Genomic DNA, 57,671 nt, shown 5'->3' with positions numbered 1-57,671 from the left:
TATACAACAGGCGAGTCCCACATTAGATAATGCTCAAGGGATCGCCACTATGTCTAATGAGCAAAAAGAGGGGGAAGCAGATAACCAGCAGAGTCGAGTAGAAGATGGTTGCTTGTATCTGCTATTTAATCAAGCGACCTCTGGAGCGCTCTCATTAGAGCAGCAACGATATCTGTCCACGTTACTTCATCCTGAAAAACTATGGGAAGAATTGAACCAAGCATCGCATCAATTTGGTGCTGAAATCGCACAAAATCTGTTACCTGAATGGAGCCATATTCGCCGGCCTGATTCGATGCCGACAGCATTGCCGCATTCATTATCGATAGCGGTTTATCAACATACGGCTCTTGAATACAGTGCCGATGCCATTGTTGCCATCTTAAATAAAATCGGGGTTAACGTAGTCGTCAATATATACTCTTATCGAGAACTTTCCCAAAAGGCGATAGATAAAAAGTTAGTTGAAGAGATGGTTTTGACCAATATTAATCTCGATGATAATCGTCACTCTTCAGCTTATATTGGCCTGTTAAGTAATACGGTGTTGCATCATTGTCTTGGTCACCACCATAGCCAATGGCTGGTGGAAGAGCTTTCACGTCTTCGAGCGGATACACCTTTAGAAGAGTACCTTGAACAGTTAGAGTCAATCTCCACTTCTATTATTTCTGAGTATGTCCTATTACCGATGTTCCATCACCGACAGACCTTAAGGTTTAAAGGCGTACTGAAGAATGTGGCCCTGACGAACTGGGGCTGGCCAGCTATCCGTGATGTTTGGTCGGTAGACTAGCTTGCGAGTGCTAATGATGAAGAGTATTAACACTCTTCATCAATGCAACATTCATCCTGTAGGAAGGCAATGACTGATTGTAGTTGCTCAAATTCAGCGACGCAGTATAGGGTTCTTCCTTCACGTCGTTGAGAGATCAATCCGGCAGAAGCTAGGCTTGAGATATGGTGAGACAAAGTCGATCCCGGGATATCTAAAGATTCCTGCAAACTTCCAACCGCAATTCCTTGATACCCAGCGCGAACCATACTTTTGTAGATGCTTAACCGTGTTGGGTGGCCAAGTTCTTTCAATGCTTTAGCGATTATCTCAATGCTCATATGAGTGCTTCTTATAGTTGGTATTGAATTTATATTTCGATATTACTAGAAATAACTTGATCACGCTACTTTATTGGATTATATTTCGATTATTCCAGAAATGTAGAGATTTAAATTATGTTTGATTCAACTTACTTCACGACCGAAATGCTCATGGAAACGCTTAATATGTTTGCGTTTCTTGCGGTAGAACTCACGGTACTGTTTTTAGCGATCAGTTATATCGTTGGTGTACTGCAGGAGTACATTCCACCAGAAAAAATCCAAAGTATTTTGAGTGGTAAAAAAGGTAAAGGCTATATTGTTGCAGGGTTTTTAGGTGCGATTACCCCATTTTGCTCTTGCTCTACCATTCCTTTCCTTAAAGGATTATTAAGAGCGAAAGCCGGGTTTGGTACGATGATGGTCTTTTTGTTTGCCAGCCCACTCCTTAACCCGATCATTATTGGCTTATTTGCCGTAACCTTCGGAATTAAAGTGACGGTATTCTATTTCACTATTGCCATGGGTGTATCTGTTGTTGCTGGCTATGGTTTAGAAAAATTAGGTTTTGAAAAATACGTAAAAGAAGAAGCTTACATTACGCCGGAATCAAAAGGTTGTGGCTCAAGGTGTAGTGGAAAGAAAGCACCAGTAAATAAATGGGTAAGAATATGGAATACGACATGGTCTGATTTTAAAAAGGTTTTGCCTTATCTAATTGGTGGTATTGCGTTAGGTTCGATGATCTACGGATTCATGCCTACGGAGTTTGTGGCTCGCATCGCTAACGATGGTAACCCATTTGCGATTCCAGTTGCCGCTGTGATTGGTATTCCTCTGTATATCCGTGCAGAAGCGGTGATTCCACTGAGTGCGGCATTAGCGGCCAAAGGCATGGGATTAGGAGCTGTAATGGCATTAATTATTGGTAGCGCAGGAGCCAGTTTGACGGAAGTGATTTTGCTGAAATCAATCTTTAAAAACCCGATGATCATAGCTTTCTTAACGGTGATTTTAAGTATGGCGATAGGTGCAGGATTCTTGTATAGCTATTTGTTCTAATTGAAAGAATAAGGGGGAGTATTCTTCAATACCCCCCTTACTTTTAACCGATTTTATTTGTAAGAAGCTCATACTCCAAATAAGTTAAAATCGCTTGCTCTAACTCTTCAGTACCAATTGAACTGTATCCAAAAAAGTTGGGAGTGAATTGATGTCTTAACGTTTTTAGTGTTTCTTGGTAATCCTCACCAAGTAACATCTGACTATTTAGTTCAGTTAACGTTTCAGATTGTTTTGGCGAAAATTGCCCTAAATACTCACTGACACCACCAACAGAAGAGTAGAGCAAATCAAATTTTCCACCGGATATTTCTTCAATATAGTAACTACCAATTCGAGCAACATTTAAATAGGAATCAACGAACTCAGTTGATTTATCAAACGGCATGCCAATATAGTTAGGCCCGCCTGCGTGCTCAGAGGTATTTGGCGTGAACCCCTCTTGAGGAAATACAAGGAATGCGGCAATTATATTATCCTTACTAATGGCTGAAAGGATAAAGTTACGATCTTTATAGTAAGTAACAATATCGCCATTTTGTAATTGTTTAGTGTATACCGGAGAGCCTAGAGTTTCTTCTAAGATGCCACTATCAGCATTGATGTATATTTTATTGAGTCGGTTTTTTGAAGGTTCATCCGACATAGTCGATTGGCCAAACTCCCATATCTTTAGTACACCATCCCAAGTGTCATTGATCTGCCCTAGAGCAATGGCTACCAAAGAGATCCATGGAATAAACACTTTCCATGAAAATTCAAAGCCACTGATTTCAACTGTTTGCTCTTCGTTCTCAACTGCATCACTCATGGTTTTTTTAATATCCTTATTCGTATCAATGTTGATATATTACTTAATAAGCACTTCACGATCATCTTCACTAATCAAAGTGTCTAGTAAGTCATTCTTATTATCGAAGTAAAGATTGAACTTATTAATCGCGTTAAACATTGCTTGTTTCTTCGTTTTATTACTTTGTCCAATTAACTTAAACTTTCTATTTGCGAGTGAAGGCGAACCTATATGAAGATTAAATGTGATGATAGCTTGCCGCTTGCCATTTTTCTTACCTGATACAGTCGATGATTCAAATGAAATCGTTTCACACTGACTATCGCTCCGAACAGATAAGCCACTTTTAGACATTTCCTCGGCAATCGCAGGGGTTAATATTTTCTTTTCATAGCCAGAGTTAGGGCTATTTTTTATATTGAAGCAGTGTGAATTCTTGAAGTCATTTTTTTTGTCAATCAATGTCAGTAGCTCATTGTAATACGTATTGAGTTTATCTGAATATTGAGAGATAGTTTCTGCCTGTAAAAGTGTCGTTTTAAATTCTTGTCCTTGGGAAATTTCTAGAAACTCGTTAAGATCCAGCTCATTTTTTATGAGTAAATTTCTATAATTTTTCATCTTAGTTGTTAGATGATTGTCATACTTCTCGATGATATCGGACTTCTTGACGACACCTAGCACATAGAATATGTCATTGTCACTGCCTTGTTTGATCCAGCTAATCTCAGGAATCAAAATAGATTTTGAGATGTAATTCGCATATGAACTACTCGATATTTGGCTCTGAGAGTTCTTTGTGGATATCGAATGGCTCACACTTGACGTAACGGTCGAAGATAAGGTGCTTGCAATCTGGCGCATGGCATCTTTTTTGGCCGCTTCAATACTTTCACCCATACCTGTCCCTGTGATTGCTTCAGGTTCTGTCGGCGGATTATTTACCCAACTCGGAACAGCAAAAGCAATCTGAGGGATTAGACTTAGAGTCAGCAATAATTTTTTCATTAAATCTTGCTCGTTTTAAGTAATTTAGAGTAATAGATTTTTTTGTTGTTCACTTTTTTCAGATAGTTACGAGTTTCTTTATACGGGAATGTTGTCGATAAAGATTTATATACGGTATCTGGGTCTAAGGTATTGGCTTCTTTTGCTAAAGCTGAAAGAGAGCCCTTTCCTGAGATATGTTTTGCTACAGCTCCCACGCCACCATTATATGAAGAGATCGCGAGGTATGTTTTTATATCTTGGTCTTTCACATTAGTTAGATAGCGAGTAAAAAGAACATTAAGATAGGCGGTCCCGATATTGATATTATACTTAGGGTCAAACAAAATATCGGCAGTGAGTAAACGCTCTTTACCAAGCAATAGTTTAGTTACATCTTTACCTGCAGAAGTTGGAACGACTTGCATCAATCCATATGCTGGGATGTGAGATTGTGCCATTGGATTAAAGTGACTTTCCGTATGGATAATCGCTAAAATTAATTCCGGTTGTACATCCCATTTGGCCGCCATTTTATTAACATCTTCAAGGTAAATCAGTGCACGTTGAGCGATTTTGTTACTTGGAAGTGACATGGTTACTCGAGTAACTTTTGTGCCATTACTTTGAGTGTATTCAGATGTTTTGGCTGTTTTCTGCAATTTATCACTGTCGACTTCAGGGATGACTTTTTGATTGGATTCAAGTTTGCTTGGTTTGGCTTTCATTTCAGAAAGAACTTTGTCTTTTGAGTAAGCCTGTAGCGTCGTTTCATTTTTTAGTTCTTTGATTTGTTCGTCAACCACTTTTTTTACGTCGTCAGACGACTGATCTGAACTTATTACTTCAACTACAACTTCTCCAGATTCAAAATTTACCGTTCTTTTTACCGCATCATTTTTTGAGTACTGCACCCATGTTGTTTTATTGGACAGCTCTGGTTTGTCCCAAATCAAACCTAGTTTTTCTTTCGCTTTATCAAAGCTTTGTTTATAAGCTTTTTTTGATGCTGCAAATTCATCAAGAACTACCGTTTTATCTTGATTAAAGGAGGCGTTTAATTTGTTTTTTAGCGCCCCAAAACTTTCAGAGGATGACTCTGAAGCATGAACCATGGCTATGCTTGATGCCAAGCCAAGAGCACAAATTACTGAACGAACAAGAATAGCCATAGTTGTTACTCCTTAAATATCACCGAGTGCTTGAGTAATTTGTTCTGCTAAATCAGCATTCTTCTTTTGAGCTGATTCTGGAATCGTTTCCGGAGAACTCTCTTCAACGGCTGCAATCACTCGTTCAACATTCTGTTGGAATACATTGCGAGGTAGCCCTACATGAACATAAAAATATCCATCTTTGCCTCTAAATGATTTAATCGTTTCTACGCCTTCAAGTACCACGTTAGAAATGGCATTTTTTTCAGCTGAGGTGGCAGATGTGGCACCAGCAGAACCACCAACACCTAGCGTTCCAACTTTGCTTTTTACTTGAGTCAAAATTTCTAATTTAACTTGATCAGCAAGTTCTTTTTGAGCTTGTAATATGGCTAAGTTTTTTTGGTGAGCAATACCGCCGGCTGTATCGCCACTGAAACCAACCGCTTCTCTGATGTACTCTTCTTGATTAGCGTTTGGTGAACAAATCCAGCTTGGAGCTGCAATATCTGGATTGCCGTAGTAGTAACAATCAGCAACGGGTTCTGGCGCTGGTTGCTGAGCTGTTTGAGTTGATTGGCACCCAACAAGAGCAACTGTTAAGGCGGATAGTGCTAGTACTTTTTTCATTTTTCTTACCTATAAATATGATCATAAAGACGTTTAGAGATTCTTTACTTTGATGGGTTAAATGATGTATTTAAGCTTTAATTTGTTTGGATAAAGCTTGGATTATTTCTTTAGCTAATTTTCCCTCAAGTGCTTTTTGAGCTTGAACTTGAGAAAGGTGCTTAGATCGAGACTTTGAATCGGTGAATACTCGGGTTTTCTTTGGTGTATTTCTTATGGTGAATAAAATATTCCCCGTTTTTTGATCAGTAAATTGCAGTGTTAATTCAGTTTCGTAACCTATTTTGCCCTTATGATTCTCAACTTCATTCTGTCTTTTCTTCAAATTGAATGTATGGGTCGGGGCTGTCTTACCATTATTTAATGAAAAACCTAATGTCTCTAGCTGATCGGTTATCCACGAGGAATCATTTGAATCACTGGTACGAATATTAAAGATAGGGTTCTTCATTAATCCGGAATAAAAGCTAACATCATTGGCAACTTTTTCACTGTCGACGTAGGCATCAATGATTACGTAATAAACACCTTTCTCGATGTCTTCATCTAGGAGCTCATAACTGCTGATATAACCAGCTATTTTAGGCGTCATTGCGGTAGATACGATATTACCATTCGAGTCTTTCTGGCTGGCAATTTCAAACCCTTTGCTTTGTTGAACCGCATTAGTGAAAGCGTCTAAAAGTGCTATTTGTCTTGCAGAGTTTTCACTGTTGATTAATGGCGCTGTTCCTTTCGATTCAACACTTTCAACTTCGAAATCAAAGTCGGAAGCGTCCATTAATTCCTTTGGGTTATCCCAATTAGTACCAGCAACGGTTTTCTCACTAATAATTAATGACACAAAATACGAGTCATCATACTTACCTGATTTAATCTCTTCGTATGACGATGGATTAGATCGCAATGTAGAGACGGCTGCTTGAGTGAATTCTTTTCTGTTAAATTTATCGTTACCTGGGGTTTTAGAAAGTGACAAACCGTTAAACCGCGATGATTCCTTGTTTGCGATAGTGATTTGATTGAGTAAATGATTAATATCATCTAAAGAGAGCTTTAGAGCTGCTTTATGAGCTTTTTCTTGGTTTCTGTTTGTCGACTTAGCTAAAGAAACAATGTAGTAGCCATGTGCAGAGTCATACCCTACACGAGTACCACTTTTATATTCGATGAGTTCAAATACGTCATCCATTGGGTCTGCGTAGAGTTGAGAACTATAGCTAATGATCAGAGCCGAAAAAAATGTAAACCACTTCTTGCTAAGCATTTGATTTATCCTTTAAAAAGCCCAATTCTCAGGCGTACCGACCGATACAGCATAGATTTTGGTTCGCTTAAGGTATTCCTTACCTAATGCTTGTATTTTTTTCTTCACCTGCTGGGCATCAATGTCATCTTCTTTCCAGGTAAACATGATTCCAGATCCTGACGTGCCTTTTGGCGTGACTTCTCCAGAGGCGATAGGAATATCAAGTCCATCATCACTTAAGAAAAGTACAACGGGTTGCTTGATTGCGAATCCCTGTTCAATACCTGAATTGATAGCAAAACGGCCATTTCGAAAATTCGTTACTCGCCCACCTACTGGGTAATAATTCATTGTGCGGTTAACGAGAACTTGAATGCCTTTCTGAGCGGCTTCTTTATAGGCTTCTTGCAATTCATTGGAATCGCGATAATCAAAACCGCCGATAAACTCATCTTCAATTGCCCAGAAGTTCTTAGCCGGCATATTGTGGCGAATAGGTTCGAAAGAATGAACAATTTGGCCAGTGGTCGGGTTTACGACCTTCGTTGTGATTAAACTTCTGAAGATAATTTCGCTATGGTCTGATTTTTTCTTTATAACGCTCCCTAAAGCGATTGAGGTTTCAAATATATAATTAGGGTTCTTTTGCTCACCAATTTGAATAGCGCCGTCATTAACAGTATTTTCGATTTGATACGCCAATTCATAATCACATGATGTACAGTTTCTTGTGAGAACCTCATAACGTTTTGTTCGAGCTAACTCGTTTTCTAACAGCTTTGAAACGATGTCTGTTTTTAAGGTGGTTTTTTGAGAGCCTTCTTCAAATTCAATTTGATCAACATAGGCTGCGATTCGCATTTTATTGAAAGCTTTTACATCATAATTGTTTGGTAATTCGATGTTTTCACTTTCGTAAAGAGCTTCTTTGTTCACTCTATGTATTAGGGTATTCGCGCTATTGTCAGCTTCTGAATTGATTGCTATACCCGTGGTTTGACAACCAACAAGTAGTGTTAATACAGATAGGCAGATTAGAGGTTTTTTCATTATTGGCTCATCCAAAGAAGCCGATATAGATTTTTATCTATATCGGCTAGTTTATTCTTTATTTATTTTGCAGTATTAAATGAAGATACAACTTTGTAATTGTTGTATGCAGATATTACGCTGTCATTTAAATAAAGGACCTGATCTGTTGTATGAGAAAATTTATCTTTTTCATTGATAAGGTTAAGGAAACCAACGTTTTGTAATGCATCACTTGCATTAATCGTTGTCATCATTGCGACACTTTTAAGTGCAGGCTTAGCAGCATCACCTAGGCCGCTCATGATTTCGCTAAACATAGAAGATGCTAAGAATTTATCGACAGTCGCTTTATTTTTTGGCGATAACGCATCGTAAATAGCTTTCTTCTCTTCGTCTGTTGATGCAGCTTCCGTTGCCGCGAAAAAATTACCTAAAGCTGGGGTTGCAATTAATTCTTCGGTATATCTTTCATATGCTGGTTTAGCGGCTAGAAATGCAGTGTTAACGGCTAAACGGACGGTTTCAACTTCAACCACAGTTGATGGCTCGTAATGGCTATCGTCAGAACTGATTGCTAGTTCGCTGCCTGTTTCTCTTAATGCGTCATATGATAGAGGTTCATCAGCGCTTTCGCCGCCAGTACTGATACAGCCAGATAACATTAACGTTGATAGTAGTGAAGCTATAATTGTTTTTTTCATAAATACCACTTACTTAACTTTGAATTATTATATTGAATAGACACTTGTTTGATACGTGCTGAACTGATGTTAAGCGAAATGTTAGACTATATGCAATGAAACAGTTTTAATGCAAAAGGGTGATTGCAAGAAGTGTGATATTGATAGGTTAGTTTAGTCGTTTTAATTATCGGATAGGAGGAATGAGCAGTAATCATAATTAATGTAATGATAATTTTTTGATCAATGACACTTATATATGGTGTGTCGTTCTATTTATCGGAGAGGGGGAAGCTTATTACAATCTCCTATTTCGGTGATTTTTAACGATGTTTGTACGTGAATATTTCTATTATGCGGTCGAGAAATAGTGAACCAAATGGTAAGTTCTTACCCTCAGTCCATGAAACCTGCGTAAAATAATAATTTCTGTGTAGGCATCTATTCATTAAAGGGGATTCGGTAACATAATGAAAATAATAGAAATCGATAAAGTTACGTATCGTAAGCGTTCTAATATAGTCATCATCTCATTTGTCGCGTGTCTTGCGATTTTAGCCTTGGTATTTGGCGCGATTTTAATTCAACTATTTGGAACAGAACCAGTCAGTTCATCGGAGTCGACAGGGAATTTTCACCTGAATTTAATGGGTGTGATTTTATCTGCGGTGGTCTCAGCTTCAATAATGAATCACTTCAAAACACACTCTTTTTTGACCGAAATATTTTATGTCTGGCAATTGAAGCAGATACACAACAAAATTTATCGCAAAGTGCGTAAGATTAAGCCCGCGTCGGAAGAACAGAACGTGACCGCTTTGATCATTCTTAACTTCTATTACACCACTCAAAAACAGGTGTTTTGGTTGGATAACAACACTCTGACGATGTCGACAGTGCAAAAACAGCTGGATGAAATCCAAGATAAAATAAAGATGTGGAATCTTGATATATCACTGGAAGATTTTGATTTGAAGCTGTTAGAACAGTTTTAGATTTGAAGGTAACAAGAGCTAGCGAGGTGCTGGCTCTTTTTTATTTATCCGACTAATTAATCTTTTATATTTGTCATTTCTGCTTAGTCACTTTCAGGACTTGATGGACCTTGTTTTGTATCCACTGCTCCGGAATTAGACAGTATAAAATGTGTGCACATGCCATAGAGCCAACAAGATCGATTGGCCTATGCATTCCTAACCAAAGCCGGCTGTACGCAACACCAATCCCCCAAGTAAGAATGATGCTAAATAACATATAACGCTTATGTTGAATAAGAATCCCTCCAAAAAACAGAATACAGACCGATACAAAAATCGTGTGTCCGGAAGGGAATGAGTAATCCATTTCCCCGAGCCAATGACTGGTTCTCCAAGGGCTCACCGTGTTTGAGACCGATTCAATGACTGCATTTTTACTCTCAACGTCTAATTGATAAAACGTTTCCGCACTCTTTACCGCATCGATATGTTGCAGAAAGTTGGCATAAGGTCTTGGAACTGCGGTGACCTGTTTAAGTAAGGTTTTTGCCCCAAAACTCAGCACCAACAAAATGCCAAGTTGTGCACCAAGCTTAAGCATCGTGGACTTAGGAAGTTTTAGATAGATTGGTATGAGGCATAGTGCGATGGTAGAAAATAGGAAACCGTGGCTCCCTGCGGAATCAGTCAACCACTGAAGTAGAGATCCAGTGGAATCGCTAACTGTTGAGGCGAGGTCGATGCTCGGAATACTGGATACCATAGCAATGACCAGTAACATGTATATGGCGAGTGCGATACAGCCGGAGCGTTTGGTTTGAATGAAATGAGTCACAGTAATTCATTGTTTAAAAAATTTGCATAAGCATACGTGACTGAATGTGGAAAAAGCATCAACGCAGTGTCAGTTTTTAGTTGAAGGGTAAGATGAGTCTTGATTGTTCAAGACTCATCGTCCACTGACTATAAAGTTAGGTTTTGCTCTGTTTCGGCATCAAACACATGGCAGAAGGCGGAATCAAAATTGAATCTTATCTCGTTGCCAATATAAGAGGTGGTGATATGTTGATCGTTAACCCTTGCGACAATTTCATTATCGCCAATGCGGAAGTGAAGATATTTCTCATTCCCTAGATTCTCTACTACAGTGAGCTTTCCAGGATGGACATTAATGAATTCGTCGTCTTGCGCTAGGCTAATATGCTCAGGTCGGATCCCAAGACAAACCGGTTTATCAATATAGTGGGTCAGCTTTTCTTGCTTGTCGGTCGGGATCATAATTCGAGCGCCATCAACTAGCTCAACATAGATATTATCCCTTTCCTTTCTCAGTACAGTATTGACTAAATTCATCGATGGCGACCCTATAAAGCCTGCCACAAATTTATTTGCTGGGTAGTTGTATAGGTTCGCTGGAGTATCAACTTGCATGATTTTACCTTGGTTCAGTACACAGATCCGATCGCCCAGCGTTAGCGCTTCGGTTTGATCGTGTGTGACATACACCATGGTGGCAGGGTTACCTTCTTCTTTTAGTGATTGATGAAGCTGAGCGATTTTTACACGCATGGATACACGTAGTTTGGCATCTAAATTTGATAACGGTTCATCAAATAGAAATACGTCAGGTTTGCGAACGATAGCTCGGCCTACAGCAACGCGCTGTCTTTGTCCGCCAGACATTTCCTTTGGTTTACGGTCGAGTAAATCCGTTATTTCAAGTTTTTCTGCCGCTTCTTCAACACGTTGCTTGATCTCTTCTTTGGATTTTTTCTGCATTTTTAACCCAAAAGCCATATTGTCAAAAACGGTTTTATGGGGATACAACGCGTAGTTTTGAAACACCATGGCAATGCCGCGATCCTTTGGAGGAAGATCGTTAACCACCTTGTCTCCAATTTGGATTTCACCACCTGAAATGCTTTCTAACCCAGCGATCATTCGTAAAGTGGTGGATTTTGCACAGCCTGATGGCCCAACAAAAACCATGAATTCACCCTCTTGTATGTCGAGATCGATACCGTGTACGGCTTTAAAACCATTGTCATACTCTTTTTCTACTTTACGCAGGCTAACTGTTGCCATTTGATACTCCGTATACGGGTTAAAACTGAAGATTTAAATTGTTGTCCATTCAGATAATGACTCGTGTGGGACAGTCATTATTTGGATGAACAACTGCGCTTCGAAAAAGCAATGAAGCGCAGGTTGAAATTAGTTACATTTTTTGATCAGTGCTCTTACTGGTTTTTTCTCTTCGGTCACTTCGATACTCCACAGGTATTTGCCATCTTCTGGAATATTGACCACTGTGTTTTTGGCAAAGCCACCGCGTTTGAGTTCTTTTACGTAGCCAGCCGTCATTGCTTTGCCATCTGCCGTAAATTGAGGATTCCAGCTCATGGTGGCAAACTGAAGGCTAACGTTACCCGCAGTTTCTTCGCTGACGACTTGATAGATTCCGTTGCCTTTGTATTGCATTTGGCGATTATCCATATGCATCCACTGCCCATCAGGGAAAGTACCAACCACGAATAGAGAAGGGCGAATTGGGCCACGTTCTTCTACTGTTGGGAGGTTACAGTCGGCAAAAGGCCCTGTGGCTAAAGCTTGCTTTGGTGCGGCTGGTTCTGATGTACTCGCACAACCCATTAATGCAGTAGACAAGATAGCGGCAAGCAGAATTTTGTGTTTCATCGTTAATTTCCTTATTGTTCTTTGACTAATATTTATATAGTGATATTGGAGTGTGTTTCTAGATCGAAAATATGACTGAAATAAGTATCAAAATTGAATCTGAAATATTCACCAATATTTTTATTGGTAACCATCCGTCCTCGAACTTTCGAAGTGATGAGGCTGTTGGCTAATTCAAAGCTAATATGCTGAACATTATCTTTGCAGTGAAGCTCTGTTATTTTTCCTTGGATGGTATTAAGTTGCTCGTTGTGTTTTGCAAGCGTAATGAAGTCGGGGCGAATACCAAATTCAACGGGTTGATCAATATACATTTTAAGCTTGTCTTGTTGATGCTCAGGAATATGCAACCAAGATTGATTTCCAAGTTCTACATATATCTTGCTATTACAAGCTCGGATGGTAGCTTCAATGATATTGATGGGTTCGTCCATGTGATTCTTCACTACTTATAAAATGGCTAAAAATTAAAGATCTTGGCGAAAAAGCTTCTCTCTTTTCCGATCTCTTTTGGTTGTTGATTCGATTTTGAACTTTTGGTTAATTTATTGAGAGCGGCTAAGTTCTTGTAATAGGCTCTTGCGTCTTTCGCGGGATAACCAAATAAGTCACTATTTGCTGGGAACGAGTGGCTGACGCCTGATTTCGCTTTGATCACAGAATTCTTGCCGATGGTTAAATGCCCAGCGGTTCCTGCTTGGCCATGAACGATGACGTTATCTTCTAGAGTTGTATGCCCAGCAAATCCTGTTTGAGACACCAGTAAGCAGTGTTTTCCTATGTGGCAGTCGTGGCCGATCTGAACCAAGTTATCAATTTTGGTGCCTTGTCCGATAATGGTATCCCCAAGCGTTCCTCTATCGATGGTGTTATTGCAGCCAATCTCGACATCACTTTCAATAATGACTCTGCCAACACTTTCTACACGTTCGTAACGGCTTTTTTTGCCTGTCATATATTCGAAGCTGTAATTGCCGATTGAATTATTGGAATCGATGGTGACATTATCTCCTATAACGGTTCCTTCCTTGATGACGGTATTGGCATGAATAGCGACGTTGTGACCAATGGTGACACCATTCATTATTTTTACACCCGGCATGAAGTGACAACCCTGGCCTATTTGGCAATATTTACCAATGTAAATATCAGGGTTTTCAGATGTGTTACCTTGATCAAATAGCTTATATTTACTGGCTTTGTAATATCGCATTAAGTGGTTTAGCTTTTCAGCATCCACCGAGTCGATGACAATTTTTGTTTTAGCAGGGCAAGACAAAATACTTGATGGTCCAATGACTACATCAGCCGAGGTTTCAGATATTGCTTTGAGATCTTTTTTCGAGAAAACAATCGCAAGACCACCTTGTTCATCACTGTGAACGGGGCGTATGCGATTAATTTCCATCGATTCGTCGCCTTCAATGTTACCGCCAACGATTTGAGCTATCTCTGAAACGTTTATCATAATATTTTGTCTGCCATTGTCTGATAGTTAGAAACGGTATAGAGCTTGTAAGAATAGAGTGTTCTGTTCAACTATTTTTTCATCGCCAGCGTACTGATCCATATTTGATGTCTCAGTATCTTTCGCCCACTCATATTCCGCTTTAACTAACCAGTCGTCACCTACAGCTTGCTCATAACCAATGGTCGCTTTACGGATGTCTTTGAAATAGTCATCATTGCTATTGATACCATTGGTTTCATTTTCACCGATGCGAGCGCGTACATACATGGTGCCTGCGTCATCAAAGCTGTATTGAACGATTGGTTCGAAGTATTTCTCTGTAAAATCACTGACTTTAGAGCCATTGGCATCGTTCTCTTTGATTTGGTAGAAGAACTCAACGCCTAGCTCCCAATTATCGAATCGTTTATATGGCTTGAACAACAAGCTATAGCCTTCTTCTTTTACGGTTCCCCACGCACTTTTATCTTCATCGTTATACAGATACTCAAGGTTGGAGTAGAAGCCAGCGTTATATTCATTGCTCCAATAAGTTAAGTAAGGTCGAAAGCTATGCTCTGTTTTCGTTTTTCTTAATCCTGATGTACCAGCCGTGCTGTATAGCTGACTTCTTGTGTACTCAATATCGTAGACGGCACCTGTCGCCCAACCCCCGCCAATATTGAAGCCTTTATCAAGCGATAGGAGATGTTTATATCCATCTTCAGTCTCACTGTATCCCGTTTGCTCTTTTTTACGGTCTTCTAGTTTGAACGCGTATAGAGCCGATAAATTCCATTTCGCATTTCGGTAGAACAGACTTACCACTTCGTGGGTTCTTGTTTGCTCTGTTGACTTGACTCCGCCCCACTTAGCCCAGTCAGTTGTGTTTTTGTATTCATACTCAATTGATGATCCAACGTGCCCACCAAATTGCATAGCGTCATCAAAAAAAGTGTCTTGAGGGGCAAATCCTCGGTCATCTGAAGCGAATGCGGTGGTACTAAGGACAAGCGTATTCGCGATTAGTACGGACAGTAGTGTTTTTTTCACAGTATTTCCTTATCAATCCAGCGGTATATTTTTATTGAATAGTTCAATGCAATGAATATTTAGTAGTTCACGTTGAACGCCTAATTATTGTTCTGCATTTAATTTCTTTTTTCTCCCTGGATTTATAACAAATGAGAGATTGGTCACTTTTAGTAGTGGTAATTGTTGATCTTCATCACAAATGCTTGCCTGCTCACCAATATTCAATAGAGCTTTAGTGGCAGGGACACGATAAACCCATATGTTCTCTGCTGTCTCATTGAATATAGGAAGACAGATTGCCATGGCTTTTAGTTGATCGTTATCACAAATATGCTTGTTGTTTATTCAATTTGTGTTGACTTATTTCTGTTCAAATCTAACCTAGTCGTATCTTATGGACTACTACAAGGTTTCACGGAGTAGATATGAAAAAAAATATCCTAACAACCGCTTTGATGACTTCCGCTTTGATCGCAGGATCTGTCACCGCCGAAGAAATTAAGCCAGAAAGCGATGCTGAACTATTAATTTGGACGGATCGTACAACAGTTGAATACATGGAGTTTGCAGCGGAGTCATTTAATGAGAGCTTTGGTTATGATATTGATTTCTCATTCCGTGGATTAGCTCCAATTGATTCGGCCTCTCGCCTTATTCAAGATGGAGGTTCGGCGCGCGTTGCGGATGTGGCTGAAATTGAACATGACCTTCTAGGGCGCTTGGTGGTTGCGGGTGGCGCAATGGAGAACTTGGTGTCGGCTGAGCGTATTAATTCTACTTTTATGCAAAATGCAGTCAGCGCTTCTAAAGCTGAAGGGGTCGATTATGGCTTTCCGGTCAGTTTTGCGACAACCGCGCTGTTCTATAACAAAGATCTGCTTCCAAAGGCTCCTGAATCGTTTGAAGAGTTGATTGAATTTTCAAAACAGTTCAACAACAAGAAAGAACATAAATACGCTTTGCTGTGGGATATTCAAAACTATTATGAAACGCGAATGTTCGTGACGCTATATGGTGCTTATGAATTCGGTAACAATGGTACGGATGCGAAAGATATCGGCATCAATTCAGAGAAAGCGCAGCAAGGCTTGGCTGCAATGAAGCAACTTCAAACGGCAAATAATTCGAACCCAATTGATATGCGCAACCCTCAAGTTCGACGTGGGCTGTTTAGCGAAGGTAAAGTGGCGGCGATTATTGATGGACCTTGGGCAATTCAGGGTTACCAAAACTCCGGTGTTAATTTTGGGGTGGTGCCAATGCCGAAGTTAAATGGCTTGCAACCGAGAACATTTTCGACAGTGCGCCTAGCGGTTGTCTCTTCATACACCGAATACCCAAGAGCGGCTCAGTTGTTTGCCGATTACCTATCATCTGAAAAAATGCTTAAAAAGCGTTACGAAATGACGGAATCTATCCCTCCTATCCAGTCGGTAATGGAAGATATTATTGTCGATGCAGATGAAGCTACGTATGCCATTATTACTCAAGGGTTCTATTCAGATGCAATGCCGTCTGTACCTGAAATGGGCTTTATTTGGTCTCCAATGGCAAGTGCAATTACTGATTTTTGGATGAACGATAAAACGCCAAAGCAGGTGCTCGATAAAGCAATGAATATCATTAAAGAACAGATCGAATTGCAGGAATAGAAGGTCATTTATGTTGTTAACAGAGACTAAGCCGACATCGAAGGTGCCCGCTTCTATCCTTATCATGGGGAGTTCTCAATTACGGAAAGGGCACTGGGTTAAAGGAGGGGTGTTTTTAGCAATGCAGGTCATGACATTGCTGATGCTACCTGACCTTATTCTTGCTCTGAAAGGATTGATATCTCTTGGTGATGTGGCACAAGTTCGTAAAGGATTTAAAGTATTTCAAGGTGACAACTCCATCTATCTGTTAGTGGAAGGGGTTATCGCTCTATTGTTTAGTTTTCTTATTACTTGTTTGTATATTTCAAACGTGAAAGACGCGCAACAATGTGGGCAATGTCGTTTGTCGGTAATGGGGCAGTTGAAAGATATTTACGATAAAAAGTTTGCCTTTATCATGTTATCGCCTGCTTTTATCGCTTGTATCACCTTTATTATTTTACCAATTCTGATCACGGTACTGGTGTCATTTACTAACTATTCAGCACCGAATCATATCCCTCCCCGCAACTTAGTGGATTGGGTTGGTTTTAAAAATTTCTTCTCTCTATTTGAGTTAAAAATTTGGTCAAGCACCTTTTTCGGTGTGGCGTCATGGACGGTGATCTGGGCATTCTGTGCCACGATATGTACCTGTGGTTTTGGTTTTCTTCTTGCCCTTGCGCTAGAGAATAAAAAGATTAAAGCGAAGAAAGCGTGGCGATTTATTTTCATTCTTCCTTATGCGATCCCTGCGTTTGTCACTCTATTAATGTTTCGCTTATTGCTGAATGGTATCGGGCCAGTTAACGCGACTTTAAATACGTGGGGCTTTGATTCGGTCGCCTTTTTATCTGACCCTATCATGGCTAAGTTCACAGTCATTGCGATCAGTGTATGGGTTGGAGCGCCTTACTTCATGCTGTTGATTGCGGGTGCGCTAACTAATATCCCAGCCGATCTTTATGAAGCAAGCGAAGTCGATGGAGCGAGTAAGCTTCAGCAGTTTTGGGAAATTACGCTACCTATGGTTCTTCACCAAGTTGCCCCATCTCTAGTGATGACCTTTGCACATAATTTCAATAACTTTGGCGCAATATTCTTGCTGACCGAAGGTGGGCCGATTAATCCTGAATACCGTTTTGCAGGCCATACGGACATTCTTATCACTTGGATCTACAAACTGACGTTGGATTTCCAGCAATATCAAATCGCTTCGGTAATCTCTATTGTCATTTTCTTGTTCTTATCTGGTATTGCGATCTGGCAATTTAGTCGAATGAAATCGTTTAAAGATGATGTAGGAATGTAAGATGGAAAAGTTAATTGGAAAGCTAGGAACCGCGATTGTTTACCTATTCCTGACGTTAAATGCATTGCTTGTGCTTGCCCCTGTTATTTGGACGGTTTTAGCGTCATTTAAGCCGGGTAATAACTTATTTAGCTCAAGTTTTACGGATATAGGTTTCACGTTTGATCACTACCGTGCGCTTTTTACCGATACTCCATATTTAGATTGGTATCTGAATACCTTTATGCTGGCCACGGCAAACATGTTGATTTCACTTGTCGTCGTGACGATTTCAGCCTTTGTATTTTCTCGTTACCGCTTCAAAGGAAAACGCAACGTCATGATGAGCATTTTGGTACTGCAAATGTTTCCTGCGTTCTTATCAATGACTGCAATCTATATTTTGTTGTCGAAATTGAATCTTATTGATACCTACGCAGGTTTATTGTTTGTCTATGTCACGGGTTCACTGCCATTTATGGTGTGGCTGGTGAAAGGGTACTTCGATGCGATTCCAACCTCATTGGATGAAGCGGCGAAAATCGATGGTGCAGGGCACATGACCATCTTCATAGAGATAATATTACCTTTGGCAAAACCTATCTTAGTTTTTGTGGGATTAGTGTCGTTCACAGGTCCTTGGATGGACTTCATTCTGCCGACTCTCATATTACGTAGCGAAGAAAAAATGACTCTCGCTATTGGTATCTTCAGTTGGATCTCTTCTAACTCGGCTGAGAACTTTACGCTCTTTGCAGCAGGTTCACTGTTAGTTGCCGTTCCAATTACGTTGCTGTTTGTTGCAACGCAGAAACACATCACCACCGGTCTCGTCAGCGGTGCAGTAAAAGAATAAAAATCAGGAATACACACATGATTACAAAAAGCTCGCTAACACACTCGGCAAAGAGTGCGGACAGTTACGCCTATGATAATGAAACGCTTCACTTAAGATTACGCAGTGCAAAAGGCGAAATTGAACGTGTGGCGCTATGGATAGGTGACCCTTATCACTGGGCTGAAGGTGGACTCGATGGTGGTAATCTCGGCGGAAGTGATGCTCATGGCTGGGTAGGTGGAAATGAAGTTCCTATGATCCATGAAGGAGAGACGGAACACCATGACCATTGGTTCGCCGAATTTAAGCCGCCGAAACGTCGTAGTCGCTATGGATTTATTCTGTATGGCAAAGACGGAGAAAAAATTCTATTTGGTGAAAAACGTTGTGCAGATCTGTCGGATCCAAAGGAAGCCGAAGCCGAGTTAAGTAATTTAAGTAATTTTTATTGCTTCCCTTATATCAATCCACGTGATGTTTTGAAAACACCGAGTTGGGTTCCTGACACTATTTGGTATCAGATATTTCCTGAACGCTTTGCTAATGGTCGACCTGAAATTTCACCAGCAGAAGTACAGCCATGGGGAACTCGGCCTGTGTCTACTAACTTCATGGGAGGCGATCTTTGGGGAGTCATTGAGAAGTTAGACTACTTACAAGATCTTGGGATCAATGGTTTGTACCTTTGCCCTATCTTTACAGCCAACGCTAACCATAAATACGACACGGTCGATTACTATAACGTTGACCCGCATTTTGGCGGTAATGAAGCCTTTAAAGCGTTAGTTAAAGAGGCGCATGCGCGTGGAATGAAAATCATGCTCGATGCGGTATTCAACCATATTGGTGATAAGTCACCGTTGTGGCTCGATGTGGTAGAAAAAGGTGCAGATTCTAAATACGCCGATTGGTTTTGGATCAATAAGTTCCCGGTTTATCCCGATACACCAAAAGATGAATGGGATTTTTGGAACTTTAACTACGAGACTTTTGGTAACGTACTTGAGATGCCAAAACTCAATACAGAAAATGAAGAGTGCCGAGCATACCTTCTTGATGTTGCGCGTTACTGGGTGGAAGAGTTTGATATCGATGGTTGGCGTTTAGATGTGGCCAACGAAGTGGATCACTCTTTCTGGCGCGATTTTCGCACCGTAGTAAAAGGCATTAAGCCAGATTGCTACATCTTAGGCGAGATTTGGCATGAGGGAATGCCATGGTTACGAGGCGATCAGTATGACTCGCTGATGAACTACCCATTAACTCAAGCAATCACAGACTATTTTGCATTGGCAGCATTTGATAAAGAGAGCTTCATGCACGCGGTAAGCACTTCATATTTGGCTTACCCTCATAACGTCAATGAAGCGATGTTTAATTTGCTCGATAGCCACGATACTACTCGTATTCTGACTCTATGCGGTAATGACAAACGCAAAGCGAAACTCGCGTATCTGTTTATGTTCACGCAAGTGGGTGCTCCTTGTATCTATTATGGTGGCGAAATAGGCATGGACGGCGGGCGAGGCATGGGAAGTGAAGATAACCGCAAATGCATGATTTGGGATGAATCTGAGCAAGACCATGACTTTAAAAACTTTATCAAAGAACTGGTTGCACTAAGGCAGTCGCATCCTGAGTTTAATCAGCCACAAATTGAGTGGTTAACGGTAAATGATGACGAATGTATTGTGTATCAACGTGGAAAAGTGACGTTTGTACTCAATAATTCGGCTGCTCAAAAGAGCGTTCAAGTTAATGGCGACGACATTGAGTTAGATGCTTATGGGTATCGTATTCTCAATGAAGTAAAGATGGGTCAGAAGTAACGGATGTCGAACTCGTTGGTGTTAGGAATATCCATAGATAATCAATGGATCCGTACTGTAGTGGTCACAACGTCTTGGCAAGATGAAGTATATCGAACCTCGCAGAAGACGCCTCAAACGTTACCTGAGTTGCTTCAAGCGGTTGAAGTCTTAGTCAGGAATATTGAGTGGGGCTATGGGCGACCTAACGCCATCGGGTTAAGTGTGTCCGAAGAGTTCTACCAGAGAGATGACAACGTTCTTATATCGGACACTATTGCGAATGATGTAAATCAAAAGACAGGTATTGAATGTAATGTGATTCAATCTGCTTACGCGGCTCTGCTAGTTAAGCGGCAAATGATGCCGACAACGTCAAATGAAAGTGTGCTCAGTACGGTGATTGATGCTCATTGCAGTATCGTATTAGTTGATGATGAACATGCGGCACGGAAAAATCGACTTTTCGAATGGGCGCATAGCCGTTTACCGGAATATCACTGGCTTACTGATGGGCTATCTCCTGTTTGTCATTGTGGAAAAGAAGCCTGCTTAGATCAGTTTCTTACGGTGCAAGGTATTGAAAGGCAGTATCATCAAGTTGTGTTGAAAGATTGTACGCTTGTAGAAATATACCAACTGGTTGAAGCAAGTGATCACCATGCAACTCGTATATATCGTGCTTTTGTTGACCAATTGGCACGAGCACTGATTGCACCTATCCAAACGATCATGCCTGCAACTTTGCAGTTATTTGGGGCGGCCAGCTGCTATCGCTTTTTAGGGGAAGATCTTAAAGTGGCGCTCTCTCGTTATTGCGAGCCTAGTATCATCCCAGAAATCAAACACGATATAGATAATACATCTTTGTCTGATGAGTTTGTTTTTGCGCTAGGCGCCACGTTATTGCCTTGTCTAATACGATCTGGAGCATTGAGTTAGAACGTCACCTTACCGGTTCTTAATATATTTAAAAAAAACACATTAATCATTTACGCTCATAGTTTTAGGAGTGGTAGTCTTAGAGAGAAGATGTTTTGAATAGTTTTAGAGGACAACCCGTGTCAGAGCTAGTAACCAAATTAATGGATTTTGGTTTTACCAAAACAGATGCCCTTGTTTATATTAATTTGCTGAAAAACGGCCGAGCAAGTGGTTATAAAATTGCAAAAGAGATCTCTTTGTCTCGTTCATCCGTGTACTCTTCAATCGATAATCTGTACAAGAATGGCTACATTTTTATGTCGGAAGGGGAGACCAAAGAGTATGAAGCGAAGTCTCCAGAGTTGATTTTCAGTCAGATCGAAAAGAAGACCGTTGAGAATATCAATGTGCTTAAAACTGAACTGTCGAAAATGATGCTCCAAGAAGAGAAAGAGTTTGTCTATAACGTGTCTGGATTTGAAAATCTAATCCAGAAGGCGAAAGAGATGATCAATCAAGCGCACCTTGAGATCTATCTGAATACTGATTTTCATCTCTCATTGTTTGAGAAAGAGTTGTGCGATGCTGTTGAGCGTGGCGTGCGAATCATTGTTTTTTCGTTCAACCGCATTCAAGCGCCTCATGAAAAAATCGAGCTATATTCTCGTTCTCAGAATGATGAATTAGAGTACCCTTCACATCGTTTCATGTGTGTCGTGGATATGAAGCTTGCGATAATGTTCTCTCATCGTGAAGAGACATTGGGCTTATACGCCAATAATCGTTTGATGGTAAAAATGATCGCTGAGCACATTCACAGTGATATCTACCTCATGGCTTATGAAGGGCTAGAACCAGAGAAACGAGTGCGTGTGAATACGATTCATGAGCAACAAAACTCAATGGCACTGGCGGATACAGACAAGCCTAGCGCTTAATCTCATAAAATAAATAGAATAAAAAAGCTGATATTTTCATATCAGCTTTTTTTGTGTGCCATTTAAAAATGAGATTTACACGATGGTTTGTCTAAGCACCTTCGCCAGTCGCTTGACCGCTTCCACTAACTCTTGTGGATTGGCATTGGTAAAATTAAGTCTAACGGCAGCCGGTGTATTCTCTGGTTGTGGATAGAATACAGGGCTAGGAACGACAGCGACACCATTGGCAAGTAAGGTTTTAGCCAATTCAAACGTGTCGCAATCTGGCAGGGATAACCATACGAACATGCCGCCATCGACTGATTTTAGTACACAACTTGTCGGTAACTGTTGTTGTAATTCAGAGAACAGAACTTCGTAGCGCTGCTTGTACAATGCCTGGATCTTTGCCATATGCTGTTCAAAGTCAGGGTGTTTGAGCAGTCCTAATAATAGGGCTTGCATCGGAACACTAGAGTGTAAATCGGCCCCCTGTTTTACCTTGACCAGCGGCTCTAAATAGCGTTTTTTGCCCGTTACCGCGCCAATTCTTAGCCCTGGAGAGGCAATCTTAGAAAATGAACGCAACACAATGGATTGTTGTGGGCAGAACTCCGACACCATAGGCAGAGCATCGTTGATAAATCTCAACTCTCTGTAAGGGGCATCTTCAATAAAGGCTACGTTATATTGAATGCATAATTCAGCAACCTGTTTACGGACTTCGAGTGACCAACAAACGCCTGTCGGGTTATGAAAATCAGGTACAGCGTAGAACATCTTAGGTGCTTGTTGGATAAAGCACTGCTTAAGTTCTTCGATATTCGGCCCAAATTCAGTTTGAGATACGGTCACGATATTGGCTTGAACTAACCCAAAAACTTGCATCGCCCCCAAGTAGCTCGGCGCTTCCATTACCACGGTATCATTGGGATCAACATACGCACGAGCAATCAAATCTAGCCCCTGCTGAGAGCCTGTACAAATCATTGGCATATGGCTGTCAGGAAGTTGATATACATCGGTCAGGTGTTCTAATAAGGGGGCATAACCTGCAGTTGATCCATACTGGAACACTTCAGGCATATCGGACAGTTGCTCAAGCGTTTCTCGCATTAAGTCAATGGGGAACGTTTTCTCATCAGGAAGACCACCTGCAAGAGAGATGACATTTTTGTCAGAAGCGGCGGCGAGTATTTCTCGAATATAAGATGACTGTATCTGTTGCAGTGATTGTGCGATTTCCATGTGCGTTCCTGTCTTTTTGCTTTTATTTATTGTTTTATTCTTCTCTCATTGATACTACAGAGCATTGCGAGTTTCGGTTTGTCCGTTTATGCTTATAAATATGTCCATTTATGCTATTTGAGATCATGAGCCAACAACATACATCCCGAATTAATGATGTTCTGTTCTATATTCATCAAGATATAAGCCAAGAACTGGCAGCAAAAGAGCTTGCGGATGTGGCGGCGTACTCTGAGCAGCATTTTCACCGTATTTTTAAACAGGTGGTGGGAGAGTCGATCCATCAATACATTCGACGCACTCGAATGGAATATGCCGCCAATCAGTTGATGTTCGACACTAAATCAACGGTTTTAGATATTGCGAATAATTGTGGGTTCAACTCTCTTTCTTCTTTTAGTCGAGCATTTAAATCGACATTTCATATGTCACCAGGCGAGTGGCGAAAGCATGATTTACAAGTGTCAGATAAACCCTATTTGAAAGATTTTGAAGTAGCAGAGGGCTACCGACGAGTGGCAAATAGAGCGTTGCCTCAACCGAAAATCATAGAAGCAGAGGATCGCCTCGCTGCGTATGTGAGACATGAAGGTTATAACCGCTCAATTCGTAATGCTTGGTTAGTGCTTAAGGCGTGGGCGAGTTCGGAGAATCGAGACTTTTCGGAGCAATTTGGGCTGCATCACTCAAACCCTGCTTGGGTCGATTTAGATAAGTGTCGCTATGTCGCTTGTATCTCGATTGATAAGCCATTGAAATACAGAGGAGTGGTTAATCAAATGGTGATCCCGGGAGGGTTGCACGCGGTATTCCGATTACATGGTATATACGGTGAATTGCTTCCGCAGATAAGTACCGTTTTAGAGCAATGGCTACCCGCTTCTGGGTTTAAATTGAGGTCAACACCTGCATTTGTTCACTATCATAAAAACCATTTTTTGAATGAAAATGAAGAATTTGAATTAGATTTCTACTTACCTATCAGCTTCTATTAAATGACAATATATCCATATTTACATTGTAAATCTCATGTCTTTCACATAACGATGGCGAAGCGCTTGTGAGACTTTTGACGCGGGTGGCTTATTTAAATGATCGCAGATTATCCACCCTGCTTTAGCGACATCGAGTGAGTTAACCCCCGTTTCGATGCCTAAACCATCACAAAGGTAAAGTACATCTTCAGTCGCGACATTACCGCTGGCTCCAACGGCATATGGGCAGCCCCCTAAACCCGCGACACTGCTATCAATGACGGAAACGCCCATGGTTAGAGCTTGATATATATTGGTGAGAGCTTGCCCCCAAGTATCGTGAAAGTGCACTGCTATTTGGTTGAGTGGCACCTGCTTGTGTACGGCTTCTAACATAGTTGCAATACGCAGTGGCGTTCCTGTTCCTATGGTGTCACCAAGAGATATTTCATAACAGCCTAATTCAAGTAGTTCTCGGGCGACAGTCGCGACTTGTTGTGGAGGTGTTGTTCCATCGTATGGGCAATCTGCGACACAAGATAAATAGCCTCTTACAGGAATATTGAGTTTTCGAGCTTCATCCACCAGAGGAAGAAAACGCTGGATGCTTTCAGAAATAGAGCAGTTAATATTGTGTTGGCAAAAAAGCTCGGATGCTGATGTGAAAATGGCGACTTGGTTAGCACCTGATTGAATCGCTTGCTCAAAACCTTGTAGGTTCGGGGTGAGTGCAGAATAGGTAACATTGGGCTGGCGAGAAATTTTGTCCATCACTAAGGCTGAATCTGCCATTTGAGGCACCCATTTCGGAGAGACGAAAGAACCCGATTCAATGTGCCTTAGCCCGGTTAGAGAGAGTTGGTTAATCAGATCGATTTTTGCTTCGGTACTGACCGAGACTTCATTTTGTAAACCATCACGAGGGCCCATTTCGGCGATTAACACTGCTGTAGGAAGAGTCACGCTTATCTCCTATGACTTTTTCGGTTGAGCACTCCATGAAGGAGGTCGTTTTTCGAAAAATGCGTTTAAACCTTCTTGCCCCTGTTCTGAAACACGAATGTCGGCGATTAACTGACTGGTATGCTCAATCAAATCTGAATCAATAGGCTGTGTGGCGCAGCGTTGGCAAAGTGTTTTAGCTTGCTGTAATGCGGTAGGGCTATTAGCTAAGAAATATTGGGTAAATTGTTTGATTTTTTGCTCAGTATTTCGGCGGTTACAGGCAAGTTTATGTACTAATCCAATGTGCAGTGCTGTTTTGGCATTGATGCTTTCAGCGGTTAGCATATAACGTCTCGCTAAGCGGGTTCCAATTGCACGGCAGAGATAGGGAGCAATGGTTGCTGGAATGAGGCCGAGTTTGACTTCGCTTAGACAGAATTGAGAATCATCTTGAGCGATGGCAATGTCACAGCAACAAATCAGGCCAAGCGGCCCACCAAAGGCAGAACCTTGTATAACCGCAATCGTTGGGTGAGGAAAATTGTCGAGCGCGGACATAAGATGCGCCAGTTGAGTGGCATCTTGCTTATTTTCATCTGAGGTTTTTTCTGCCATTGATCGCATCCAGTTGAGATCGGCACCCGCAGAGAAATGTTTTCCATTTGCTCTAAGCAGTAAAACTCGCACTGAAGGGTGAGTGGCAAGCTCATGCAATTTGGCGAGTAAATGGTCGATCAGCCGATCATCAAACGCATTGTGTTTATCGACACGGTTTAGCGTTAACGTGGCGACTCCACGCGCATCAATATCACACAGTAAATCGCTAAATGGGGGCGGTTGGTTGCTTGTCATCCATAACACCTCTTCTTCATCTTTGAATGTTTCTTGTCGTGATTCTTATGTCATTATTCTCATGTCATCTGGCTACTTTCAATTTTCAGATGGGCAGGGCTACATCCGGAATATGCCAAACTGACTCTCAACAATCGGTGCACCTAGTGATGCCGCTAAAGCTTGCCCGACGATGTCACGGGTATCTTTCGGGTCAATAATGCCATCGTCCCACAACCTTGCGCTGGCAAAGTATGGGTGACCTTGAGTCTCATACTGATCGATGATCGGTTGTTTGAATTCCTCCTCTTGTTCGGCTGACCATTCTTGATTGGTTCGCTGCTTAATATCACGCTGTACTTGTGCCATTACCCCTGCAGCTTGTTCGCCTCCCATAACGGAAATTCGGGCATTAGGCCACATCCACATCATGGTTGGATCATAGGCTCGGCCACACATCCCATAGTTTCCTGCGCCATAAGAACCGCCAATAATAACGGTAAATTTGGGTACATCAGCGCACGCTACGGCCATAACAAGTTTAGCGCCATCTTTGGCTATCCCCTCGGCTTCGTATTTTTTCCCTACCATAAAACCAGTAATGTTTTGCAGAAACAGCAGTGGGATTTTTCGTTTGGCACAAAGCTCAATAAAGTGCGCTCCTTTTTGAGCCGATTGGGAAAATAGAATGCCGTTATTGGCGACGATGCCGATAGGATGACCGTGTAAATGAGCGAATCCGCAGATCAAGGTTTGTCCATATAACGCTTTAAATTCATCAAAATCAGAATCATCGACAATACGAGCGATCACTTCTCTTACATCAAATAGGTGACGCAAATCTGCATTGACGATGCCATACAGATCCGTAGCGTCGTAACGAGGAGGCTGGATAGGGTTGGAGGTCGCAATTGGCCAAGTGTTGGATGCTTGATTGGTGCTGGATATTGCTTGTCGGGCAAGGTTAAGTGCGTGCTGCTCATCTTGAGCGTAATAATCCGCTACTCCCGATTTTTTGCAGTGAACATCCGCTCCACCTAGCTCTTCAGCAGTCACTATTTCGCCTGTCGCAGCTTGAACAAGAGGTGGGCCTGCTAGGAAAATAGTTCCCTGTTTTTTGACAATAATCGAGACATCAGCCATGGCAGGAACATAAGCGCCCCCAGCGGTACATAACCCAAGTACCACTGCAATTTGTGGTATTCCTTTGGCTGACATGCGTGCTTGATTGAAAAAAATACGGCCAAAATGCTCTTTATCGGGAAAGACATCCGCTTGTTGCGGTAAATTTGCCCCACCAGAGTCCACGAGGTAAACACAGGGGAGATGGCAACGCTGAGCAATCTCTTGAGCTCGAAGGTGTTTTTTGACGCTTAATGGGTAATAGGTTCCACCTTTAACGGATGGATCATTGGCGATCACCATGCATTTGATTCCGTCAATTTCGCCTATTCCAGCCACGAGACCTGCGCACGGAATCGGCTGTTCATAAACTCGCCATGCCGCAAATTGACCGATCTCTAGAAAAGGCGTCTCGGGGTCTAATAAGGTGGCAATGCGCTCTCGTACAGGAAGTTTTCCTTTTTGACGCTGACGCTCTAACGCCGCCTCACCTCCGCCTTGTTTGATGATTTCAAGGTTAGAGTTAAGGTTATCAAGCAGCCGAAGCATCACTCGCTTGTTAGTGAGAAAAAGCGGATCCTTTGGTTTGGCTTTAGTTTCAATGATGGCCATGGATCTTTCCTTTCAATGAGTCACTTATTTGGAGTTAAGTGACGGTTTGTTGAGAGCTTATCAACGGGATTCTTCAAACAGTTCGCGTCCAATCAACATGCGTCTTATTTCAGATGTGCCAGCGCCAATCTCGTATAGTTTGGCATCTCGAAGTAGCCGCCCTGCAGGAAATTCGTTGATATACCCATTGCCGCCAAGCAGTTGAATGGCGTCTAGCGCGAGTTTTGTGGCAAGTTCAGCTGCGTATAAAATCACGCCTGCGGAATCTTTACGTGTGGTTTCACCGCGATCACACGCAGAAGCGACCGCATAAATATAAGCGCGCGCTGCATTCATTTGGGTATACATATCGGCCACTTTGGCTTGAACCAACTGGAACTCTCCAATTGAGCGTCCGAACTGTTTTCGGTCATGGACATAGGGGATCACTAAATCAAGGCATGCCTGCATTATTCCCAGTGGACCTGCGGCCAGCACCACACGCTCGTAATCTAAGCCACTCATTAACACTTCCACACCGTGGTTGAGTTGGCCTAAGATATTCTCTTTTGGGACTTGGCAGTTTTCGAAGACTAATTCACAGGTGTTTGAGCCTCGCATTCCAAGCTTGTCGAGTTTTTGTGCGTGGCTGAACCCGACAAAGTCGCGCTCAATGACAAATGCACTGATGCCATGAGAGGTTTCATTGGGATCGGTTTTGGCATAAACCACTATGATATCGGCATCGGGGCCATTGGTGATCCACATTTTAGAACCATTGAGAAGATAGTGATTACCTACTAACTCCGCTTTGAGTTGCATGCTAACCACGTCAGATCCTGCGTTTGCTTCACTCATCGCGAGTGCGCCAATGTGGCTACCATCAATCAGTTTTGGCAAATACTTTTCACGTTGCTGTTGCGTCCCATTGCGAAAGATCTGATTGACGCAAAGGTTGGAGTGAGCGCCATAACTTAGCGCAACAGAAGCGGAGGCTCGGCTGATCTCTTCCATAGTGATGACATGAGCAAGGTATCCCATATTTGCCCCGCCATACTCTTCACCGATCGTCACACCAAGTAACCCCATGTCACCAAACAGTGCCCAGAGATGGTTTGGAAATTGGTTGTCTCTATCTATTTCAGCGGCAATCGGCGCGATGTGCTGAGTCGCGAAACCATTTACTTGTTCTCGAAGCATATCGAGAGTGTCGCCAAGGCCAAAGTTAAGTGAGCGGTAGTCGCTATTCATACTATCTCCTAAACTCTCGATTATCTCCAAACTTCAGAGCCTCTCCAGAATGTTATTGACCAATGAAAGCACGGTGATTATGTTGCTGAATCATGGTCTGCATGGTCTGCATGGTCTTGTTGGCTTGGGGCATTGAGTGCTTGTTGACAGCGTGCTCGGGCGGTATTGAGTTCATGCATCACGACATTGATATCGTCCAGTTGACATTGTAACGCCTGTTGTTTCTCGTCAATAAGGAGCAACATTTTCTTTAACTGAGTGTCACTCTGATTGGTATCGTAGAGCTCAAATAGTTCTCTGATTTCTGCTAACGATAATCCCAAACGTTTCCCACGAAGTATCAACTTCATGCGGACTTTATCGCGATGCCGGTAGATTCGAATACCACTTTGGCGAATGGGGTGAATTAGGCCCATGTCTTCATAAAATCGGATGCTTCGAGTCGTGATATTAAACTCATTCGCCAGTTCGCTAATTTTGAAACTTTCCATTTAATGGTCGCCTCCAACTACGTCATGCCGAGAAAAACCGTTAACTGACCTTCGACTGCCCCCTAAAAGGTGGGTGCGCCCCTAAGTGTGTTGAAATTTTGTTTCTTGACGTTTACGTAAATGTTAGTGCTATGCTTACGTAAACGTCAAGCAAGGGCAGTGCAAAAAGTAACCGCTTTTTTTGAGGCTAGCTCTGAAGGCGTTATGCAGAAAACATTGATCAGAACTCAATCGATGGGGACAGATAAATGGAAAAGTCGATATGGATTGTCGCCGCAAAACGCACACCCCAAGGCAGCTTTCAAGGTATGTTGAAGGCATATTCTGCGCCAAAATTAGGCTCGTTTGCCATCCGTTCGACGCTTGAGTCGATTCCTATCTCTGTCGATTCAATTGATGAAGTATTTATGGGCTGTGTTTTACCTGCTGGATGTGGGCAAGCCCCTGCACGACAAGCCGCTCTCGGAGCGCAATTGCCTTATTCTGTCGGTTGTACCACCATCAACAAAGTTTGTGGCTCTGGTATGAAGTCGGTTGCGCTGGCCTATGATTTGATTTTATCAGGCTCCATTCAATGTGCGATTGCTGGTGGTATGGAAAGCATGACCAACGCCCCTTATCTGCTTAAAGAGGCCCGAAGTGGTATGCGTTTAGGGCACAAAAGTACGGATGACCATCTATTTTTAGATGGCTTGCAAGATGCCTACGACGGAGAGCTGATGGGCGTCTATGCACAGCATACTGCTGATAAATTGCATTTTACGCGCGAGCAGATGGATCGGTGGGCGACCATGTCGGTGACCCGAGCGTTAGAGGCGCAGCAACAGCAGTTATTTTCTGATGAAATCGCACCAATTAAGGAGACATCAACGGCAAAGACGTCTACCAACACAGCACAAAAACCGTCACAGAAAATTATCGATTTTGATGAACATCCAACGGAAATTAGTCTTGATAAAATCCCCCGTTTACGTCCCGCCTTTTCCACGACAGGTTCGGTGACTGCCGCTAATTCCAGTGCCATTTCGGATGGAGCCGCAGCGCTAATTGTTATGGATTCTAATTTGGCAAGGCAGCAAGGTTTAACACCATTGGCGGTGATTAAAGGCCATGCGACTCATGCTCGAAAACCTTCTGAATTTACCCTTGCACCTGTGTATGCCATGGAGCAACTGCTCTCTCAGCTAGATTGGTCTGTGGATGAAGTGGATTTATGGGAAATTAACGAAGCTTTTGCCGTAGTCACTCAAATTGCCGTTCAACATTTTGGTCTAGATACCAACAAGGTCAATATCAAAGGTGGAGCATGTGCGCTTGGACACCCTATTGGTGCAAGTGGGGCTCGTATTTTGGTGACTTTAGTCCATAGCTTAAGGCAGTTAAAAAAGCTTCAATCTTCGGTTTCAAATCAACCTCACGATAGAGTGATGCGGGGTATTGCTTCCTTGTGTATTGGCGGTGGAGAAGCGATTGCAGTGGGGATTGAAGTCTAGGACGAGACATAGGAAGCGAGGTTGCGAATAAACCGAGAAGGAGCGATGTATGGATTTTGAACTCAATCAAGATCAACAACTGTTTTCTGATACTGCTCATCAATTTGCGATGGATAAATTGAGTCCAATGGCGGCAGAATGGGATGAAAAACACCACTTTCCTAAAGATGTCTTGAAAGAGGCAGGGGAGCTAGGATTTTTGAGCCTTTACACGCCGGAAGAGAGTGGTGGACTAGGTTTGAGCAGGCTCGATTCGTCGATTATTTTTGAGCAGTTGGCGATGGGGTGCACCTCAACCACCGCGTTCATGACGATTCACAATATGGTGACATGGATGATCGCGAGCTTCGCAACGTCAGACGTGAAAGGTGAGTTTTGTCCTCAACTGATCTCGGGAGATTGGCTAGGATCGTACTGCTTAACCGAGCCAAATGCAGGGTCGGATGCTGCGTCACTGGTCACCAGAGCCCAAAAAGTGGATGGGCACTACATCATCAATGGCGGCAAGAGCTTTATTTCGGGGGCTGGTGAAACTGACGTTTTGGTGGTGATGGCTCGTACAGAAGCTGATGACAGTGAAACGGAAAATCAGGCTTGCAAGGGGGCAAAGGGTATTTCTGCTTTTGTGGTTCCGGCGAATGCCGCAGGGATCAGTTACGGGCGAAAAGAACCCAAAATGGGGTGGAATAGCCAACCAACACGCTCGATTACTTTTGAAAATGTGTCTATTCCAGCATGTCATTTACTAGGAGAAGAGGGGCAGGGTTTTACATTGGCGATGAAAGGTCTCGATGGTGGGCGAATTAACATCGCGACCTGTTCTATTGGTACGGCGCAGCAAGCGTTGAATCAAGCGACTCAGTACATAAAAGAACGCAAGCAGTTCGGTAAAAGTTTGGAGCAATTCCAAGGGCTGCAATTTAAGCTCGCGGATATGGCGACAGAGCTAGTGGCTGCAAGGCAGTTAGTTCGATATGCGGCCAGTAAATTGGATCGTCAAGATCCTGAAGCAACGGCTTACTGTGCGATGGCTAAGCGATTTGCCACCGACGTCGGATTTAGAGTGTGTGATCAAGCGCTACAACTGTATGGCGGCTATGGTTACATCAAAGAGTATCCACTTGAACGTTACTTCAGGGATGTTCGAGTGCATCAGATATTAGAAGGTACGAACGAAATCATGCGTTTAATTATCGCAAGACGACTGTTGGCGGAAGGGGCAGAAATTTTGTAAATAAAGGAGGCGATATGACAGGTAAGGTCAGCTTTGTTGAATGGCAATGTGACGATGAAAAACACAGCGTTGGGATTGCGACTCTGGAAAATGAAGCTTCTTTGAATGCATTAACTTTCGATATGTTAGTGCAGTTAAAAGATCAGTTAGAGCAGTGGAAATCCGATCCCCAAATTGTCTGCGTTTTATTACAGGGGGCGGGTGAGAAAGCTTTTTGTGCTGGAGGGGATGTCCGCACAATGCATAACGTGATGCGTGATGAATCTAAAGCAGACGCACAAGCATTTTGTATTCAATATTTTACGGTTGAGTATCAATGTGATTATCTGATCCATACCTATCCCAAACCTATTGTCGTGTGGGGGGAAGGCATAGTGATGGGTGGTGGAATGGGGCTATTTATGGGAGGGAGCCACAAAGTAGTGACGCCTAAATCCCGTTTAGCCATGCCAGAAATAAACATCGGTTTGTATCCTGATGTGGGTGGAACTTGGTTTCTAAATCGATTAGAACCGGGTATTGGTTTGTTTCTAGGTCTTACTGGCGCGTTAGTGAATGCAACGGATGCGGTGGATATTCATCTTGCGGATCATTTGCTTCTTCTTGAGGCTAAAGATCACCTGCTTGCACAGTTACAAGCCACTTCTTGGCAAGAACATAACGATCATCATTCCATCCTCACGACGTTGCTTAACTCGTTAGCAAAGCAGGCCATAGACCACAAGCCAGAAAATCAATTGATGCACTATTTTTCTGAGATCCAGCAAGCCTGCAATTCAACAGATTTAGAGATGATTCGACGCAACATATTAGCGATCTCCCCCTATTCGGAATCGACACATAAGTGGCTCGATTCTGCCAAACACGCCTTGAAAGGAGGCAGCCCTATCACCGCGCACATCTGTTTTCGACAAATGACTCAACACCATCATTTATCCTTAGCCGACTGCTTTCGACTGGAACTCGGCTTGTCCGCTCATTGCGGGATTTTAGGCGAATTTCAAGAGGGTGTTCGAGCGCGGTTAATTGATAAAAGTGGTGAACCTCAATGGTTATTTAGCAGCATTGGTGATGTGGATACTGATCTGATCGAGGCACTATTCACTTCGTTGTGGAGCAAAGAACAGCATCCACTCGCACAATTAGGCATTGAGTTTACCTCGCAGTAGCAACCATTATTACCACCACTAAAGCGGTATCGGTAAGGAGATTTATCTATGAACTTGAAACAGAGTGTCGTTGCGATTACGGGGGCTGGACAAGGTTTGGGGCAGACGATGGCGATAACCTTAGCGCAATCTGGAGCAGAACTCGCCCTACTCGATATCAATGAGCAAGCGTTACAAGATACACAACAGCAGTGTTTGGCACTTGGCGTTACTTCTCGTATCTATCCTGTTGATGTGACAAGTGAGCCTCAAGTCGAAGCTGTGTTCAATCAAATTGTCGAGGACTTCGGGCAACTTGATGGCTTAATCAATAATGCTGGCGTGCTAAGAGATGGCTTGTTAGTCAAGGTGAAAGAGGGCGAGATACATAAGATGTCTTTGGATCAGTTTAATGCGGTGATTAACGTGAATCTGGTCGGGACATTTCTGTGTGGGAGAGAGGCCGCCGCCAAAATGATCGAAACGAAACGTAAGGGTGTCATTATCAATATTTCGAGTGTTGCTCGTTCAGGGAATATTGGTCAATCGAATTATTCTGCATCTAAAGCAGCCGTTGCAAGTATGGCGACATGTTGGGCGAAAGAGCTCGCTCGTTATAGCATTCGCGCTGCCGCTATTGCTCCAGGAGTTGTGGATACTGCGATGGCAAGACAACTGAAACCTGAAGCAGTAGATCGCTTGAAAGCAATGATACCCGTGGGGCGAATAGGTGATTCTGCTGAGATTGCCCATGCGGCCAAATATATATTTGAAAATGAGTACTTTACCGGAAGAGTGCTCGAAATCGATGGAGGAATGCGAATGTAGCGACATGTCAAAAAAATGTGAAACAGCATTCATTATTCATCACAAAATAAGACCAAAGTCATCACGATAAATTACAAGTTCTGCCACAATATAAAAACAAAAATAAAACAACAATTGACGTTGGGTAGGCTTGGTATGAAATTAAGTAATTTATCGGTGAAAAATAAACTATTAGCAATAGTAATGGCAGCAGTGACGATGATCATTGCGACCTGTTTGTATAACTTAAATGAGCAACGGAGTTCCTCTTACCTAGAAAGAGAAGGTAAATTGTCATCTCAAGTGGAAACGGTCGTGAAGTTGGTGGACTATTTTTACCAGCAGCGTAGTGAACTTGGAGAAGAGGTTGCGAAATCGATGGCACTAGACGCCATTAAGCAAATTCGTTTCGATGAGACAAACTACTTTTGGGTTACCAATCCAGCGTTAAACGTCTTAATGCATCCGATTAAACCAGAGTTGATTGGACAAAATGCTCAGGGGTTCAAAGATGGTGCTGGGAAGTATCATTGGCAAGAGATGGCTACAATAGCCAAAACGACTCAACATGGCTTTTTAGACTATCAATGGAGAAGTTCAACCGGTGAGTTGAAGGATAAAATTTCTTATGTGATCTATTTTTCTCAATGGGATTGGATTGTTGGCTCTGGGATTTTAGTTGCCGATATACAAGAAACCTTTTTTGCGAATGCGATACAAGGGTTGATTGTTGCGGTGATCCTTGCCGTAGTATTACTCGCAATGGGGTTTGTGATCTCGACAAATATAGTTAACCCACTGCATAACCTGATTGGTAAAACCCACCGTATTGCTGATGGTGACTTAACCGTAAGGCTTAACTTTAAAAGAAAAGATGAGCTTGGAGAGGTTGGAGGCGAGATCGATCGCATGCTGGCTAAACTGCAACAAACGCTTCAATCGGCGAATGAATCTGCTGTTCTCTCTTCCAGTATGGCGCAAAGTATCGCTTCCGCTAGTGAAGAAGCCGCAACCAGTGTCTATTCTCAGTATACGCAGCTTGAACAGCTTTCAGCTGCAATGACAGAGATGAGCACGACCATCTCAGACGTTGCTCATAATGCAGAGACAACCGCGCTATCAACGGCGACTGCGACCTCTCATGCAGAGGTGAGTGGCGGCAATATGCGTGCGACGACGGATACGATTGCCGAAGTGTCAGATAATATCGCGGTCGCAGATAATCTTGTGACTCAGTTAAAAAGTGGTGTGGATGAAATTAGCTCGGTAGTAAACGTGATTTCTGACGTTTCAGATCAAACCAACTTGCTAGCATTAAATGCCGCGATTGAAGCTGCAAGGGCTGGGGAGCAAGGTCGAGGTTTCGCAGTGGTTGCCGATGAAGTTCGAAACCTAGCCAGTCGTACCCATAACTCAACCTCAGAAGTGCAAGAAACCATTGATGCATTAATCGAGAGAACCACCAATACTGCCAATACTATGCAAAGCAGCCACAGTAAAGTGGAAGCGAGTGTGGCTAAAGCGAAAGAGACACAAGCTCAGCTCGCGTTAATGGTTGAAGAGCTGGTGGTTTCTAATGATATGGTCGCCCAAATTGCAGCGGCATCAGAGCAACAAGGTTTGGTTGCTCAAGAGATGAATCAAAATGTAAGCAGCATTCATCTATCAGCGAATGAAGTCAAACAAGCTTCTCAATTACTGGCTCAAGAGAGTCAATCTATGGCCGAAGCATCTGAAGTGTTAAAAGATCAATTGCGCTATTTCAAAGTGTAACGTCGCGCTAAAACGCCTGAACATAAGGCGAGGATCTGCCTAATCAAAGCCACATCATTATGTGGCTTTTTTTGTCTCTGAGGTCTCTGACGCTAATATTCATTAGTGATTAGTGATTAGTGATTAGTGATTAGTGATTAGTGATTAGTGATTAGTGATTAGTGATTGGTTATTAGAGATTAGAGATTAGAGAAAGGTGAATAGTGAGCAGTGTTCTACTATTTTTAGATTTAGTTCCGAAAATGGCTATTCAAGGCGATGGTTCGCGATACACTTAATATGTCTCTAAAGGAACTTGGATAGCGCAAGATGGAAGTAGAAAGTAGGCTGAGTATTGAAGAGTGTCAAAAAGCGAGAAAAGCGCGAGATCCTCGTTTCGATGGACAGTTTTATATTGCTGTCAAAACGACGGGCATTTTTTGTCGCCCAATCTGTCCTGCGGTGATGCCCAAAGAAGAGAATGTTGAATATTATCACCATGCTATAAAGGCGTTGCAGTCAGGGTATCGACCATGTCTACGTTGCCGACCTGATAGCGCCCCACATTCATGGGCGTGGAAAGGGACAGAGACGACATTTCAGCGTGCAATTACGATGATTGAGCGTGGTGAATTACAAACACAATCTTTGGCTGAATTGGCGAAGCGACTAGGGATCTCAGATCGTTATTTGAGGCAACTGTTTGATAAACACTTAGGCATGTCGCCAAAGCAGTATGCTCAGTATCATCAACTTATGTTTGCTAAGCAGTTGCTTCATACCAGTTCGATGAGCATTGGAGACGTGAGCTTTGCCTGTGGGTTTAACAGCATTCGCCGTTTCAATGATGCCTTCAAAAAATACCTTAAATTGACACCGAGCCAAATGAGAAAAAATACCAACATGAAACAATCAACTCACCAATTGAGCTTGGCTTTCCGTGCCCCATTTAACTGGCAGCATATGCTGAACTTTTACCGACTCAGAGCAATATCCAGCATTGAAATAGTGGATGAAAATAGCTATCAACGTCATTTTATCATTAATGGGGTAAAAGGTTGGTTCAAAGCCTCGTTAGGAAAAAGCGACGTTTTGGATATTAGCTTTGAGCTAGATGATATGACTCAGTTACAAAATCTTGTGAGCCAACTGCGCAGAATGTTTGATTTGGATATTGATATTCACAGCATCGAAGAACAGTTAGAGCAGAGTGCGCCGGGCTTGATAAAAGAGCATGGCTTGCGAATTCCCGGTGTATGGAATGCATGGGAGGCCGGCGTTAGAGCTATTCTAGGGCAGCAAGTATCAGTGAAAGCCGCGATTGGGCAACTGAATTTGTTAGTGGATACTTTAGGTGAACAGACAGAGTCTGCCATGTACTTTCCCACGCCGGAAAAAGTGGCTTCGAGCGATGTCAGTTTTTTGCGTATGCCAAATAGTCGCAAAGAAACTTTAAGTAGATTCGCACGCTATATGTGCGAGAGTTTTGATGAACACCCATCTGAGTGGTTATCATTAAAAGGGATTGGCCCGTGGACGATTAATTACGCTTTGTTGCGTGGGCTATCTCAATCAGATTGTTTTTTAGATACAGACTTAGTGGTTAAAAAAGCCATGGCCGAATATACCAATTTAAACCAAAAATCCGTCGCCCCGTGGGGTAGTTACGCGACTTTTCACTGCTGGAATTTATAGAGATGAACGTATTTACGCACTATCAAAGCCCGATGGGCACAATGACAATACAAGCGTGTGATGATGGGGTACTTGGCGCTTGGTTTGAAACGCAAACTACGCAACCTGATGACATAGGATTGAAGGACGATCATCATCCAGTTTTGGTCAGTGCAATGAAACAATTAGGCGAATATTTTTCAGGAGAAAGGACCCATTTCGAATTGCCAATTGCGGCTAAGGGAACCTTATTTCAGCAACGGGTTTGGGATGCGTTGATGAAAATTCCATATGGAGAAACATGGAGTTATCAAGATATTGCCAATGAGATTGATAACCCTAAAGCGGTGAGGGCGGTGGGGTTAGCGAATGGAAAAAATCCAATTTCGATTATTGTTCCATGCCATCGAGTGATTGGTAAAAATGGTAAGTTAACGGGCTATGCGGGTGGTATCGAAATCAAAGAAAAATTGTTACAATTAGAAGGTGTTTTATAGTGATTGATATGGAGTGTTATGAATATAAAACCGAGTTTGTCCTTATCTCTTCTTAGTTTAGCGGCTTTATTGCTTTCAGGGTGTTCAGAAGAGAAGATTGAGCGATTGGAAAACGCTCAAACCTATGCATTTAAAGGAATGTATAGCAACCAAGAGAACTCAAATACCATCCATTTTAAAGATGGCGTGATGCGATATACCATGGCTGGAGAGGTCATGGAGAAGCCATACACGGTAGAAGATAAAAGCGTCTATATAAAATTGAGAAACAGCTCGAAAGAGAAGCGGAATGATCTTGTGATGTCGATTCATTTGAGTGGTGCAAGGCTGACTTGTAACTCTTGTGCCATGTATAACATGAGCAGTTTATGGTTAAGGGCTGATTAATCGTAATTTTAGCTGTTCTCTATTCTCACTAGTTGAATCACTCGATAGGCTATCGCCATAAGCCATAAGCCATAAGCCATAAGCCATAAGCCCCGACATATAATAAGTCATCGCGGGACAACCGAACAAATAGCATTGATAGAGCCTTAATAAAGGCTCTTATCTTAACTGAAACCTGCGTATCATCTATTGGTGAAACAGATGGCTGTTCAGCATTAAATGCACAGCAATACTGGACGCGTAACCAAGCATGATCACTGGAGCCCACTTTAAGTGGCCGAAGAAGGTGTATTTTCCATGCGCAGCTCCCATTAAAGCCACTCCAGCCGCAGAACCGATAGAGAGCAAACTCCCTCCAACCCCTGCGGTGAGCGTGACTAATAACCAGTTCCCCATCGACATTACAGGTTCCATAGTCAGAACGGCAAACATCACGGGAATGTTATCGACAATGGCAGACAGTATGCCTACCATTACATTGGCCCAAACGGGATCCCACTGGGTGTACATCACCTCTGAAACTAACCCTAAATACCCCAATAAACTTAGTCCACCGACACACATCACCACGCCGTAGAAAAACAACAAAGTGTCCCATTCGGCATGTGAAACACGCCTAAATACATCGAAAGGAACGACAGAGCCTATTCTTTTTAAAGCCGCTTCATCATTATTGGCGATGGCTATCGCTTTCTTCTTCGCTAACGACATGGGTAGGGTCTGTCTTAAGAAGTAGCCGAAAAATTGTAAATAAGCGAGGCCCATCATCATTCCAATCACAGGAGGGAAATGTAGCACTGCATGGAAAGCCACCGCGGTAGCAATGGTGAGAATGAATAATCCAACAATTCGTCTTGCCCCACGTTTTAGCTCAACTTCTTGATGGATGGTATCTGGCTTCGTTCTCGGAATGAAGAAGGACATGATCAGTGCTGGTACAAGATAGTTGATCACTGAAGGTAAAAAGAGCGGAAGAAATTGAGCGAAATTCACATGGCCCGCTTGCCACACCATTAGAGTGGTAATATCACCAAAAGGACTGAATGCACCCCCCGCATTGGCGGCAATCACAATATTGATACAGGCGATATTAACGAAGCGTACGTTACTCCCCGCCACTTTCAAAACAACAGCACACATTAAAAGAGCGGTGGTTAAGTTATCGGCAATAGGGGAAATAAAAAATGATAGAAAGCCGGTAAGCCAAAATAAGGATCTAAAATCAAACCCTTTGCCAACCATCCAAGCTTGAAGCGCATCGAAAAGACGACGCTCTTCCATCGCACTAATGTAGGTCATGGCCACGAGTAAGAAGAGCAGTAATTCCGCGTATTCCAGTAAATTATGTTCAATCGCCTGTTGTGCGACGTCGATATTGCCATGCTGCTGGTAGACATAGCCGATCATGATCCAGATTAACCCCGCAGCAAGCAGAACGGGCTTGGACTTTCTCAGCTTTAGCACCTCTTCAAGCATGACTAAGGTATAAGCCACCACAAAAATCCCAATCGCGGCATAACCGATTGTGGACTGCGTTAAATCAAGAGGAGAATTGAGTCCTGAACTTGTAGAGGAAGCAAGCACCGACGGAGACATCAACATGAGTAAACTTGTGGCGAAAATAGTAATGATAGAAGGAAGACTAAAAGGTGATTTCTGAACATGCATGTCTACTGACTCCGGATAAAGGCAACAAATAAATATTAGTAGTAAATCAAGAGCCTAAGTGTGAAGTGAATCCAATTAATGCGGTTAGTTTAATCAAAAAAGTATCAGTAATAACATTACGCCAATCTAGGTAGCAGCATAAAAAATTCTCAACTGAGCAAATATAACCCTATTTAGAATCAATATCTGTTAGAGTGCGCGGCTACTTACTTGCAGTGCAGCCTTTTGTTAGCCGTATTATTGTTCGCTAGCCATTAATAATGAGGGTGCTGCCTTTTACATTAGGACTATCCGTGACTAATAACGACATTTTACGCCGTATTCGCTACACTTTTGATTTTAAAGATGCTCAGATGATTAAGATTTTTGCTCAAGCAGATCTTGAAGTAACACGTGAGCAGGTAAGCAACTGGTTAAAAAAAGAAGATGATTCTGATTACGTAAAATGCCGCGATCGTGAATTGGCGATCTTCTTGAATGGTCTCATTAATTTAAAACGTGGTAAGCGAGAAGGTGCACAGCCTGAACCAGAAAATCGTCTAACCAATAACATGGTTTTCATGAAACTGCGTATCGCGCTTAATATGAAAACAGAAGACATTCTAAATGTAATGGAACTGGTAGATTTCGACATGAGCAAGCATGAGCTAGGCGCATTCTTCCGTAAGCCAAATCATAAAAATTATCGTGAATGTAAAGACCAGATTTTACGTAACTTTTTAATGGGTGTGCAATTCCAACTTCGTCCTGATTCTGAAGACTATGTAGATTAATCTTGTAGGCTTAATTAGCATACATACCGCAAAAGCGAGCATTCAAAAAGTGCTCGCTTTTTTGTTGCCTGAACAAAACTCTTCTCTTTATTCGTTGCAAACCACTTCATCATTTAATTTTCTCATTGAGTTTGTCGCACAAATGCAGTGAATTATCGGGCATCAATTCACTTTAATGTTTGAGAGATCGAGCTAATAGAAAGGGGTGTGATACACGTAAAGCTCGCACTACATACATGTAGGTATTTTGCATAACCTTTGTGATCGATGTTGCATATATGCGCTCTATGTTTAAGTTTTTGTTACAAATTGATTTCCATCAAAAAATTGTGGTTTTTATATGCTACTTTGCGCGCAAATTAATAAAAACAACTATTTAGCCCTACAAAGGAAATCATAATGAAAAAAACAATGTTTAGTCTTGCCGTCCTCGCTGCGTTAGCTTCCACGAATGTCGCTGCCCATAAAGAGGGGGATTTTATTGTTCGTGCAGGGCTTGCTGGAGTCGTTCCAAACGATAGTAGTTCAGGTATTCTGGGTTCGAATGAAGAGCTTGAAGTCGACTCGAATATGCAGCTAGGTTTAACTCTTGGTTATATGTTTACGGATAATATTAGCTTTGAAGTTCTTGCCGCGACCCCTTTTAGCCATACCATTTCTACTGATTTAGCTGGATTGGGTGATATTGCGGATGTTGATCACCTGCCGCCTACTTTTATGCTGCAATACTATTTTGGAACCAGTGAAAGTACTTTCCGTCCCTATGTTGGTGCTGGTATCAATTACACGACGTTTTTCAGTGAAGGGTTTAATAGTAAAGCGAAATCGGCAGGGTTAAGTGATCTATCATTAGATGATTCGTGGGGGCTTGCGGTCAATGCGGGTGCTGATTACATGTTAAATGAAGATTGGTTCTTGAATGCGTCAATCTGGTATGCAGATATTGAAACCGATGCACATTATAAGTTTAATGGGGCAAAACAAACGACAAAAGTTAAAATAGACCCTTGGGTATTTATGATTGGTGGTGGTTACAAGTTCTAAGCCGAAGTCGCCCTATATAAAGATATAAAGATATAAAGGCAGTCAAGGCTGCCTTTATTCTCTTCTACGTCATAGAACGACGCTCCCATGTGATTAGGAACGGTGTTTTATAATATATCGATAGTGATCTCATCAAATTGATACAGCTTTCCACCAAACTTTTTGCTAAAGGCTAGAGCATCTTCTTTGGTACTAAAGCTTGCCAGTGTTTGTCCCATCGCTCCCGTTTGACTTGAACCGATCACAAACCACGCTTCTTTTGCATCGATGAAATATTGATCTTCAGGTTTTTGCCATGGCGTTTTACTCATGTCATGAACAAACACTTGTCGAACTTGGCGTTGGTTTTCTGGTTGAAGTAAGTAGCTAAAAAGATCACGGGTTGAGCAAAATTTCATGACATCATCATGGCCCTTTTGAAATGCTTCGCCTTTCGGCCCCGGGAAATTAGCAATGATCATTCCGCACAAATGGCATTCATCACTATTTTCAATTGCCACTGCTTGTTTGAGCATTTTTTCTTGAGGATCCTCGCCACAACCCATAAGCAACAAAGAGAGGGCTAGGCTGGTGACTATTTTCCATTGCGTGGATATTTTTTGTGACATGTATAATCTCGCTTATAACGTTTTTTTTCTGAAAATGAGTAAAGCCACTGATAGCGGTAGAAGGATCCAAGCCAGCATCACAAGCAAAAGCGTGCTGGTGGAGTAACTGCTGTTGATCGCCACGGCTAATACGCCATTAACATCGGTGCTGTTCAATGACGATAAGTTTATTAATCGGAATAAATCGGCTGGGTTGAACATCATCACCTGAACTAACGCGTGCTGAGTCAGTAGCTCACTTCCTCCTACGAGCACGCCAAGCAGTACTAAGTCAAAAATAAGCACAAAAAACAACCATAGGATGAGGGAAATACCTGCCGCTTTTGATTTTTCTGAAACCAACAGACTGGTTAAGTAAGCCAAGGTAATGAAGCACAAACCAAGCAGAGTGGAAGTGAGAATAAAGAGCCCAAATGATGACGCAACTTCAGCGGCATCAAGGGTAAAGGCGAGTAGGACTCCTGCGCTACCAAAGCCTAAAACAGTGGCAAGCGTGATAATGAAACCTTGGCCGAGAAACTTGCCAAATAGCAATTGTCCATGACTGATCGGGTAGGTCATCAGCAGCAATAGCGTGCCAGACTCTTGTTCTCCGACGAAGCTGTCGTAGCAAAGTAGTAGGGCAATCAACGGGATGATGAATACCGACAAGCTCGATAAGCTTGCGATAGTCGATGAGAGTGATGGCGGACCAATATGTCCAGAAGCAACACTCCCATAATAGCTTAGTCCAACCGACAACAGCGCGAAAATAAAGGTAATCGAAACAAACCAGCGATTACGTAAACCATCTTGGAACTCTTTTAATGCGACCGCAATGATAGGGTTCATATTATTGCTTCTCCTTGCTGCGTGAGTGATCGTGTTCTACAGCGTCAGAGGTTGTGCTTAAAAAGTGCTGGTAGATCTGTTCTAAGTTGGCCGGTTCCACATGAATATCACTGAGAGTGTCGTAACGCATCAACTCTTTGATTGCCGATATTTTATGTTTCTCTGGAATATGGAGTTGATTATCCGTCACCATAAATCCGGTTAATTGCTCATTGCTGGCAAGTGCCCCGTTAATGCCATGCGTTTTGATGACCACTGGGAGATTGGCTTGAAGCCGTAATTCGGCCAGTGTGCCTTCTGCGATACACTGCCCACGAGCTAAGATCATCGCTCTATCAATGTGTTGTTCAACGCCGGGCAGCACATGCGAACACAAGATAATACTGGCACCACTTTTTTTGAGTTGATCGACGCTGGTATAAAACTCTTGGGTTGCAATTGGATCAAGTCCTACGGTTGGTTCATCAAGCAACAGCAGTTTAGGTTCACCTAAAAAAGCTTGCGCGAGTCCGAGGCGCTGCCGCATCCCTTTTGAGTAGGTTTTCACTTGGCGGTGCATAGCATCACTTAAACCGACCTTTTTTAGCAAGGGTTGGATCTGGTCGGAAGACGCAGATTTCAAGCGAGAAAAATAGGTGAGCACTTCCAGCCCGGTCAATTGGTCATAAAAGCTGACATTTTCAGGCAAATAGCCGATATGTTTACGACTATGCCAAGCTTGGTTACTTTTAGGATCAACCCCAAAGACTGAAAGCTTACCTTGGGTTAACGTAATAACACCGAGAATGAGCTTCATCATGGTGGTTTTTCCCGCACCATTGTGTCCAAATAGCCCCAATACTTCACCGCGTTCTAAGGTCAAATTAATGCCATTGAGAGCATGCAGTTGTTTGTACTGCTTGGTTACTTGTTCGAGTTGTACAACCGGTCCGTTCATGAATGATTTCCTATTCCGTCGATGAGAGGAGAAGTTACGTTGACGGGATTGTTGAGTCGTTGTGTCGAGTTTTCTGATTGAGGTTCTTGCTCTGAATCTGGAGACATAAGCGGGTGCGAATCTTTAACACCTGCGGGCTTTAATACTGGGAATTGCTTTTGGATCCAACGCAGCATGAGTACGGCGGGGCTGTCTAGCAGTACTTTTGATTCAGGGTATTTCCAAACCATTTTGTCGATACCATCATTTGGCTCAAAAGGCGTATCACCGATGTTGTTATTATCAAGATCCCAACCAAGATAGTTACTCCAGTAGTTGCCAATACCATTTTGACTCCATTCTTGCTCTTGGTTGGATACGTACTTCACTTGAACGGGATTGTTGATAAATTGGTTGCCAAAAATTTTGCCATTTTCCGACCCCGCAGTGAGGTGGATGCCTATCTCTGCGGTATCGATGGTGTTATAGCTAATGGTGTTATAGGCAGAGTTATAAACAAACAACCCTTTGCCTTCGCGCCCAATGACTTTATTTTCAGGTCGAGTCCAAACATTCTTTATTTGGTTGTGGCTAATTGTGGATGAGGTGATGAAGTTCATTAACATGCCGTAGTCTTCACTGTCTCGGCTGGTGTTATTTTCCACGGTCAACAAGCGAGAACTCATTAGCGCATAGCCTGCTCGTGTGTTGTAAGCGGTGTTGTTCAATACTCGATTATTATGTGAATACATATAGTGAACGCCATAACGAAGATCGTGCATGGTGTTTCCACGTAACTCGCTCTCTTGGCTTGAAATGATGTAGAGCCCATCTCGGGTATTGCTGATGTCATTACCGATCACGAGCGCTGTTTTTACGGCTGAGAGTTGAATACCATTTCCGCGATCCGCAGAGCGCAAAGCAGGGTTGCCTACTACGGTATTTTTTTCGATAAGCAGATCATTGGCGCGTTGCAGCCAAAGCCCAAATCCATCGCCTGTTAATTGATTATTTCGGATGACGATGTTGTTCGCTTGATCTAAATAGATCCCTGCGTTTTGTTCGGTTAAATCATCTCCCCAATTAATGATGGTCAGGTTCTCAACCGTTGTATTTGAAGTATTGAGTGTTAAGGCATTTCCCACTCCATTAGCGTCAATTATCGCACCTTGCTCGCCACGAATATTAATGCCATTGCGGACATTGAAATTACCAGAATAGGTGCCAGGCTGGATTAAAACGGTATCGCCATCTTGGGTATTATCCAATGCGAATTGAAGGCTTTCACCTTGATTGACGGTGAATACCGCAGCAAAAAGTGCGGAGTGGAAAAGACTAAAAATGACAGCAATAAGCCCGCTTTTAATATTCAATCGCCACCTTCTTCTTTGATTGATAGGGTTTTCTTTTATTAAGATTGATACATTCTTGCGTCATGACTTCACTCATTAGCATCGCCTGTTCGTGAACATGGCTGATAAGGTTCCTTCACATTATCTGAAGGAACCTATCTAGACGATGGGATATGTCACTCAGTTTTGGGTGTTAAACCCTGTCGTCGTGTCGCACGTAAACCGCCTATAATTGTGTCTATGCTTCAACGAGCATACGACCACGCATCTCCATATGTAGAGCGTGACAGAACCAGTTACAGTAGTACCACTGAACGCCGGGTTTATTGGCTGTAAAGGTGATCGAAGCGGTCGCTTGTGGACCAATTTCCATCTGTACGCCATGGTTCGTCATACAGAAACCGTGGGTAACATCTTCCACCATATCGAGGTTGGTTACGATAACGGTTACCTCATCACCAAGCTTCACTCTGAATTCATTCATACCGAAAGTCGGTGCGATTGAGGTCATGTAAACGCGCACTTTATTACCATCACGGATGACTTTATTTTGGGTCATCACATCAACCCCATCTTTCTTCGCGATAGCAAGTGTCTCGGCAAAGATAGAATCATCACGCGTCCACAGTTTATTTGGTTTCACTTTACTGCGGTGAACGATCATACAGTCGTGTGGTTCCGCAAAAGTAGGACCATCGTGAATGAGCTTCATTTCATCGCCTGAAATATCAATTAACTGATCGTTTTCTGGACGCAATGGGCCTACTGGTAAGAATCTATCTTTAGAGAACTTACATAGCGAGATTAACCATTTGCCATCCGCATCACGGGTTTCACCTTGTGAAGTATGGTTGTGACCGGGTTGGTAGTGGACATCCAGTTTCTGGCGAATATAGTTAACCTTGTCACCGTTGTAAGCTTTGATTGCGTCTTCAACACTCCATTTTGCAATTTGGCTATCTAGGAAAAGAGTGGTGTAGGCAAAACCTTTGTTATCAAACGCAGTATGAAGTGGACCTAAACCAAGTTCCGGCTCTGCCACAATGGTGTCACGCGGCTTGATAGAGTTTGAGAATAGGCTATCGAGTTTAGCGATAGAAATGACCGATACCGTTGGAGATAGTTTCCCGTTAGCAACAAAGTATTCGCCGCTTGGAGAAGTATTAAGGCCATGCGGTGATTTTGGAACAGGGATATAGCGCGTCAGATCAGAGCCTTTACGGCCATCTAAAACAGGAACGTCGTTACCGTTGTATGTTTTAAAGTTGCCTGCTTTCAGTGCTGCTTCACAACGTTCAAGGCTGAATACCACAACATGGTCACGTTCAGCCGTGATCATCTCCCCAAGGTTCATGCCCATTTCAGAGTTGTAACAGGTAGAAGCGAAGTATTTACCGTCATAATCGGCATCGGTGTTATCTAAGTTACCGTCAACCATGACTTGGAAAGCGACTTCCATTTTCTCAGCATCAATGACATTAAAGAGTGAACGATAGGTGCTGATGTCATCAAGCGTTGTTTTGCCATCGTTATTCATTGGTATTTCAAATTCACCATTACAAATAACGTATTTAGTCTGTGGTACTTTTTGAACACGTAATCCGTGAATCGCTTGAACATTCGGAATGGTGAGCATTTTGTCACATTTCATCACGTCACAGCGAATACGAGCAACACGTGAATTGGCTTTATCGTTAATGAAGACATATTTACCGTTATAACGACCATCCGTCATACTCATATGGGGGTGATGGGAGTCGCCCGCTAGAATGTGTGCGCTGTCGCCTTTAATACGCTTACTTTCATCTGTTAAGCCCCAACCTGTTGCACTATCAACGTTGAATACTGGAATTCGCATAAGTTCGCGCATTGATGGCAAGCCCAGAATACGAACTTCACCTGAGTGACCACCACTCCAGAAGCCGTAATACTCATCAAGGTCTCCAGGGTGAACGACTGCGCTGTTGCTGATTTCAGATGCTTGAGCTTTTGCCATTGATGCAAACATGGCTGCCGTCATTGGCGCAGCGGCAACGCCTAAACCGATTGCGGCACTTTTACCGAAAAACTTACGACGTTCGCTGTTTTCGGGGTGATTGTCTTGATCGATATTGGTCTTGTCATCACTCATGGTGGATCTCCATATTATGGTTGTAGGTCACTAATTGTTTAGGCAGTCACATGAATTAGCTGCATGTCATTAGATGATTGACTGTTATAGTTGAGTTACTGGAATATCATTTTTGCTGGCTTTTCTTTTCTTGTAGGCCAGTTTTTTCAATGGAGGACATTTTTCCTCATTTGAATAGGTGATTTGGCAATCTAAACAGTAGTGGCATTCACGCATGTTGATCACCCCATCCGGTTGTATGGCTTGAATTTCACACTCTTTTGCACAAGTTTTGCACGGTGAGCCACATTCTGGGCGGCGTTTGAGCCAATCAAATAGGCGAATACTATTTGATACCGATAGTGCAGCTCCGAGAGGGCATAAATAGCGACAGAACGTTTTACGATTAAATAAGTTGACGGTTAAGAGCAGTACTGCCCATAGAATAAAAGGCCATTCGCGATCGAACTTAAGTAAGAATGTGGTTTTAAATGGCTCAATTTCGGCAAACTGTTCAGCAAGAGCGAGTGAGTCTAGTGAGAGACCAAACAGACCAAGTAAAATGAGGTACTTGATTGCCCATAGTCGTTCATGGACGGCCCAAGGAAGTTCATATTGAGGGATTTTCACGTACCGTGCGAACTGATTGATAAGCTCTTGAAGTGCGCCAAACGGACATAACCAACCGCAGTAAACCGCGCGTCCCCACAATAATATTGTGACGGCTGCGGCACACCAAAGAATAAAGATCACAGGGTCGAGTAAGAACAGATCCCATGAGAAGTCTTTGACTAGTGCTTGTAAGAAGGTGAACACATTCACGACGGAGAGTTGTCCTCCCCACACCCAACCAATGAATACGACGGTGATGACTAAAAAGCCATGACGTAGTTGATGCATGAAGGTTGGGTGGCGAACTAAAATATCTTGAAAGAATAAGATGAGAACCAGTACTGTGATCAGTGCGAGTAGCACGATGACTTCTAGTTGCTTCTCTTGCCATACTTGTTGCGCTAGTGTCAGTTCAGGCTCTGGGGTGATGGCGTCTGGAGTATCGACATACTGTTCTAAAACATCGTATGTGGCTTTAAAGCTACTAAACACACTGTCGATTGGGCCTGTTTGTCTGCGGACGAGTAGTTCTAGTTCCCAACTCGCTCCTGGGTCAAACTCATGATGAGCCTGAACTTTAAAAACAGACATCTCTTTAAAATTAGGGTGTCCTATCGCAAATAGGTCGGTGATCCGAGTGTGTTCTAAATCTCGAAAAGAGATGTCATTATCCGCTTGCTGGACTTGTATTCGATCGAATATCCCACCCCGAACATACCCTGATCCTTTGTATGAGTATCCATTGCCGAAGATAGCCACTAAATGTTCGCCATCTTTCAAATCTTTCATCAGCCAGTCATATTCTGCCTCTCCAAATAGGTTCTTACCTATTGTCGGAATATCCGCAAGCGTATAAAAGATCTCTGCAAACATATCATCTTTTGCACTATCAGGAACCGTATCGACATTTTCTCCTTCAGTGCCATCAAATGCTTTTTGTACCGCTTTATTGTCGAGAAACAGTTTTCTAATTGAGCCATCACCCGTGAGATCTAGCCAAGTTCTTTCATTGAAAATATCTGTTTTGATGGTTGAAATTGGTTGAATGATATTGGTAGAGGGCTTAATGATACCTAATGATTCGGCGGCTTTGGTTGCGGCTTTGGTTATCGCAACATTCATCACCATCACGGTGACCGTCGCACCAGATAAGCCGTCGATTGGGATGTAATCCTGATTGGGTTTTCCTCCAACCTTGATGCGGTCTTTTACTGATAGACCAACATATTGATCACTAAATGCCCATAATTTGGTTTCCGGAATGCCTGCGAGGATGATGGGTTCATGGTGTTCCAGCACTTTGGATGCCATGTAGTCACCTTGCGGATCGATGATAACCAACATGTTGACGGGCTCACCAGAATAAGCGGGAATTCTCGCTATATCATTGGTTTCAAAAGCGTAGCCAAGTATTTCATCATTTTTTTTGATGATGCGTAGTGGTGGTTCTCCCTGTTTTTCTGAAATAGAGCTGTGTGTTGGAAAAGTCTCTTGGATCAGAGGGATTGGATCTTTGGGTGGGCTAACAAATAGAGCTTGTGCAGAGAACGAGAATAGAACGCAGAATATCAGAGAGATAAATTTTACTAGGGCAGTGAGCCTATGACATGAATATTCCATTCTTATTTCCCAGCTTCTTGCTTTATAAAACGAGCGCATGATGAATGTAGCGATGAGAACTAAGGGTAAACAAAATGCCCTTAGTAAGATTGACTTGAATCAAAGTAATTGTAATGCAGATGTTTTAATTGTGTGAAGTTTTGGCGGGTTCACATATTGATGTGATTATTAATAGATAGTTGGGTGTTTTTAATTAATCGTCTAAGTCTTTAAAATATAACCACTTTATAAGTAGGGTTAATGGCAGTTGGGGGAGTTGCTTGATCTGTTAAGTATGAATATTGTTATAAGTTTTATGCAGGTACGGTCGTTGATACATTGAAATAGACCCTACGATTAAGCTAAAAATCCTTGCCAAATTGCGGTTAGCCCGCTGACTAAGCACAACATTAAAGCTCCAACGCGAATCTTTTCTTTAGGTAGGCTCTGTGTGGTCATTATTGCTAGTTTGTATCCGAGCCATGAAGCAGGGATGAGAGGGATCGTGATAAACACGTGATGCAGAGTAAAGAAACCAATGGGGATCTGCACAATTAATGAGATCAGGGAGCTGAACACAAAAAAGGCAGAGAGGTTTCCACGGAGTTGGTTTGCGTCTTGGTGTTGTAAAAGAAGCGCCATCGGTGGCCCGCCTATGGAAGAGCTGGTGCCAAAGAATCCAGAGAAAAACCCTGCAATCCCCATTCGAATAGGCGTGGGTTCAATTCGAAAAGGAAGCATGCTGACCATTACCGCAAATAGAACTAAAAATCCTAGCCATAAAGACAACACATCCGTTGATACCACTAATAGTAACATTCCGCCTGCAATCGAACCGGGCACTCGACCAATGAGGGCCATTTTTAGTCCACCAATCGAGACATTCGCTCTATGCTTGAGTGCATTTAAAATTGAAATGAATAGCGCGACCAAGCAAATTGGCGCTGGAACATAATCTGGCGATAGTTGAAATAGCAGAGGGGCGGCAACGATCGCTAGCCCAAAACCAATCGCAGTTTGTACGAATGATCCCAAAAAAATGAGGAAAATTGCCGTTAAAACGGTGGGATCTAACCAGTCAAATATCATAAATTGCCTATGTTTTTTAATTCGCTAAGCACTGGAGTTGGATCTAAAGATGATTGAAGCAAACATAGTGAAGCGAGTCGAAGTTAAAGTAAACGCAAGTATGATGTTTATGCGGTCAGTATTTTTCTGGCATCTCTGTTGTACATTTTGATTTATTCCATAGAAGAAAGATTAAGTAGTTATATATCCTTTGTTGATTAGTTGTTGTTCTTGATATGGTTAATTATGCTGATTATCACATTTTGAAATCATACATTTCATTTTTAACGTTTTCACAGCCTATCTTTGATTTTGGTCATATAGTGTGGCACGTATTGTATGCACTATGCGCGTAGTTCCTGTTCTATATAACTCATAGGTATTACGATGACGAATCAAACTCAAACCGACCGAAAGGTCACGATTGGGAGCTATATTGCTCTCGCCTTTGCCGTAGTGTTTTTCTCCGGCCTAATGAAATCAACGGACTGGTATGGGGCGTTAGATTTCACCACTCTTAATGGAGCGTTTGGTAAAGTTGCTTACAATGTAACGGAAACCGCCGATGGCATTGAAGCGGCAACCACATCACTGCGTGGTAAAGGCGGTAATGGTGCGCGTGATGGTTTCATTTTCGCTTTTACTCTGATCCCTACCGTTATGTTTGCACTTGGTATGATCAATGTGCTGGAGCACTACGGTGCACTTGATGCTGCTCGTAAAATTCTGACACCACTTCTTCGTCCATTGATGGGCATTCCGGGAAGCTCGGGTCTAGCTATGATCGCCTCTTTGCAAAGTACGGATGCAGGGGCCGCAATGACTCGACAACTGAAAGATGAAGGCCACCTGACGAAACGTGAAACCGATATATTCACTATGTTCCAATTCACTGCTGGCGCGACCATTGTTAACTTCTTCTCATCTGGTGCCGTGCTCTTTACCCTAACGATGGCTGATGGATCGTTAGCGGTCACTTCTTCTATTGGCCTTGCTGTTATTGTCATGTTCGTTTTCAAATTTGTCGGTGCCAACCTGTTCCGTGTTTATTTAAACCTAACAGAAGGAAAAGAAGACAAAGACAACCAAAATAATGACCAGTCAGCAGAACTAAAAGAGGAGACAGCATAATGAGCGACGTTAAAGCAAAGAAACCGATGGTGACTGATATATTTGTTGAGGGCGCTAAAAAAGGTTGGGTAATCGCAACGACTTCTACTGTTCCTAATGTATTGATGGCTTTTGTTTTCATCAAAGTTTTGCAGATTACTGGTGCACTTGATTTGATGGGAACCGTGTTCTCTCCAATAATGGCGATTTTTGGTCTTCCGGGTGAAGCGGCGGCGGTATTGATTGGTGCTTGGATGTCGATGGGCGGCGCGGTTGGTGTGGTTATTACTTTATTTGACCAAGGTATCTTGAATGGTACGCACATCGCTATTTTAGCGCCGGCTATTTACCTTATGGGCTCTCAAGTTCAATACATGGGACGAATCATGGGCGCGATCGGCACGGAAGGTCGTTACATTCCAGTGATGATTGCCATTTCAGTACTGAATGCTTTCGGCGCAATGCTAGTGATGAATGTACTTCTGTAGAGCTGATTGTCACTAAATCATTACAGTCAAAAAATCCCCAAATGAACGTTTGGGGATTTTTTGATTTTGATGCTATTTATCCTTGGGCGGGATAGACATTGCATTCATTCTATATTTTAAATCAGAGTAATTTTCATCTTTGACGATTACTCGATCCCTGCAATATCCCATTCGTTTTGAATTAATGTTACGCACTGAGAAGCAAACAACATATTTGGCCCAAGGCTTATCATTTCAGTCCCCAAACGTTTCATGCTGTTGTAGGTTTTTTTAGGCATTGGAATATGATCGGTTAATAAGAAACAAGGGTTATGAGCCAACTCAATATCACGTACAGAGTCTCCCTTCTTATCTAGCATATACAGCTGATAATCTTCTGCTAACTCTTTAATCAGTTTCTCAAAACTAATCGTACGAACAGTCACACCAGGCTCAACTTGTCGCTCTTGCTCTTTGGTCATGCCTTTAGATGCATCGAGTGCTCTTGCGACTGCTGCTAATAGTATGGACTCATGGAAGCCGCCAATATTAGTGATGTCATTTGAGTTGAAGGTAATCGTGCGAGAGAAGTCTTTCGTGCTTTCCAATACAAGGTGAACGATAACGTCTTTGCGATGCGATTGAGCCACAAAAATGGTGTTCATCAATGTATGAGCCAAAATTTCGGTATGGGCTTCTTGACCGACAGATTCCAATAGAAGATGGCTCTCTGTTGGAGCGGAACGAGCTCTTAAAACAAATGCACGCATGGATAAATCGCCTTGCTATAAAGTGGGTGTATTGCTGATGGTAATACCATACAGATTCAAGACGCGTATGTAACCGCGATCGGCTGTTGAAGTCAAATAGAACTGATGTTTATCCCTGCTCTGTAAGATGAGTGGCAACAATATTGGCAAAGCGTTCAACACCTTCTGCCCATTTATCGTTATCTTGATATGAGGCACAGCTGAATCGGATGCAGTGTTTGTACTGGTCGTGAGTGCCGAAGATTGTGCCTGGTAATACACTTACTTTTGCTTTTAAGCACTCTTGATATATCGCGTAGCTATCGACTGCTGGTGGCAATATCAACCAAGATAAGAATGCGCCTTGTGGCCGACTGAGCTGAAATTGACCTCGTAAATTGTCGTGCTGGTTTAAGGCTTTGATCAATTGAGTCGAAAATCTCTTTTGATTGCTGTGGTAATGCTTCTTCATCTTGCTCAAATGCTGACGGTATTTTCCTGTAGTAAGAAACTCACCAAGCGCCGATTGCATGAGATTCAAGCTACCCATATTGTCGCTGATCAGATACTTCTCTATTTTACGCTGATACTGCCCCGCCAAGATCCAGCCAACACGTAACCTTGAATCCAACGTTTTAGATAATGAGTTGCAATAGATGACACGATTGCCTTTATCTAAGGATTTTAAACACGGAAGCGGCGCGTCAAAGGATAAAGCGCCAAAAACATCGTCTTCGATAATGGGGATATTCTGCGATTCATCCAATAAAGCTTGCCTTGCTGCCAATGGCATACGAGATCCTGTTGGATTATTAAAATTGGGAGTGACGAGTATCGCCGCGATATCCCACAGGCTTATCGCTTCTTTTAATGCCTTAATATCAATACCAGAATCAATACTGCTAGGGATCTCGATAACCTGTAGATCTAACGATTCCATAAGTAGCAAATTGCCGAAATAGCACGGGGATTCCACAATCACGATATCACCCGGTTTCGTTAGCGCGCGCAATGCGAGACTGATCGCTTGCTGGGCTCCGTGCGTGATCGATATTTCATTTGAATGCGCGGTGATGCCGCAATCTTGGGTGATCTTAATGAGTTGCTTAATTAAGGTGCTATTCCCCGGTGGTAACTGATAGTGGCTGGGGATCTGAGTTTGATAACGACTATGACGCCCTATCTCTGCATACAAACTGCGAATTGCAGGACCATCGATATTGGGATGAGCAGAACCGGCAGGCATCGTATGCTCGATAAGAGGCTGAGCCAAAATCGACTTAGTGACAGAGAGGAGATCAACATGGTTAGGATCGCTGACTAAAGTGAACTCAGGAAGCGGCTTTTGCTGAATACAGTAGCCAGAACGAGGAACTGGATAGACAATTCCAGCGGCTTCTAACTCTTGATAAGCCCGGATAACCGTATTCCTGCTTACCTGCTGCTGTTGAGATAAATGGCGTATAGAGGGCAATTTGTCATGCTCGACCAAAGTACCCGCATGAATCAATTGACGAATATGCGCTTCAACATCTTGGTATTTGGTGCTCTCTTTCATTCTGTACCCAATCATTTAGCCAAAACTGTGTCTTTTTATCCCAACTGTACCTAACTACATTAGCAATATAATGTGATGACTTACTAGAGGTTTTTATGTGGGTGAAATTGATACCCGTTATCTTTGTGGTTTTATGGAGTTCAGGCTTCGTTGGTGCTCGATTCGGTTTGCAATACGCAGAGCCAGCAACGCTACTTGCGCTAAGAATGATGGCAAACGTAACCGTATTTATCGTGCTCATTGCATTTATGCGTAGAAGAATTCCAATGGGAAAGGATTTATTACACGCATCTATTGTTGGTTTGTTGATCCACGGTTGCTATTTAGGGGGGACGTATCAAGCCATATCGATGGGAATGCCTGCTGGGTTATGTGCGTTGCTTGTTGGTATTCAGCCTATTTTAACGGCAGTGCTGTTAGTCGGGTTTTCTAATCAGCGTCTGATTGCATCGCAATGGCTCGGGCTTATGGTTGGCTTCGTGGGGATATCATTGGTGTTAATGGGAAATGTTGAGTGGCAAAATGATGAACATCAACTGGCTGCTATCTGCTTTACCTTTACAGCATTGGTTGGTATCACTTTAGGGACGCTTTATCAGAAAAAATTCTGCCATAACGTAGATATGATTGGAGGGGCGTTGGTGCAGTATTTCGCTTCGGCGATCTTATTTAGTATTGTTGCTTGGAATAGCGAAACGATGGAAGTGATGTGGGTTCCGGAATTTTTTGCGGTAATGGCGTGGTTGGTGATTGTGCTGTCTGTGTTCGCCATATTGTTACTACTATTTATGGTGAAAAGTGGTGAATCATCGAAAGTGGCTTCTACATTTTATCTTGTTCCACCAGTCACTGCCATTCAGGCATGGCTAGTGTTTAACGAGAGCTTTGATTGGCTTGGTGCGCTTGGTTTCACACTTGCTGCTATAGCGGTTTATTTAGTGGTTAGAAAACCGATAGAAAAAGAGACAAAAATAAGTGTCGCTCAAAACTCTCAAGTAAAAGAAGGTTAGGTAAGGCTGTTAATCGTTATTCTCAGCTCCCGTCAGGTATAAAGCGTCAGCGGCAAGAGCGCCAGTAGAAAGGGTTAAGCCTGCAAACAGTATGACGCCCGCGTATTTGCTTGCAATGATAGCGATACCAAGAGCATTGATTGCTTTTTCCATAATAATTTCCTTGTTAAGAGTTAATTGAATATAACTCCAGTGTAGTAAGTGGAGAGAAAAGATAATGAGAGTTAAAGCCGTTGCTCAGAACTAGCATTGGTTACATGTTGGAAATACAACCGAAAGCTCTTAATTACAATTGGTTACAGATGTTCTGTTGGTGCTATAAATAAGTCATTAACATTGAAATTAGTGATGAAAGCTTTAATTTGATTAATTTTGGCACTCATATGTGCCTTTTTATGGAAGGGGAGTTTGTTTTTCACGTGGCTGCTCCCTTCTTTATGCAGTAATTGTTTCAGTACTTCTTTCTATTTTTACCAGGAAAAGTAATAAAAGCGGCTGAATTGGTCGTTTTTAGTGCTTTTTGATTGTTATGTAGTCGAACGAATAATTTATTTGAAAAAATGCTTGCACGAAACTCTTCATTCTCTATACTGCGCATCCACCGACACAGAGCAACGTTCAAACGTTCACTGAAGTCGGAGTTGATTAGGTTCAAACCTTTGATACTAAAGCTCTTTAACAATTTAGACCTATCAATCTGTGTGGGCACTCGTTGATGATAATCACTAGTTTCGTACTGTTTGTTTTCGCTTTTTAAAGCGAAAGTAAATTAAGTCGAAACAAAAGATATCAATGAACTGAGTGACCAATACAAAATTAAGTTTACTTAATTTTGGCACAGTCAATTCATTACCATTCTGTTCCTATTTATTTAAGAAGAGAGAGGTAATAGCTTTAGAATTACATGTTCACCAATCTTTTTCGAAAGAGCGAATGAATATTAGTTTTGAAGTCAGTATTCATTGAGCCGCATCTTAGGATGCAAAAAACTTTAATTGAAGAGTTTGATCATGGCTCAGATTGAACGCTGGCGGCAGGCCTAACACATGCAAGTCGAGCGGTAACAGGAAGTAGCTTGCTACTTCGCTGACGAGCGGCGGACGGGTGAGTAATGCCTAGGAAATTGCCCTGATGTGGGGGATAACCATTGGAAACGATGGCTAATACCGCATAATGCCTTTGTTTGTAATGAACAGGAGCCAAAGAGGGGGACCTTCGGGCCTCTCGCGTCAGGATATGCCTAGGTGGGATTAGCTAGTTGGTGAGGTAATGGCTCACCAAGGCGACGATCCCTAGCTGGTCTGAGAGGATGATCAGCCACACTGGAACTGAGACACGGTCCAGACTCCTACGGGAGGCAGCAGTGGGGAATATTGCACAATGGGCGCAAGCCTGATGCAGCCATGCCGCGTGTATGAAGAAGGCCTTCGGGTTGTAAAGTACTTTCAGTCGTGAGGAAGGTGGTGTTGTTAATAGCAGCATCATTTGACGT

The 57,671-nt window shown here is 42.5% G+C and carries 54 protein-coding genes and 1 rRNA gene (1 of these 55 running past the window's edge); 24 read left to right on the top strand and 31 right to left on the bottom strand.

Annotated features, from left to right (window positions below; translation table 11 throughout):
- A protein-coding gene (locus L4C39_RS15405) for an SgrR family transcriptional regulator (protein WP_429746744.1) crosses the window boundary here: on the top strand, window positions 1–796 show its final stretch. The gene continues 1,055 nt to the left of window position 1, outside the view; only the last 796 of its 1,851 coding nucleotides appear in the window; the start codon falls outside the window, past its left edge; its stop codon occupies window positions 794–796.
- Window positions 797–822: 26 nt separating this feature from the next.
- Here L4C39_RS15405 and L4C39_RS15400 read toward each other — a convergent pair whose 3' ends face one another.
- Window positions 823–1,116 carry an ArsR/SmtB family transcription factor gene (locus tag L4C39_RS15400; RefSeq protein WP_113798580.1) on the bottom strand — a complete coding sequence of 98 codons (294 nt, stop codon included), beginning with the start codon at window positions 1,114–1,116 and terminating at the stop codon, window positions 823–825.
- A 147-nt stretch (window positions 1,117–1,263) separates the two neighbouring features.
- Here L4C39_RS15400 and L4C39_RS15395 point away from each other — a divergent pair, with 147 nt between their 5' ends.
- On the top strand, window positions 1,264–2,160 hold the full coding sequence (locus tag L4C39_RS15395; RefSeq protein ID WP_429746823.1) for a permease: 897 nt from the start codon (window positions 1,264–1,266) through the stop codon (window positions 2,158–2,160).
- 43 nt (window positions 2,161–2,203) lie between these two features.
- Here L4C39_RS15395 and L4C39_RS15390 read toward each other — a convergent pair whose 3' ends face one another.
- The 7 genes from L4C39_RS15390 to L4C39_RS15360 form a co-directional block, all read right to left on the bottom strand.
- On the bottom strand, window positions 2,204–2,971 hold the full coding sequence (locus L4C39_RS15390; protein WP_429746742.1) for an ETEC_3214 domain-containing protein: 768 nt from the start codon (window positions 2,969–2,971) through the stop codon (window positions 2,204–2,206).
- Between the two features lie 39 nt (window positions 2,972–3,010).
- Window positions 3,011–3,961 (bottom strand): LPP20 family lipoprotein, encoded by a 951-nt coding sequence (locus L4C39_RS15385; RefSeq protein ID WP_371729839.1) that lies wholly within the window; start codon window positions 3,959–3,961, stop codon window positions 3,011–3,013.
- Window positions 3,961–5,112 (bottom strand): transglycosylase SLT domain-containing protein, encoded by a 1,152-nt coding sequence (locus tag L4C39_RS15380; protein ID WP_371729840.1) that lies wholly within the window; start codon window positions 5,110–5,112, stop codon window positions 3,961–3,963. Before L4C39_RS15380 ends, L4C39_RS15385 begins: the two co-directional genes overlap by 1 nt.
- Before the next feature lie 12 nt (window positions 5,113–5,124).
- A complete protein-coding gene (locus L4C39_RS15375; protein WP_261890046.1) occupies window positions 5,125–5,724 on the bottom strand; it encodes an LPP20 family lipoprotein in 600 nt (199 codons plus the stop codon).
- A 70-nt stretch (window positions 5,725–5,794) separates the two neighbouring features.
- Window positions 5,795–6,991 (bottom strand): flagellar assembly protein T N-terminal domain-containing protein, encoded by a 1,197-nt coding sequence (locus tag L4C39_RS15370; RefSeq protein WP_371729841.1) that lies wholly within the window; start codon window positions 6,989–6,991, stop codon window positions 5,795–5,797.
- Between the two features lie 12 nt (window positions 6,992–7,003).
- Window positions 7,004–8,023: a penicillin-binding protein activator LpoB gene (locus L4C39_RS15365; RefSeq protein WP_261890048.1), complete on the bottom strand. Its 1,020-nt coding sequence runs from the start codon at window positions 8,021–8,023 to the stop codon at window positions 7,004–7,006.
- A gap of 62 nt (window positions 8,024–8,085) precedes the next feature.
- Window positions 8,086–8,706, bottom strand: coding sequence for a hypothetical protein (locus L4C39_RS15360; protein WP_261890049.1), 621 nt, complete (start codon window positions 8,704–8,706; stop codon window positions 8,086–8,088).
- A 449-nt stretch (window positions 8,707–9,155) separates the two neighbouring features.
- Here L4C39_RS15360 and L4C39_RS15355 point away from each other — a divergent pair, with 449 nt between their 5' ends.
- Complete coding sequence (locus L4C39_RS15355; RefSeq protein ID WP_261890050.1) at window positions 9,156–9,680, top strand: DUF3087 domain-containing protein; 525 nt, start codon at window positions 9,156–9,158, stop codon at window positions 9,678–9,680.
- Window positions 9,681–9,753: 73 nt separating this feature from the next.
- On the opposite strand, the gene L4C39_RS15350 is transcribed toward L4C39_RS15355, so the two are convergent.
- The 6 genes from L4C39_RS15350 to L4C39_RS15325 all read right to left on the bottom strand — a co-directional run bounded on the left by L4C39_RS15350 (window position 9,754) and on the right by L4C39_RS15325 (window position 14,862).
- Complete coding sequence (locus L4C39_RS15350) at window positions 9,754–10,497, bottom strand: phosphatase PAP2 family protein (protein ID WP_429746740.1); 744 nt, start codon at window positions 10,495–10,497, stop codon at window positions 9,754–9,756.
- A gap of 128 nt (window positions 10,498–10,625) precedes the next feature.
- Entirely contained in the window at window positions 10,626–11,747 is a 1,122-nt protein-coding gene (locus L4C39_RS15345; RefSeq protein WP_261890052.1) for an ABC transporter ATP-binding protein, read from the bottom strand.
- A 129-nt stretch (window positions 11,748–11,876) separates the two neighbouring features.
- Complete coding sequence (locus L4C39_RS15340; protein ID WP_017052438.1) at window positions 11,877–12,359, bottom strand: glycosidase; 483 nt, start codon at window positions 12,357–12,359, stop codon at window positions 11,877–11,879.
- 32 nt (window positions 12,360–12,391) lie between these two features.
- Window positions 12,392–12,793, bottom strand: coding sequence for a hypothetical protein (locus L4C39_RS15335; RefSeq protein ID WP_136994968.1), 402 nt, complete (start codon window positions 12,791–12,793; stop codon window positions 12,392–12,394).
- 26 nt (window positions 12,794–12,819) lie between these two features.
- Entirely contained in the window at window positions 12,820–13,827 is a 1,008-nt protein-coding gene (gene lpxD, locus L4C39_RS15330; protein ID WP_429746737.1) for a UDP-3-O-(3-hydroxymyristoyl)glucosamine N-acyltransferase, read from the bottom strand.
- A gap of 27 nt (window positions 13,828–13,854) precedes the next feature.
- Window positions 13,855–14,862 carry a porin gene (locus tag L4C39_RS15325; RefSeq protein WP_371729846.1) on the bottom strand — a complete coding sequence of 336 codons (1,008 nt, stop codon included), beginning with the start codon at window positions 14,860–14,862 and terminating at the stop codon, window positions 13,855–13,857.
- 407 nt (window positions 14,863–15,269) lie between these two features.
- Here L4C39_RS15325 and L4C39_RS15320 point away from each other — a divergent pair, with 407 nt between their 5' ends.
- The 6 genes from L4C39_RS15320 (at window position 15,270) to L4C39_RS15295 (ending at window position 22,277) form a co-directional block, all read left to right on the top strand.
- Window positions 15,270–16,496, top strand: coding sequence for a sugar ABC transporter substrate-binding protein (locus tag L4C39_RS15320; RefSeq protein WP_017052434.1), 1,227 nt, complete (start codon window positions 15,270–15,272; stop codon window positions 16,494–16,496).
- Between the two features lie 10 nt (window positions 16,497–16,506).
- A complete protein-coding gene (locus L4C39_RS15315; RefSeq protein WP_429746735.1) occupies window positions 16,507–17,790 on the top strand; it encodes a carbohydrate ABC transporter permease in 1,284 nt (427 codons plus the stop codon).
- Window position 17,791: 1 nt separating this feature from the next.
- Window positions 17,792–18,625 carry a sugar ABC transporter permease gene (locus L4C39_RS15310; RefSeq protein WP_429746733.1) on the top strand — a complete coding sequence of 278 codons (834 nt, stop codon included), beginning with the start codon at window positions 17,792–17,794 and terminating at the stop codon, window positions 18,623–18,625.
- Window positions 18,626–18,642: 17 nt separating this feature from the next.
- On the top strand, window positions 18,643–20,436 hold the full coding sequence (locus L4C39_RS15305; RefSeq protein WP_429746731.1) for a glycoside hydrolase family 13 protein: 1,794 nt from the start codon (window positions 18,643–18,645) through the stop codon (window positions 20,434–20,436).
- 3 nt (window positions 20,437–20,439) lie between these two features.
- Window positions 20,440–21,357, top strand: a complete 918-nt coding sequence (locus tag L4C39_RS15300) for an ROK family protein (protein ID WP_429746729.1) — start codon at window positions 20,440–20,442, stop codon at window positions 21,355–21,357.
- Between the two features lie 119 nt (window positions 21,358–21,476).
- The gene (locus L4C39_RS15295) at window positions 21,477–22,277 is read left to right on the top strand and encodes a TrmB family transcriptional regulator (protein WP_171755634.1); all 801 of its coding nucleotides are present in this window, start codon (window positions 21,477–21,479) and stop codon (window positions 22,275–22,277) included.
- Between the two features lie 75 nt (window positions 22,278–22,352).
- Here the strand turns inward: L4C39_RS15295 and L4C39_RS15290 are convergent, their stop codons facing one another.
- On the bottom strand, window positions 22,353–23,507 hold the full coding sequence (locus L4C39_RS15290) for an aminotransferase-like domain-containing protein (RefSeq protein ID WP_429746727.1): 1,155 nt from the start codon (window positions 23,505–23,507) through the stop codon (window positions 22,353–22,355).
- Between the two features lie 125 nt (window positions 23,508–23,632).
- Here L4C39_RS15290 and L4C39_RS15285 point away from each other — a divergent pair, with 125 nt between their 5' ends.
- Window positions 23,633–24,502, top strand: coding sequence for an AraC family transcriptional regulator (locus tag L4C39_RS15285; protein ID WP_429746725.1), 870 nt, complete (start codon window positions 23,633–23,635; stop codon window positions 24,500–24,502).
- Between the two features lie 18 nt (window positions 24,503–24,520).
- Here the strand turns inward: L4C39_RS15285 and L4C39_RS15280 are convergent, their stop codons facing one another.
- The 5 genes from L4C39_RS15280 to L4C39_RS15260 all read right to left on the bottom strand — a co-directional run bounded on the left by L4C39_RS15280 (window position 24,521) and on the right by L4C39_RS15260 (window position 29,712).
- Entirely contained in the window at window positions 24,521–25,444 is a 924-nt protein-coding gene (locus L4C39_RS15280; RefSeq protein ID WP_429746723.1) for a hydroxymethylglutaryl-CoA lyase, read from the bottom strand.
- A gap of 9 nt (window positions 25,445–25,453) precedes the next feature.
- Window positions 25,454–26,278 carry an enoyl-CoA hydratase-related protein gene (locus L4C39_RS15275; protein ID WP_429746721.1) on the bottom strand — a complete coding sequence of 275 codons (825 nt, stop codon included), beginning with the start codon at window positions 26,276–26,278 and terminating at the stop codon, window positions 25,454–25,456.
- Window positions 26,279–26,377: 99 nt separating this feature from the next.
- Window positions 26,378–27,991 (bottom strand): carboxyl transferase domain-containing protein, encoded by a 1,614-nt coding sequence (locus tag L4C39_RS15270; RefSeq protein WP_429746719.1) that lies wholly within the window; start codon window positions 27,989–27,991, stop codon window positions 26,378–26,380.
- Window positions 27,992–28,051: 60 nt separating this feature from the next.
- Window positions 28,052–29,221: an isovaleryl-CoA dehydrogenase gene (locus L4C39_RS15265; protein WP_136994958.1), complete on the bottom strand. Its 1,170-nt coding sequence runs from the start codon at window positions 29,219–29,221 to the stop codon at window positions 28,052–28,054.
- Window positions 29,222–29,298: 77 nt separating this feature from the next.
- Window positions 29,299–29,712 carry a MerR family transcriptional regulator gene (locus L4C39_RS15260; RefSeq protein ID WP_429746717.1) on the bottom strand — a complete coding sequence of 138 codons (414 nt, stop codon included), beginning with the start codon at window positions 29,710–29,712 and terminating at the stop codon, window positions 29,299–29,301.
- 248 nt (window positions 29,713–29,960) lie between these two features.
- Between L4C39_RS15260 and L4C39_RS15255 the strand changes: the two genes are divergently transcribed.
- The 8 genes from L4C39_RS15255 to L4C39_RS15220 all read left to right on the top strand — a co-directional run bounded on the left by L4C39_RS15255 (window position 29,961) and on the right by L4C39_RS15220 (window position 38,704).
- A complete protein-coding gene (locus L4C39_RS15255; RefSeq protein ID WP_429746715.1) occupies window positions 29,961–31,205 on the top strand; it encodes a thiolase family protein in 1,245 nt (414 codons plus the stop codon).
- Between the two features lie 49 nt (window positions 31,206–31,254).
- On the top strand, window positions 31,255–32,439 hold the full coding sequence (locus tag L4C39_RS15250; RefSeq protein WP_429746713.1) for an acyl-CoA dehydrogenase family protein: 1,185 nt from the start codon (window positions 31,255–31,257) through the stop codon (window positions 32,437–32,439).
- A 14-nt stretch (window positions 32,440–32,453) separates the two neighbouring features.
- Window positions 32,454–33,608 carry an enoyl-CoA hydratase/isomerase family protein gene (locus tag L4C39_RS15245; RefSeq protein ID WP_429746711.1) on the top strand — a complete coding sequence of 385 codons (1,155 nt, stop codon included), beginning with the start codon at window positions 32,454–32,456 and terminating at the stop codon, window positions 33,606–33,608.
- Between the two features lie 48 nt (window positions 33,609–33,656).
- Entirely contained in the window at window positions 33,657–34,415 is a 759-nt protein-coding gene (locus L4C39_RS15240; RefSeq protein WP_371712427.1) for an SDR family oxidoreductase, read from the top strand.
- Between the two features lie 135 nt (window positions 34,416–34,550).
- On the top strand, window positions 34,551–36,167 hold the full coding sequence (locus L4C39_RS15235; protein WP_017052778.1) for a methyl-accepting chemotaxis protein: 1,617 nt from the start codon (window positions 34,551–34,553) through the stop codon (window positions 36,165–36,167).
- A gap of 309 nt (window positions 36,168–36,476) precedes the next feature.
- A complete protein-coding gene (locus L4C39_RS15230; protein ID WP_261890067.1) occupies window positions 36,477–37,841 on the top strand; it encodes a DNA-3-methyladenine glycosylase 2 family protein in 1,365 nt (454 codons plus the stop codon).
- A gap of 2 nt (window positions 37,842–37,843) precedes the next feature.
- The gene (locus tag L4C39_RS15225; protein WP_029203391.1) at window positions 37,844–38,317 is read left to right on the top strand and encodes a methylated-DNA--[protein]-cysteine S-methyltransferase; all 474 of its coding nucleotides are present in this window, start codon (window positions 37,844–37,846) and stop codon (window positions 38,315–38,317) included.
- 18 nt (window positions 38,318–38,335) lie between these two features.
- Entirely contained in the window at window positions 38,336–38,704 is a 369-nt protein-coding gene (locus L4C39_RS15220; RefSeq protein ID WP_017052775.1) for a hypothetical protein, read from the top strand.
- A 186-nt stretch (window positions 38,705–38,890) separates the two neighbouring features.
- On the opposite strand, the gene nhaD is transcribed toward L4C39_RS15220, so the two are convergent.
- The gene (nhaD, locus tag L4C39_RS15215; protein WP_429746821.1) at window positions 38,891–40,306 is read right to left on the bottom strand and encodes a sodium:proton antiporter NhaD; all 1,416 of its coding nucleotides are present in this window, start codon (window positions 40,304–40,306) and stop codon (window positions 38,891–38,893) included.
- A gap of 359 nt (window positions 40,307–40,665) precedes the next feature.
- On the opposite strand from nhaD, the gene L4C39_RS15210 reads away from it, so the two are divergent.
- Together L4C39_RS15210 and ompW are read left to right on the top strand one after the other, a co-directional pair.
- Window positions 40,666–41,145, top strand: a complete 480-nt coding sequence (locus L4C39_RS15210; protein ID WP_017052773.1) for a YehS family protein — start codon at window positions 40,666–40,668, stop codon at window positions 41,143–41,145.
- Between the two features lie 399 nt (window positions 41,146–41,544).
- On the top strand, window positions 41,545–42,189 hold the full coding sequence (gene ompW, locus L4C39_RS15205; RefSeq protein ID WP_429746708.1) for an outer membrane protein OmpW: 645 nt from the start codon (window positions 41,545–41,547) through the stop codon (window positions 42,187–42,189).
- 107 nt (window positions 42,190–42,296) lie between these two features.
- Here ompW and L4C39_RS15200 read toward each other — a convergent pair whose 3' ends face one another.
- The 7 genes from L4C39_RS15200 to L4C39_RS15170 all read right to left on the bottom strand — a co-directional run bounded on the left by L4C39_RS15200 (window position 42,297) and on the right by L4C39_RS15170 (window position 51,306).
- Window positions 42,297–42,797 carry a nitrous oxide reductase accessory protein NosL gene (locus L4C39_RS15200; protein ID WP_261890070.1) on the bottom strand — a complete coding sequence of 167 codons (501 nt, stop codon included), beginning with the start codon at window positions 42,795–42,797 and terminating at the stop codon, window positions 42,297–42,299.
- Between the two features lie 12 nt (window positions 42,798–42,809).
- Window positions 42,810–43,628 carry an ABC transporter permease gene (locus L4C39_RS15195; protein ID WP_429746706.1) on the bottom strand — a complete coding sequence of 273 codons (819 nt, stop codon included), beginning with the start codon at window positions 43,626–43,628 and terminating at the stop codon, window positions 42,810–42,812.
- Between the two features lies 1 nt (window position 43,629).
- Window positions 43,630–44,565, bottom strand: coding sequence for an ABC transporter ATP-binding protein (locus tag L4C39_RS15190; RefSeq protein ID WP_429746704.1), 936 nt, complete (start codon window positions 44,563–44,565; stop codon window positions 43,630–43,632).
- Window positions 44,562–45,917, bottom strand: a complete 1,356-nt coding sequence (locus L4C39_RS15185; RefSeq protein WP_171755650.1) for a nitrous oxide reductase family maturation protein NosD — start codon at window positions 45,915–45,917, stop codon at window positions 44,562–44,564. The genes L4C39_RS15190 and L4C39_RS15185 overlap by 4 nt, the downstream gene beginning before the upstream one ends.
- A gap of 217 nt (window positions 45,918–46,134) precedes the next feature.
- Complete coding sequence (gene nosZ, locus L4C39_RS15180; RefSeq protein ID WP_171755651.1) at window positions 46,135–48,027, bottom strand: TAT-dependent nitrous-oxide reductase; 1,893 nt, start codon at window positions 48,025–48,027, stop codon at window positions 46,135–46,137.
- An 84-nt stretch (window positions 48,028–48,111) separates the two neighbouring features.
- Window positions 48,112–50,238 carry a transcriptional regulator NosR gene (gene nosR / locus L4C39_RS15175; protein ID WP_429746701.1) on the bottom strand — a complete coding sequence of 709 codons (2,127 nt, stop codon included), beginning with the start codon at window positions 50,236–50,238 and terminating at the stop codon, window positions 48,112–48,114.
- Between the two features lie 336 nt (window positions 50,239–50,574).
- The gene (locus tag L4C39_RS15170; RefSeq protein ID WP_113798742.1) at window positions 50,575–51,306 is read right to left on the bottom strand and encodes a sulfite exporter TauE/SafE family protein; all 732 of its coding nucleotides are present in this window, start codon (window positions 51,304–51,306) and stop codon (window positions 50,575–50,577) included.
- 366 nt (window positions 51,307–51,672) lie between these two features.
- Here L4C39_RS15170 and L4C39_RS15165 point away from each other — a divergent pair, with 366 nt between their 5' ends.
- Together L4C39_RS15165 and L4C39_RS15160 are read left to right on the top strand one after the other, a co-directional pair.
- Window positions 51,673–52,416 carry a nucleoside recognition domain-containing protein gene (locus tag L4C39_RS15165; protein ID WP_017052770.1) on the top strand — a complete coding sequence of 248 codons (744 nt, stop codon included), beginning with the start codon at window positions 51,673–51,675 and terminating at the stop codon, window positions 52,414–52,416.
- On the top strand, window positions 52,416–52,883 hold the full coding sequence (locus L4C39_RS15160; RefSeq protein WP_017052769.1) for a YjiG family protein: 468 nt from the start codon (window positions 52,416–52,418) through the stop codon (window positions 52,881–52,883). Before L4C39_RS15165 ends, L4C39_RS15160 begins: the two co-directional genes overlap by 1 nt.
- 146 nt (window positions 52,884–53,029) lie before the next feature.
- On the opposite strand, the gene trmY is transcribed toward L4C39_RS15160, so the two are convergent.
- Together trmY and L4C39_RS15150 are read right to left on the bottom strand one after the other, a co-directional pair.
- Window positions 53,030–53,632 carry a tRNA (pseudouridine(54)-N(1))-methyltransferase TrmY gene (trmY, locus tag L4C39_RS15155; RefSeq protein WP_017052767.1) on the bottom strand — a complete coding sequence of 201 codons (603 nt, stop codon included), beginning with the start codon at window positions 53,630–53,632 and terminating at the stop codon, window positions 53,030–53,032.
- Between the two features lie 109 nt (window positions 53,633–53,741).
- Entirely contained in the window at window positions 53,742–55,169 is a 1,428-nt protein-coding gene (locus L4C39_RS15150; protein WP_429746698.1) for an aminotransferase-like domain-containing protein, read from the bottom strand.
- A 95-nt stretch (window positions 55,170–55,264) separates the two neighbouring features.
- Between L4C39_RS15150 and L4C39_RS15145 the strand changes: the two genes are divergently transcribed.
- Window positions 55,265–56,179: a DMT family transporter gene (locus tag L4C39_RS15145; RefSeq protein WP_429746696.1), complete on the top strand. Its 915-nt coding sequence runs from the start codon at window positions 55,265–55,267 to the stop codon at window positions 56,177–56,179.
- 9 nt (window positions 56,180–56,188) lie between these two features.
- On the opposite strand, the gene L4C39_RS15140 is transcribed toward L4C39_RS15145, so the two are convergent.
- On the bottom strand, window positions 56,189–56,332 hold the full coding sequence (locus L4C39_RS15140; protein ID WP_017052764.1) for a hypothetical protein: 144 nt from the start codon (window positions 56,330–56,332) through the stop codon (window positions 56,189–56,191).
- A gap of 839 nt (window positions 56,333–57,171) precedes the next feature.
- Here L4C39_RS15140 and L4C39_RS15135 point away from each other — a divergent pair.
- Window positions 57,172–57,671, top strand: a 16S ribosomal RNA gene (locus tag L4C39_RS15135); the annotation flags it as partial.

The sequence above is a fragment of the Vibrio clamense genome (assembly GCF_050337905.1).
Taxonomy (GTDB): Bacteria; Pseudomonadota; Gammaproteobacteria; order Enterobacterales; family Vibrionaceae; genus Vibrio; species Vibrio cortegadensis.
Note: the sequence above shows the minus strand (reverse complement) of the source record. Positions and strands in the feature narration are given on the sequence as shown.

Bases quoted from the DNA above. Each gene is read 5' to 3' on its own strand.
- L4C39_RS15400 (WP_113798580.1), bottom strand. From the start codon at position 1,116: ATGAGCATTGAGATAATCGCTAAAGCATTGAAAGAACTTGGCCACCCA.
- L4C39_RS15395 (WP_429746823.1), top strand. From the start codon at position 1,264: ATGCTCATGGAAACGCTTAATATGTTTGCGTTTCTTGCGGTAGAACTC.
- L4C39_RS15390 (WP_429746742.1), bottom strand. From the start codon at position 2,971: ATGAGTGATGCAGTTGAGAACGAAGAGCAAACAGTTGAAATCAGTGGC.
- L4C39_RS15385 (WP_371729839.1), bottom strand. From the start codon at position 3,961: ATGAAAAAATTATTGCTGACTCTAAGTCTAATCCCTCAGATTGCTTTT.
- L4C39_RS15380 (WP_371729840.1), bottom strand. From the start codon at position 5,112: ATGGCTATTCTTGTTCGTTCAGTAATTTGTGCTCTTGGCTTGGCATCA.
- L4C39_RS15375 (WP_261890046.1), bottom strand. From the start codon at position 5,724: ATGAAAAAAGTACTAGCACTATCCGCCTTAACAGTTGCTCTTGTTGGG.
- L4C39_RS15370 (WP_371729841.1), bottom strand. From the start codon at position 6,991: ATGCTTAGCAAGAAGTGGTTTACATTTTTTTCGGCTCTGATCATTAGC.
- L4C39_RS15365 (WP_261890048.1), bottom strand. From the start codon at position 8,023: ATGAAAAAACCTCTAATCTGCCTATCTGTATTAACACTACTTGTTGGT.
- L4C39_RS15360 (WP_261890049.1), bottom strand. From the start codon at position 8,706: ATGAAAAAAACAATTATAGCTTCACTACTATCAACGTTAATGTTATCT.
- L4C39_RS15355 (WP_261890050.1), top strand. From the start codon at position 9,156: ATGAAAATAATAGAAATCGATAAAGTTACGTATCGTAAGCGTTCTAAT.
- L4C39_RS15345 (WP_261890052.1), bottom strand. From the start codon at position 11,747: ATGGCAACAGTTAGCCTGCGTAAAGTAGAAAAAGAGTATGACAATGGT.
- L4C39_RS15340 (WP_017052438.1), bottom strand. From the start codon at position 12,359: ATGAAACACAAAATTCTGCTTGCCGCTATCTTGTCTACTGCATTAATG.
- L4C39_RS15335 (WP_136994968.1), bottom strand. From the start codon at position 12,793: ATGGACGAACCCATCAATATCATTGAAGCTACCATCCGAGCTTGTAAT.
- lpxD (WP_429746737.1), bottom strand. From the start codon at position 13,827: ATGATAAACGTTTCAGAGATAGCTCAAATCGTTGGCGGTAACATTGAA.
- L4C39_RS15320 (WP_017052434.1), top strand. From the start codon at position 15,270: ATGAAAAAAAATATCCTAACAACCGCTTTGATGACTTCCGCTTTGATC.
- L4C39_RS15315 (WP_429746735.1), top strand. From the start codon at position 16,507: ATGTTGTTAACAGAGACTAAGCCGACATCGAAGGTGCCCGCTTCTATC.
- L4C39_RS15310 (WP_429746733.1), top strand. From the start codon at position 17,792: ATGGAAAAGTTAATTGGAAAGCTAGGAACCGCGATTGTTTACCTATTC.
- L4C39_RS15305 (WP_429746731.1), top strand. From the start codon at position 18,643: ATGATTACAAAAAGCTCGCTAACACACTCGGCAAAGAGTGCGGACAGT.
- L4C39_RS15300 (WP_429746729.1), top strand. From the start codon at position 20,440: ATGTCGAACTCGTTGGTGTTAGGAATATCCATAGATAATCAATGGATC.
- L4C39_RS15290 (WP_429746727.1), bottom strand. From the start codon at position 23,507: ATGGAAATCGCACAATCACTGCAACAGATACAGTCATCTTATATTCGA.
- L4C39_RS15285 (WP_429746725.1), top strand. From the start codon at position 23,633: ATGAGCCAACAACATACATCCCGAATTAATGATGTTCTGTTCTATATT.
- L4C39_RS15275 (WP_429746721.1), bottom strand. From the start codon at position 26,278: ATGACAAGCAACCAACCGCCCCCATTTAGCGATTTACTGTGTGATATT.
- L4C39_RS15270 (WP_429746719.1), bottom strand. From the start codon at position 27,991: ATGGCCATCATTGAAACTAAAGCCAAACCAAAGGATCCGCTTTTTCTC.
- L4C39_RS15265 (WP_136994958.1), bottom strand. From the start codon at position 29,221: ATGAATAGCGACTACCGCTCACTTAACTTTGGCCTTGGCGACACTCTC.
- L4C39_RS15260 (WP_429746717.1), bottom strand. From the start codon at position 29,712: ATGGAAAGTTTCAAAATTAGCGAACTGGCGAATGAGTTTAATATCACG.
- L4C39_RS15255 (WP_429746715.1), top strand. From the start codon at position 29,961: ATGGAAAAGTCGATATGGATTGTCGCCGCAAAACGCACACCCCAAGGC.
- L4C39_RS15250 (WP_429746713.1), top strand. From the start codon at position 31,255: ATGGATTTTGAACTCAATCAAGATCAACAACTGTTTTCTGATACTGCT.
- L4C39_RS15245 (WP_429746711.1), top strand. From the start codon at position 32,454: ATGACAGGTAAGGTCAGCTTTGTTGAATGGCAATGTGACGATGAAAAA.
- L4C39_RS15240 (WP_371712427.1), top strand. From the start codon at position 33,657: ATGAACTTGAAACAGAGTGTCGTTGCGATTACGGGGGCTGGACAAGGT.
- L4C39_RS15235 (WP_017052778.1), top strand. From the start codon at position 34,551: ATGAAATTAAGTAATTTATCGGTGAAAAATAAACTATTAGCAATAGTA.
- L4C39_RS15230 (WP_261890067.1), top strand. From the start codon at position 36,477: ATGGAAGTAGAAAGTAGGCTGAGTATTGAAGAGTGTCAAAAAGCGAGA.
- L4C39_RS15225 (WP_029203391.1), top strand. From the start codon at position 37,844: ATGAACGTATTTACGCACTATCAAAGCCCGATGGGCACAATGACAATA.
- L4C39_RS15220 (WP_017052775.1), top strand. From the start codon at position 38,336: ATGAATATAAAACCGAGTTTGTCCTTATCTCTTCTTAGTTTAGCGGCT.
- nhaD (WP_429746821.1), bottom strand. From the start codon at position 40,306: ATGTTGATGTCTCCGTCGGTGCTTGCTTCCTCTACAAGTTCAGGACTC.
- ompW (WP_429746708.1), top strand. From the start codon at position 41,545: ATGAAAAAAACAATGTTTAGTCTTGCCGTCCTCGCTGCGTTAGCTTCC.
- L4C39_RS15200 (WP_261890070.1), bottom strand. From the start codon at position 42,797: ATGTCACAAAAAATATCCACGCAATGGAAAATAGTCACCAGCCTAGCC.
- L4C39_RS15195 (WP_429746706.1), bottom strand. From the start codon at position 43,628: ATGAACCCTATCATTGCGGTCGCATTAAAAGAGTTCCAAGATGGTTTA.
- L4C39_RS15190 (WP_429746704.1), bottom strand. From the start codon at position 44,565: ATGAACGGACCGGTTGTACAACTCGAACAAGTAACCAAGCAGTACAAA.
- nosZ (WP_171755651.1), bottom strand. From the start codon at position 48,027: ATGAGTGATGACAAGACCAATATCGATCAAGACAATCACCCCGAAAAC.
- nosR (WP_429746701.1), bottom strand. From the start codon at position 50,238: ATGGAATATTCATGTCATAGGCTCACTGCCCTAGTAAAATTTATCTCT.
- L4C39_RS15170 (WP_113798742.1), bottom strand. From the start codon at position 51,306: ATGATATTTGACTGGTTAGATCCCACCGTTTTAACGGCAATTTTCCTC.
- L4C39_RS15165 (WP_017052770.1), top strand. From the start codon at position 51,673: ATGACGAATCAAACTCAAACCGACCGAAAGGTCACGATTGGGAGCTAT.
- L4C39_RS15160 (WP_017052769.1), top strand. From the start codon at position 52,416: ATGAGCGACGTTAAAGCAAAGAAACCGATGGTGACTGATATATTTGTT.
- trmY (WP_017052767.1), bottom strand. From the start codon at position 53,632: ATGCGTGCATTTGTTTTAAGAGCTCGTTCCGCTCCAACAGAGAGCCAT.
- L4C39_RS15150 (WP_429746698.1), bottom strand. From the start codon at position 55,169: ATGAAAGAGAGCACCAAATACCAAGATGTTGAAGCGCATATTCGTCAA.
- L4C39_RS15145 (WP_429746696.1), top strand. From the start codon at position 55,265: ATGTGGGTGAAATTGATACCCGTTATCTTTGTGGTTTTATGGAGTTCA.
- L4C39_RS15140 (WP_017052764.1), bottom strand. From the start codon at position 56,332: ATGGAAAAAGCAATCAATGCTCTTGGTATCGCTATCATTGCAAGCAAA.